Source organism: Pseudomonas sp. NPDC090201, from assembly GCF_044746825.1.
Classification (GTDB): domain Bacteria; phylum Pseudomonadota; class Gammaproteobacteria; order Pseudomonadales; family Pseudomonadaceae; genus Aquipseudomonas; species Aquipseudomonas putida_AD.
Genome location: NZ_JBIVCX010000003.1, coordinates 810493 through 852941, shown reverse-complemented (window position 1 = coordinate 852941; position 42449 = coordinate 810493). Strand labels below are relative to the sequence as shown.

The window sequence follows — 42449 nt, the reverse complement described above, 5'->3', positions numbered from 1 at the left end:
CTCCCACGGTCTGTACTGCGGCTAACAGTCAGAAGCTGGCTTTTGGTCCCACCCACCCCTTCGAGTCCTACCATACAAGCTGGCTTGCCAGCGAAGGCGTAGGGCCAGTCGCCACAGGGTTGGATGACACACCGCTTTCGCGGGCAAGCCCGCTCCCACAGATTGCGCATTGCGCTGATCCCGAGATCGCCCCCGCCGGCAAGCCGTGCTGCTACAAATACGCATGTCAGGCCGATCCGATGGACGCCGCTTTAGATATCCAGCTGATCGGGGCGAATGCCGAAAGCTCTGGAAATCCTTTCACGGGTCAATTTGCGAGGGCGAGAAACCGACTCCTGCTGAGCATAAGCGGGCTGTGAGATTCCCAGTCGCCTGGCGACCTCATCCTGGGTCAGATCCAGGTACTCCCGCCAGGCGCGAATCGGCGTTGCACCTTCGACCATCAGGCTGACAACTTCATGGGGGATCAGATCGGCCCCACCGTGTTGACCGATATAGTCGTCGTAGGGGATGACCACAAACGCAGGCTTGCCGTCAGGGCCGTTGATGATTTGTACGTTGTTAGTAGGTGCGCTCATCGCGTTTCTTGACCTCTTGGACACTGACGATTCTGATACTGCCTTCCCAGTCGAACAAAACCCTATAGTCACCCACCCGCAGTCGGTAGCCGTATTGATGGTTGACCAGGGACTTGACGTTGGTCACATCTGGCATGGTCGCGAGCCCGCCCACGGCATCCCGGATCTGGAGCTGATGTTGTGAGTGCAATTTCAGGAGCTGCTTAACGGCTTTCCTTGTCCACCCGATCCTGTTCATATTTTCCTATAAGACTTTAATAAGTCTAGTCTTGATATTACTTATAATGGATGGGCCATGCTAGCGGTCAATCGCACTCGTACCAAGATTCAGGCAGACTCCACCCACCTCTAAAAACAATTCGTGATGTGTATGAACCCTCAAACCCCTCGCTGCGCGGACGTCTGCCATGTTTGCCCTTGACCACGCCCTGGCCCAGGACATCGTTGACCGGGCGATGGCGATTCTGCCGTGCAACGTCAATGTGATGGATTACCTGGGGATCATCATCGGCAGCGGCGAGGCTGAGCGGTTGTATACGCGGCATGAGGGCGCGCAGTTGGTGCTGGCCAACAGTCGGGTGGTGGAGATCGATTCCCATACCGCCAAGCGCCTCAATGGCGTGCGGCCGGGGGTGAATCTGCCGTTGATGCTGGATGACAAGCTGGTCGGCGTGCTGGGCATCACCGGCGAGCCGGACGAGGTGCGGGTCTACGGGGCGCTGGTGAAGATGACCGCCGAGATGCTGCTGGAGCATCGCAGGCAGCAGGCGGACCAGCAGTGGCGGCATCAGCGCAGTGAAGACCTGCTGTCCCGGCTGTTGCTGGGCGACAACCCCACGCACCTGATCGACGAAGCCGAGCAACTGGGCCTGCAACCGCAATTGCCGCGTCAGGCGGTGCTGATCGAGTTGCCCGAGGGCGCAGCTTATGCCGGGCAGGTGGCCGCCTGGCTCAATGGTCGTTATGCCAATAGCTGGTGTGTGTCCTGCGAGCCGGGCCTGGTGTACTGGTGCCGGGCGGCGGGCAAAGATCGCGAAGATGCGCTGCTGCTCGAGCAGTTCGACGAGCAGGGCTGGCCGGTACGGCGCATGGCCACGGCGGAGCCTTCCAGTGATCTGGCTTCGCTGCGCAACGCCTGTGCCGCCGCCCGGGACCTGCTCGATTATGCCCGCCACGTTCAGCCCGAGCGCAAGCTGCTGCGCCTGGCGGTGCATCGGCTGGCGGTGCTGTTCTGGCGCAACCGTGATGACTGGCTGGCCGAAGGCGTCGCCGAGCCGGTGTTGCGTCTGCAAGGCAACGGGCAATTGCTCGACACGTTGCGCGCCTGGTTCGATTACAGCGGGGAAAACCAGGCCTGCGCCGATGCCCTGGGCATCCATCGCAACAGCTTGCGTTACCGGCTGGAAAAGATCGCCGAGGTCAGCGGCTGCGATCCCTACCGCACCGACGATCTGTTGCGGCTGTACCTGGGGATGCAGATGCTGCCGCGCTGACATCGGTCGCACCGCAAACCCTGTAGGAGTGAGCTTGCTCGCGATTGGCGTTCGTCCAGTCACTGTGCGTCGCCTGATCGACCGGATCGCGAGCAAGCTCACTCCTACAGGGTCGAGGCGTTCTTAGAGATCTACGGCTTCAACGACTTCAACCCGCCCGCGCACCCGCTTGGCGCGGTACAGGGCCTTGTCCACCGCGCGCAGCAGGGTTTCGAAATCGGCGCGGCTGTCCATCGCCCCGGTCTGGGCAAGGCCTGCGCTGAAGCCGATCGGCAAGGGCAGCGATGGCGTGCGCGCTTCCTCGCTCAGCGCCTCGCGCAGCCTCCCCATGAAATGCTGGGCCTGGGCGATGTCGGTGCCGGGGAACACCAGCAGGAACTCCTCGCCACCCCAGCGCACGAACACGTCGTCCGCCCGCTTGAGCCGGTTGACCGTGCGGGCGAACAATTGCAGCGCCGCATCCCCGGTGGCGTGGCCGAACTGGTCGTTGATGCGCTTGAAGTTGTCCAGGTCGATCATCGCCACCGAGAGTGGATAGCGTTGCGTCGCGTTCTGCCGTCGTTCCTGTTGCAGGATGCTCGACACCGCCCCCCGGCGGTTGAGCGCGCCGGTCAGGGTGTCGGTGACGCTCAATTGCACCACTTGCTGGCGCAACTGCTCTTGCAGCATCAGGGCGAAGCTCAGGGTGAACAGGAACGAGACCATGAAATCCATCCCCAGAGCGGGCAGGGAAAACATGTCCGGCTCGCTGAAATCCAGGGCAGGCGGCGGATCCAGTGCCAGGGTGACGGTGGAGTGGGCATGAAACATCAATAATGCCACGTGCCCGGCCAGCAGCGCCCAGGCCCCGCGAAACTGCCTTCTCAAAGTCCAGGTCACCGCGAACTGAATGCCAATGGTGACGACGCACAACAGGAAAAACCACGGCAACATGAAGCCGTTGTGCAGCAGCACACTGGCCCCTGCGCCATACATCGCAAGTGGCGCCAGCAGGATGCGCCCATGCCAGCGCCAGTCGCGGCGGCGTTCGGCCAGTTGATGCAGGGCCAGGGTATGGCAGCCGATGGCTAGCAACAGTCCGGCGGTGTTGGCGATGAATGCCGTTTGCGGGGCAAGCAGGCCCAGCCACGCAGGACCCTGTGCAATGACGCCGGGCTGGAGCAGATCCACCGCGCGGTAGGCGGCCAGCACCAGGTCTCCGGCAATCCACCAATGCAGCGGCGCACGGTGGCTGCTGGTGCCGACATACGACAGGCACAGCATCAGCGTGGTCATGAGTCCGAAGGGAATGATGATGAACAGCAGGGTGACCGGATCGTTCAGCAGCATAAATCGACGGCTTTCATCGGCGAGGGACGGTCTGCGGGATGGCCAGAGACCTTAAATAAATAGTGGCTATATAGTGTCATAGTTGTCAGAAAAAGTGGCATTAAGACCTGCGACTCTTTTTCTATAGGTAAGAACCAGCACAGCGTCGATTGCCGGTCGTCGCGCCGGAGATTTTTGTTCATATGAACAACGCGGTTCATTGGGCGTTGTGCGACGGGCTGGCGGAAAATCTCGCCGCTAATGAGAAGATCGCGACTATCGGATAAGGAGAACAACATGAAAATCGTCATCGCCCCGGATTCCTTCAAGGACAGCCTCAGTGCCCAAGGCGTGGCCCAGGCAATCGCCAGCGGTTTGCGGGAAGTGTGGCCCGACGCGCAGCTTGTCGAGTGCCCCATGGCCGATGGCGGCGAGGGCACCATCGAAGCGGTGCTGGCCGCCTGCGACGGGCGGTGGATGCAGAACCAGGTGACAGGTCCTCTGGGCCACAGCGTTCAGGCGCAGTGGGGGTGGCTGGCCGAGACGCGCACCGCGATCATCGAGATGGCCATGGCCAGCGGTCTGCAATTGCTGACCCTGGAGCAGCGCGATGCCACCGTGACCACCACCTACGGCACGGGCGAACTGATCGCCGCCGCGCTGGATGCCGGTGCGCAGCGGATCATTCTGGCCATCGGCGGCAGCGCCACCAACGACGCAGGCACCGGCATGCTCGCAGCGCTCGGCGCACGCTTTCTCGACAGCCAGGATGAACCCTTGCCGCCGGGCGGCCTGGCGTTGGCGAAGGTTGCACGCATCGACGTCGATCATCTGGATGCGCGCCTGAAGGATGTGCAGTTCGAGGTGGCCGCCGACGTCAACAACCCACTGTGCGGCCCCCACGGCGCTTCGCACATCTTCGGCCCGCAGAAAGGCGCTTCGCCTGAGCAGGTGCTGGCGCTGGATGCCGCCCTGAAACACTTTGCCGAACACTCGGCGCAGGTGCTGGGCCGCGATGAGAGCGAACACCCCGGCAGCGGCGCCGCGGGCGGCATGGGCTTTGCGGCCAAGGCGTACCTGAGTGCGTCGTTCCGCCCGGGCGTCGAGGTGGTGGCGGACCTGACCGGCCTTGCCGACGCGCTTGAGGGCGCTGATCTTGTCATCACCGGCGAAGGCCGGTTCGATGCCCAGACCCTGCGCGGCAAGACGCCGTTTGGCGTCGCCAGAATCGCCCAGCGCAAGCAAGTCCCGGTGATTGTGCTGGCCGGCACCCTGGGCGACGGCTATGCCGACCTGTACGAGCACGGCATCAGCGCTGCCTTTGCCTTGACCAGCGGGCCGATGACCCTGGAGCAGGCCTGCCGCAACGCCGAAACCCTGCTGCATGACCGTGCCCGGGACCTGGCGCGGGTCTGGCGCCTGGCCGCACGCTGAGGCCCGCAACTTCCGTATTGCAGCCGGGCGGCTATGCTCTAACCCGAGCTCGCCCGCGTGAGGTTCTTGCCAGGGGCGCAAGAGACGCGGGATGCAGGGCAGGGAGGTGCAGGTGCAAGGTGCGGAACTGGAAGTTCTGGTGGTCGATGACCAGGAAGAAAACCTGGAGCAAATGCAGGAGTTGCTCGAAGACCTCGGCAGAACGGTTCGCTGTGCCGACTCTGGAGCCAAGGCGCTGACGTGTCTGGCCACGGGCAGGATCGGCCTGGTGCTGATGGACGTGCAGATGCCGGGCATGGACGGCTTCGAAGTCGCACGGCGGATGCGTGCCGACCCCGACACCCGTTTCACGCCGATCATTTTCATCTCGGGCATGCGCCAGACCGAGGAGGTGCTCGACCAGGGCTACTCCGCCGGCGCGGTCGATTTCATGACCAAACCTGTGCACCCCACGTTGCTGCTGCACAAGGCTCGCGTGCTGCTGGCCCATGATGGCTACCGGCGCGGGCTGATCCAGACCACGGCGCAACTGGAGCAGGCCCGGGCATTCAATGCCTCGATCCTGGACAACACCGCCGAAGGCATTCTGGTGGTCGACAGCACCGGCACCATCCGCTTTGCCAACCCGGCCATCACCCGCATGCTCGGCTGTTCCGGCGATGAGCTGCGGGGCACCCACCTGCTGGCCTGGGTGCAAACGCCACAGGAGCAGAGCTGGGCGGAGTCGATCTGGCGCGATCACTGGCAACGGGGTGAAAGCCTTCGCCTCCACGATGCCAACCTGCGTACCCGCCAGGGCCAGAGCGTGCCGGTGGCGTTGTCCTGCTCGCCATTACCGCAGGATCAGGACGCGATGACCATTCTGGCGCTGGACATGTCAGCGGTGCGCGAGCTGCACCTCAAGCTTGAAGCCCTGACCATCACCGATGCCCTGACCGGGCTGCTCAACCGCCGTGGGTTCGAGCAGGCATTGCAGGGGGCCATCGCCCGCAACCAGCGTTCAGGGCAGATGAGCGTGATGTTGTATCTGGATCTGGACGGCTTCAAACAGATCAACGATCAGTCCGGCCACGAGCGCGGCGACGAGGCGCTGCGCTGGGTCGCCAGCCAGTTGCAGGCGTGTCTGCGGCCCTATGACCGGCTGGCGAGGGTGGGCGGTGACGAGTTCACGGTCATCATCGAAGGCATCAACACCTCAGACGATGCCGCCGCTGTCGCCCAGAAACTGATCAGGCAGGTGTCGGCCGATCAGGAACGGTTTCGCCTGGGCGCCAGCATCGGCATCGCGTGCCTGCCGGACTGCGGCGGCACCGTGGAAGACTTGATGCGAGCCGCCGACTCGGCGATGTACGAGGCCAAGCAACGGGGCAAGGGGCAATACCGCTTCGCCTCCGGACAGTAACTGCAAAGCGGCGGCGCGTCAGGCGCTCGCCAGTTGCAGGGCTGGAATGGGTTTGCGCATCAGCGTGCCCACCAGCGCTGCGGCCAGCAGCCCGACGCAGCCTGCGACCCACAACACCGAACCGAAGCCTTGAACGAACGCCTGCTGCGCCAGCGGCTGCACCACCTCGCGGGCACCGGCATCGATCGCCTGCAATGCGGCACTCATGTCACCGGCCACCACCCGGGACGCAATGAACTGCGCCTGATCGAGCCAGTCCGGCGCGCCGTTGCGCAGGTTCAGGTTCAGAGCGCTCAGGGTGTGGCTGGCGAGCAATGCGCCGTACACGCCGACCGCCAGCATGATCGCGCTGAAGCGCATGGTGGTGCTCATCCCCGAGGCCATGCCGGTGCGTTCGCGGGGCACGCAGGCCATGATGTTTTTCTGCGTGTCGCCGTTGAGCAACCCCGCGCCTGCGCCGGTGACTGCCATGGCGATGGCGAAGGCGGGATAGCCGCCCATGGACGTGGCCACGGCGCACAGCAGGTTGCCGACGCTCACCAGCGTCAGCCCCAGGGCCATGATCGCCGCCGGTGACAGGTGCCGCGCAAGCCGGGGGCCCAGACGCGGGCACAGCAGCATGGTGATGGCGAACGGCAGCATTCCGAGCCCCGAACTGATGGCGCTGAAACCCAGCCCGTTCTGCAGGTAGAACGGCAGCAGCGTCATCATCACCTGGGCGCAACCGGCGTAGGCGAACATTCCCAGCAGGGCGCCGATGAAGCGCGGATGTTTGAACAGTTGCAGATCGACCATCGGCCGCTGCTGCAAGCGCTCGGCCACCACGAACAGCCCCAGCAGGGCGATGCCGCCCACCAGACGGGCGAAGGTCAGCGGGTTGTCCCAGCCGATGCGGTTGGCTTCGATCAGACCCCAGATCAGGCTCAGCAGGCTGGCGCTGAAAAACAGGCTGCCTACCGGGTCCAGCCGCGCCGATTGCTCGTTGCGCGACTCGCCGATGTTGCGCAGCACCATGCTCAGCAGCACCAGGCCCACCGGCAGGTTGAGGTAGAAAATCCAGCGCCAGCCGACCAGTTCGGCAATCAGCCCGCCGACCGTGGGCGCCGCCGTCATCGCCACCCCCATGCACGCGCCCCAGAACGCCCAGGCCTTGGCCCGTTCGGCTTCGTCGTGGAAGACGTGGCCGATGGTTGCCAGCGCCGAGGTCAACAGCAGGGCCGCGCCAACGCCCTTGATTGCGCGGGCGATGTCGAGAAACAGGATATCCGGCGCCGCGCCGCAGCCCACCGAGGCGAGAATGAACAGCACCAGGCCCGTGAGCAGCATCTTCTTGCGGCCGAAACGGTCCGCCAGGCTCCCTGCCGGCAGCAGGAGTGCGGCGAACGCCAGCATGTAGGCGCTGACCACCCATTCGATGTCGGCAAACCCGGCACCCAGGTCCCGCGCAATGCTGGGTAGCGTCACGGCGACGATGTTGGTATCGAGCACGATCAGCGAGCACACGCCGGAGGCGGTGAGCAGGGTCATGCGGGGGCTGGGTTGCGGCATGGCGGTGACTCCGGAGCGTGTTAGGTTTTGGCTAACGTATTTTCTACAGGTATTTTCAACGGTAGGAGCGCGCTTGCCCGCGACGGCGGTGTGTCAGACATCACAACGTTCAATGACGCACCGCTGTCGCGGGCAAGCGCGCTCCTACGGGGCTGATTTGATACGTACAGAATATCGCTGGATGGCTTATGCTTCGTTACCTGCCCTCGGCAATTTCATTACCTGCAAGGTAACGTCAATGGAAATCCGTCACTTTCGCTATTTCCTCGCGGTCGCCCGCCATCGGCACTTCACCCGCGCGGCCGAGCAACTGGGCATTGCGCCACCGACCCTGACCCGGCAGATCCAGGACCTGGAAAGCGCACTGGGCACCCGCCTGTTCGTACGCGAGCAGCGCGAAGTGCGCCTGACCGATGCCGGCCGTGCCTTGCAGATCGAAGCGGAGTTGGCGGTGCGCCAGTTCGAGACTGCCCAATACAACGTGCAGCGGGCCGGACGTGGGGAGGCGGGCCGGATCGAACTGGGCTACGTGGCCTCGGCGGTATTCTCCGGCGTGCTCCAGCAACAGGTCGGTCGCTTCCGGGAGCAGTACGCGGACATCGACTTCACCATCACCGAATACCTGATGCCGGTTCTGCCGAGAATGGTCGAGGAAGGGCGGCTTGACGTGGGCTTCATTCGCTCGCCCATGAGCCTGCCCGATTCATTGAGTGCGGTGAAGCTGCTGACCGAAGGCTTCGCCCTGGCGCTGCCGCACAGCTCCTGGCTGTGCAAGCTCAAGACCATCAACGCGCTCAATCTGCAGAACGAGACGTTCATTCTGCCCGAACAGATTTCAGGCACGCTCGAAGTTGCAGCCCAGGGCGGGTTTGCCCCGACCCTGGGGCCGCAACCGGGCACGCTGGTGTCGGTCATCGCGCTGGTGAGCATGGGGCAGGGCGTGGCGGTGGTGCCGGAGTCAGTGGTCGATCACATCCAGTTGCCCAATGTGCTGTATCGGCGCATCGAAGACTGCCACCCCACCTCGTACCTGTCCCTGATTCACCGCCGCTACGAGAAAGCCCCGGCCGTCACGCGCTTCATCGAGCACGTGAAAGCCGCTCGCCAGGCCTGATCAACGCGGCCGGTCCAGCAGTTGTTGCAGCGCGGTCCTGAGGCTGACCTGGCCCTTGCGCGGCAGCCCCTCGAAGCGAATCCAGCCTTCGTTGAAACCGTCGAGCATCTGCATGCGTGGCAGCGGGTTGCTCATGCCCTGAGCGGTGAACAGCGCATGCCAGGTGTCTCTGGGCACCGTCTGCATCGTTACCGGCTTGCCCAGCAACTCGCTGAAGGTGGCTGCAATCAGCGCGGGCGTGACCGGTTCCTCACCTTCGAGCTCCACGATGCGTTTGCCAAACCACTGCTCTTGCAGCAAGTCCGCGGCCACGCGGCCGACATCGGCGGTGGCAATCATGGGCACCGGCTTGTCCAGGGGTTGCAGGAAACTTGGGATGGTGCCGTTTTCGACCGCTGGGTCTATATCCCACTGGCAGTTCTCCATGAACCAGCCGGGCCGCAGGAACGTCACGGGCAACTCCAGCGTCGACAGGCTCTGTTCCAGCAATTGCAGCTGGTTGAGCAAGTTGGGCTGGGTGGCCTGGGCGCCAATGGTCGAGATGCACACCACCTTGCCGGGACGGGCGGTGGCCAGGGCTTCGTGGAGGTTGGCGATGACCTGGCGGGTCTCCGGGAAGCCGGGCTGAGGTGAGAAGTTGGGCGGCAGCAGGATGAACACCGCCGTGCTGTTCTGGAAGGCCTGGGTCAGGGCGCAGACATCGTCGACGTCAGCCACTGCGACCTCACAGCCTTTTTGTGCCCAGGCGCTGCCTTTTTCCGCGCTGCGCACCACGGCGCGCACCGGCTTGCCTGCCGCCAGAAGGTTACGCGCCACTTCACCGCCCACTTGCCCGGTCACGCCCATGATCGTGTACATGCATTCATTCCTCAAAAGGGACGACCCGATGTCGCCATTGCCGCAAATAGTGCGCGGTGGCGATGGATTCTCCGATAGCATGGGTGTCATTGAATTCATGCCGAGAAATCATCAATGAGCTTCGATGCACGTTTGGCCAGCGGTATGGGGGTGTTGTCGGCGGTGGTGGACACCGGCAGCTTCGTCAAGGCTGCCGAGGTGCTGGACATGACCCAGTCCGGGGTCAGCCGCGCCGTCGCCCGGCTCGAATCGCGACTGGGCATCCGCCTGTTCGACCGCACCACGCGCTCGGTCAAGCTGACCGATGAAGGGCGCCGCCTGTACGAGGAAGTGGCGCCACTGCTGGCCGGGCTGGAGGAGGCCGCGACCCAGGCGTCGGGCAGTGCCACGGCGGTGCGCGGGCGGTTGCGGGTCAATGTCGATCCTTATTTCTCGCGGCTGATCCTGGCGCCTGCGCTGGGGGATTTCATGGCGACTTACCCTGAGCTGGAACTGGATCTTGTTACCCGCGATGAACTGGGTGACCTGGTGGCCGATGGGGTGGATCTGGCGGTGCGCTTCGGCGAACAGCCGTCTTCGTCGCTGATCGGCCGTCAATTGCTCAAGACTCGCGTGCTGACCGTGGCGTCACCGGCCTATCTGGAAAAACATGGCCGGCCACAGCATCCGAGCGATCTGCAAGATCCCCGGCACGTCTGCATAGACTTCCGCGATCCTCAGACCGGGCGGCCATTTGCGTGGGAATTTCAGCGTGAGGGCGAGCGATTGGTCCTCAACACCCGCAGGCGGTTGATGGTCAATGACGTAGGCACCATGCACCGCATCTGCGAGCAGGGGCAGGCGGTGGCACAGGTGCTGGCGCTGGGTGTGGAACCGGCGATTCGGGAGGGGCGGCTGGTGGAGCTGTTTCCCGACTGGCCGGACGAGTACTTCCCGCTTTACGCGCTGTACCCGTCGCGGCACTTGCCGCCCGCGAAGGTGCGGGCTTTCCTGGAGTTTGTGGTGTCTCTAAGCCGCTAACTGGCGGTCAGTGGCGGGCCGCCTGTTCGGCTTCCTCGTCGATCCGGTCGGATTCGAACAGTTCGGCCAGCTCCTTGCGGGCCTCCAGCGCGCTTTGCATGACCTTGGTCGCATCGTCGTAGATCAGGTGCTGGCGGTTGAGCACCTGTTCGTCGTGACGCTTGAAGCGGCTGATCCGCGCCGCTGCCTGTGCTTCCGTCAGGCCCAGGCCGATCAGCGTGCGGCGGGTCATTTCCAGGCTTGAGTAGAAGGTTTCCCGCACCGCCTCGGCGTCCAGATCCAGCAGGCGATGAACGTGCTGACGGTTACGGGCGCGAGCGATGATCTTCAGGTGCGGGTAGAGCTTGCGCACCAGCTCCGCGGTCTTGATATTGGTGTCCGGATCGTCGGTGGCGATGACGAAGTATTCTGCCTGGTCGACCTTGGCCGCGCGCAGGATTTCCGGACGCAGCGGGTCGCCGTAGAACACCGGCACATTACCGAAACTGCGGGTGAACTCGATCATCTCCACCGAGGTGTCCAGGGCAATGAACGGGATGTTCTGTGCACGCAGGATACGCGCCACGATCTGCCCCATGCGGCCCATCCCGGCGATCACCACCCGTGGATCGTCCGAGTCGATTTCCTTGTATTCCTCCGGCACTTCCTTGACCACGGGCTTGGGTTTGAGCCAGCGAGCCATGACCAGCAACAGCAGTGGCGTCAGCGCCATCGACAGGGTGATGGTCAGCACCAGCGTGTCGTAGAGCGCTGCGTCGAACAGGCCCTGGTCACGGCCGATCTTGAACACCACGAAGGCGAATTCACCGCCGGCAGCCAGCACCAGGCCCAGACGCAGCGCGCTCTGCTTGCCCAGGCCACCGGCCAGGCGGCCGACGACGAACAGCAGCGGCAGTTTCAGGCCGATGAGCAGCAGGGTCAGGCCCAGTACGGTGAGGGGGGGGTCGATCAGCAGGCCAAGATTCGCACCCATGCCGACGCTGATGAAAAACAAGCCCAGCAGGAGGCCCTTGAAGGGTTCAATCTGCGATTCCAGCTCATGACGGTATTCCGAGTCGGCCAGCAGCAGGCCGGCAAGGAAAGCGCCCAGGGCCATGGAGACGCCGACCAGGTCCATCAGGTACGCGGTGCCGATGACCACCAGCAGTGCGGTGGCGGTGGACACCTCCTGCAGCTTGGTCTTGGCGACGATGCGAAACACCGGGCGCAGCAGGTAACGACCGCCGATCACCACCACCGCGATACCGCCGAGCACTTGCAGGCCGTGACGCAGCGAATCGCTGCTGGAGGTGGCATGGTCGCCGCCGGCAAGCATTGGCACCAGCGCGATCAGCGGGATTGCGGCAATATCCTGAAACAATAAGATCGCAAAGGCCAGGCGACCATGGGGCGCGTTCAGTTCCTTGCGCTCGGCCAGGCTTTGCAAGCCAAAGGCGGTGGACGACAGCGCCAGGCCCAGGCCCAGCACCACGGCGCTGTTGAGCGGCTGGCCGAAGACGAGCAGGGCGACCGTGCCGATCACCACCCCTGTCAGCAGCACCTGCGCCAGGCCCACGCCGAACACCGACTTGCGCATGACCCACAAGCGTTTGGGCGACAGTTCAAGACCGATGATGAACAGCAGCAACACCACGCCAAGTTCGGAAATATGGGCGACGCTCTGGGGGTTGCCGATCAGGCCAAGCCCCGAAGGGCCGATGATGACGCCTGCGATCAGGTAACCGATCACGGCGCCCAGTTGCAGACGTTTGGCCAGGGGGACGGTCACGACTGCGGCGAGCAGAAACACGACTGCGGCCTGTAGCAGGCTGCCTTCATGGGGCATTGGGAACTCCTAGGTCCGACAGAAAGAAGATGGAACAGAATTAAACGTTCACGAACGTAAAGTGCGCGTATTAAACCACGCAAAAGTGACAGCGAGCTTCGCCCGAGACGCTTCGCCGCAGTGCCGCGCGGCGCTTCGGGATGCGGGCGCCCCCGCGACGGCGTAAGATGTCAGGCGATTTTTGCATTGCGCAAACGATTCGATCCGCCTTCAGGAAACCTGCAATGACCATCAAACAGCGTCTTATCTACTCGATCATCATCGCCCTGGCCGTGCTCGGGATCATGCTCGGCCTCTCGCACCTGCAGCAGATCGGCGTGCTCGACCAGAAGACCTTCCAGTACATCGCCATGGCCATCGCCGTGGTCGTCGTGGTCATCAATGGCATCATGCGCCGCAAGGTCAAACGCTGAGGCGGATCGCAGTTCAACCCACCCGTAGCAGCACGGCTTGCCGGCGGGAGCGATCTGGAGGACGTCGACGCCGGCAAGCCGGACTGCTACGGGTCTCGTGACCCCAACCCTGTAGGAGTGAGCTTGCTCGCGATGGCGTCCTTGAGATCGCCCCCGCCGGCAAGCCGTGCTGCTACGGTCGGTGGTCACCCAACGCCTTTGATCTCGATGCGCGACGTCAATGCGCGAGCCCCACCCGTCAAACACCGCCACTCGTATTGCAAGGTTACAGAACCGTCTTTGAACTCTCCTGCATTGCCCTCCAGAATTGCCCACGGCGTCAGCCCGCACCTGCAATTGGAGTTCACATGTTCAAGACAATCACTGCGGCCATCCTCGCCACCTCCGGCCAGCCTGCCACCCCGGTCGCGCCCGCTGGCAAACCGTGCTCCAGTTGGGTCACCATCGGAACCGCGACCGAGAAGGCCGAGCCCATCGGCTACACCGAGATCTACCGGATCGAGCCCGACGACGCCGATCCACTCACCTGTGACCTGCCCATGTGCCTGCAAGTGGTGCCTGGCCGCGAAAACGAGCCGGACTGTAGGGCGCAGGATCAGTAAAGGTCGGCGCGCCCGCCATCATCTGCGCCAGTAATCGACCCGTCACCGGCCCCAGGGTCAGCCCATGGTGAGCATGGCCAAAGTTGAACCACAGCCCCTTGTGCCCAGGCGCCGGTCCGATCACAGGGCGCATGTCCGGCAGGCAAGGCCTGCGTCCCAGCCAGGGTTCGGCATCCAGGCGTTCCCCCAGCGGATACAGCGTGCGAGCGAGCGCCTCGCAGCGGCGCAACTGGATCTCGTTGGGCGCTGCGTCACTGGGTGCGAACTCGACGCCTGTGGTCAGGCGGATCCCGCGCGCCATGGGCGCCAGCACGTAACCTGCCTGGGCATCGATCACCGAGTGCTGCAACTGGGCCCCCGGTTGCGTGGCGTAGTGCATGTGGTAGCCGCGCTTGATCGCCAGCGGAATGTGATAGCCCAGGGCTGAAAATACGTCCGCCGATTGCGGCCCCAGCGCGACGACCACGTCAGTCGCATTGACCGCTCCTTCCTCGCTCTGCACCTGCCAGCCATCACCCTGCTGACGCAAGCTGCGCGCATCACCCTTGAGCAATACGCCACCGCGCTGCACGAACAGGGCTGCATAACCGCGCACCAGCGCACCAAGGTCGGTCACGCTTTTCGGGTCCAGCCAGTGGATGCCCCCGACCACCCCGTGCAGATCAGGTTCGCGCTCGCGCAGTTGCTCGGCATCAAGGATGTCGAAGCGCAGCCCGTACTGGTCATAGGTTCTGGCATCCGCTGCGGCCAGGTCGAATTCCTTTTGATCGCGATAGAACTCTATCCAGCCCCTGGCGCGAAACAGCCCGGTCATCCCAGACGCCTCGGCCAGCAGGTCATGCTCATCGACGCAGCGCTGAATCAGCGGCTGCATGGCCAGGCTTGCCTTGGCCAGATTGGCCGGCGAGGACTGGCGCCAGTACTCGAGCAGCCAGGGCGCGAGCCTTGGCAGGAACGCCGGGCTGAAACGCATCGAGGATTGCCGGTTGAGGCCGTAGCGCAGCAACCGCGACCATTCTCGGGGGAAGGCATAAGGAATGATGCTGGAACGCTCGATCAGCCCCGCATTGCCATGGCTGGTGCCGCGGCCCGGTTCATCGCGGTCGAGCAGCACGATGCGCTGGCCTGGAGCTTGCATTTGCAGATGAAGCGCGGAACAGACGCCAACGATTCCGGCGCCCAAAACGAGGGTCTGACAATCCATGGAACGATCCTTGATCGGCAATGAGCAAAGGTTGGGCAACGAGCAGGTCGGCAGTTTACCCGGTTGTCGCGGCGCAGTACTCTCCATGCGCGCACCTTCTGTTCGACCTCCACTTCCAATAATCACACCGGAGCTTCAGATGTCTTCACCCCGCGATTCCGCTCACACCCAGACGATTTCCTTCAGCGAACTGACGCAATTGCTCACCCAGGTATTCGTGCGCAACGGCACATCCCCGGAGGTCGCCGCTGTGTTGGCGGAAAACTGCGCCAGCGCTGAGCGCGACGGCTCCCACAGCCACGGTATTTTTCGGATCAAGGGCTATCTGTCTTCACTGGCGGCGGGCTGGGTGAACGGGCACGCGGTGCCGAAGGTGGAAGATGTGGGCGCAGCGTTCGTGCGCGTCGATGCAGGCGGCGGTTTTGCCCAGCCCGCGATGCAGGCGGCCAAATCGCTGTTGATCGAGAAGGCCCGGACGGCTGGCATCGCAATTCTGGCCATCCGCAACTCTCACCATTTCGCCGCACTCTGGCCGGACGTCGAGCCCTTCGCCCAAGAGGGGTTGGTGGCGTTGAGCGTGGTCAACAGCATGACCTGCGTGGTGCCGCACGACGCGCAAAAACCACTGTTCGGCACCAACCCTATTGCCTTCGCAGCCCCCAGGGCCGGCGGGCAACCCGTTGTCTTCGACATGGCCACCAGCGCCATCGCCCATGGCGACGTACAGATTGCCGCGCGCGAAGGTCACATGCTGCCGCCGGGCATGGGCGTGGACCGTGCAGGGCAGGCGACCGAGGACCCCAAGGCCATTCTCGATGGCGGGGCGCTGCTGCCGTTCGGTGGCTACAAGGGTTCGGCGCTGTCGATGATGGTCGAGCTGCTCTCGGCGGCCCTGACCGGCGGCAACTTCTCGTTCGAATTCGACATGTCCAGCACCCCCGGTGCCCAGACGCCCTGGACAGGACAGACGATTATCGTCATCGACCCGGACAAGGGCAGCGGCCAGAGCTTTGCCCAGCGCAGCGAGGAACTGGTCAGGCAGATGCACGGTGTTGGCCAGCGACGCATGCCGGGGGATCGCCGTTATCGTCAGCGTGAGCGCTCGCTGGCAGAGGGGATCGTACTGTCGGTCGCCGACCTTGAACGTTTGAAGGCACTGGCCACCGCCTGATGCCCGGCGGTGTGTCCTGTCTGGCGGTTTCACGCGCCGGGCAGGGCATGACCGCTCGTCGAATCGGCACTTGCGTTTGCAGGTCGATAAAAATACTGTATGTTTAAACAGTATTCGAGAAAGAGGCATCGACCATGCAATCGACCATCCAAATGAATCAAGTCATCGCCCACACTTCATTCTCCGCGCAGGCATCGGAAGCCACGTTCAGCAGCGTCTGGGGCAATGAGATGCAGCGCGAGGATTTTCTGGCTTTGGCGGCGGGCGTTCGCCAGTTCAGCGCTGACATGGCCCTGGTGGCCGGCAACGCTGATTATCCATCGGAAAGCGTGCAGCGCGCGGCAGAGTGATTCTGCCCGCGCAGGCGGATGTCGAGCCTTGCAGGGCTCAGTTTTGCTGGGGCAGCGGTACTGCGACCGGGGCTTCCTGAGTGGCCAGGCTGTCGGCGTCAGGCTGGCGCCGTTTGCCGGTTCTGATCAGGCTCAGTGCGATCAGCGTACCAATGACCGACAACACGCACCAACCTAGCAAAAATGTGATCACGTCTGGTTCTCCGAACTGCAGAAATCGGGTTGCCATTGCAAATGGCAAACTGTCCATCCGAATCTATCGGCCTGCTCCGGGATTCCATGAGGCCCAAAAGCGCGCAGCTTGAACAATTGTCGGGTAGATGGCAACTCCCTCGGACCAATGGGGTCTTGGTTTAGACACAACCCGTTTCGAGGCCCGTCTGATGAAAGATCTTGGTACCCGCTTGAAAGAAGAGCGCAAACGCCTGGGGCTCTCGCAACAGGAGTTCGGGGCCATTGGCGGTGTTGAAGCCAATGCCCAGGGCAAATACGAGAATGGCGAGCGCATTCCGCGTGCCGACTACCTCGTCGCGTTGGGCAAGAAAGGGATGGACGTGCTGTACGTGGTGTCGGGCGAACGCACACCCCTGACCATGGACACGCTGAACGACGCGGAAAGGGCAATCATCACCCACTACCGGGCGCTCAACGAAGACGATCAGGAGGCCATCTCGCAGTTGGCCACGTCGTTGTCCGAGTGTGCCCCCGAGCCTGCGAGCTAGCCTGCGCATGTGTTACCCATACTGACAGCGAGCTTGTGAAGCAGTATACGAAACGTATATGCTTCGTATATTCATCGCGAGGTCATTTATGGGACTGGTCAAGATTTCCGAACACATGCACGCTAACATCCGCTCGGCCAGCGCTGCGCTGAGCCGCTCCATCAATGCCCAGGCCGAGCACTGGATGCGCGTCGGCATGCTGGCAGAGCTCAACCCGGGTCTGAACTACAGTGACATCTGTCAATTGCTGATTCGCGCCGAAACCTCGGGCCACGCGCTGCATGGGCTACAGCCCGACGAGACGGTCAGCGAACCTCAGGTCAAGGCGGTGCTGCAATGAGCGTCAGCATCAAGAGCGAAGCCGATCTGGTCGGTCTGAGGGTAGCGGGGCGCCTGGCTGCCGATGTGCTGGCCATGATTGGCCCTTATGTAAAGCCGGGTGTCAGCACCGAAGCCCTCGATGACATCTGCAATGCCTACATCGTCAACGAGTTGAAGGTTACGCCAGCCAACGTCGGCTACCACGGCTTCACCAAGACCACCTGCATTTCGCCCAACACCGTGGTGTGCCATGGTATTCCGAGTGCGGACGATATTCTCAAGGAAGGTGATATCGTCAACATCGACGTGGCGGTCATCAAGGATGGCTGGTACGGCGACACCAGCCGCATGTACTACGTCGGCGAAGTCAGTCCGCTGGCCCGGCGTCTGGTGGAAACCACCTACGAAGCCACGCTGGCAGGTATTCACGCGGTGCGCCCTGGCGCGACCCTGGGAGATATCGGCCACGCGATCCAGACCGTGGCCTATCGCGAGGGCTTCAGCGTGGTGCGCGAGTATTGCGGGCACGGCATTGGCCGCAAATACCACGAAGAGCCTCAGGTGCTGCATTACGGTGCTGCAGGCAAGGGCCTGAAACTCAAGCCCGGCATGGTGTTCACCATCGAGCCGATGATCAACGCCGGCAAGCCTGGCACCCATGTGCTCGATGACGGCTGGACCGTGCTCACCCGCGACCAGTCCCTGTCGGCGCAGTGGGAGCATATGGTGGCGGTGACCCAGACCGGCTTTGAACTGCTGACCCCGTGGCCGGATGGCACTGGCAGCTACCCGCCGGTGTGAGGCAGAACGCCTCCAGACGAATTAAGACACAATTGATTCAGTGACGAAAAAGCGACCCAGCTTGTAGTCTTATTCTCGTTCCCCTGGAGTGCTGCCCCTGACCGGCTCATGGATGATCAGGCGTGCAGCACTTGGGGAGAACACCAGACCGTTACCCAGTAAAAAACCGGCCTTAGCCGGTTTTTTACGTTCAGGGCAGGTCAGCCCTGGAGCTGTTTGGCCGCATCGACGCCCGCAGAGCTGAGCTTGACCGGGTATTTCAGCGTGCGTTCGCCTTTGGCGGGGCTGTCAACGCAACCGTCATGAATCAGGCCTGCCTGCTGCAGGTGTTCCAGGGTGTCGGCAACGGCGTGCTCTCCTCGGTAATTGTCCAGCACCTCCTTGCCAAGGCCGCCTGGGTGGGCGTGCAACAGTCGGGTAAGAACCTCTTTCTTCAGCGTGTTGTCGATGGTCATATCTTCCTCGCTTTGCTGGTGTAATGAGCGCTGCTTGTAGATACCGACCACCGCATCGGGCGTTGGTTTGGACTTTTATCGTTTCAGGCGCGTTTCCATTGAACCTGAGTCACGCCAAGCCCTTCGGCATGGCGCATGGCGAGCCGCAAGGGGCCTGCGGTGAAGGTGCCGTCCAGATCGCCCACACCTGCGTGCAGGGTGGCGAAGTGCAAGGCTTCGCTTTCGCACAGGTGCCGTGCGTGGTGGGAAAATTGTCTGGATTCGCCGCGAAACTGGTAATGAATTTCAAAATCCCTAGAGTCATTCATCGTCATCTGGCCTGTGGGGCGTCGTGCACGCCGCTCTGAAATTGAGTACTTCCTGATGTACCTGACAGAATGCCTACCCCATGCATCAGGGGTGCTGTCACTTCATTTCGAGATCGATACAGGCTGTATCAATACATTGCCCGGGATCGTGCCGCGTTTTCTCTGCCTGAGACGAGTAGCTGCACATGCTGTGCATTGGCTACCGACCGCGAGAGAATTGCATTGTTTGGCGGGCTTTTGAACCGGTGGCCGATGAGCGGCCTTGTGCCATATCTGTTTGGATGGACAGTTCTATCCGAAGCGTCGAAGCAATGTGTAACTGCACGTGTTTGGATAGACATTGCCCGGCGTCGCAGGTGCGTGACGTCGCTGAAGCAGGCTAATCGAAATGTTTTGTGAAAAAAGGCAATCTGATGGCCCGCATGGGTCCTGTTTTCTGAAAAAATCCTTTCTTTTCAGGCAATTCCGGGACGAGGGCGTATGCGTAGAATGGGTTTGGGCGTGGTGGCGTTTATCTTGATGGCGGCAGCGTTGCCGGCCGAGGCCCGGAGCATCAGCAAGAACGACCAGCAAGTCTGCAAATGGGGCGCTGGCGTGGCGCAGACTGCCCAGCAATCCAAGCTCTCAGGCACCACGCTGTACAGCGCACGCAAGAAGTTGCAGGGCAAGCAATATCCCAAGCCGTGGATGCGCAAGATGGCGGTGGGCATCACCGAGCAGACCTACAAGAGCCGTTCACGCCTCAAGCCTTCGGCAGTACGCCAGACCTACTACGAGGGCTGCATCCAGCACGATCTGGCGCGCAAATAACACCCGCCATGCCGTATGACCGGAAGGTGGCTTGCGCCCCTCCCGGTCGTCCCCTCGATCAGTGGCAGTTCCCGGCCAGGCGATAGTGCTGCGCTTCGGCGGCTGCCGCGTTGGCGAACTCGACGCGGTTCTGCTCGGCAATGGCGTCATAGGACGGGCAACCCGGGCGGTGATAAACCATGGTCTTCCTGTTGCCGCGAATGGCCACGGTGAGGTTTTTCCCGCTGTCGTTGGCGGCTGTCGAAGGCTTCATCGGGTTGGGCAGCGGTGCCTTGGCCTGAGTTGGCGCGGTGGCCTGGCTGCCACCACTGAAGTTCGCGCTGATGAACACCGGTGCATGGTCCGACACACTGTCGCGCCCTTGCGCATGGGTCATGCCCAGAAATTTCGGGTAGTTGAAAATCTGCACGTTGTTGACCCGTATCGCCGAATTCTTGCTGACGAAAATGTTGTCGTACAGGTTCGAAAACTTGCCGTCGGTGGTCGACAGCGTGCTCGCCCCGGTCAGCACCAGCGGCTTGGCGCTGGCATCCAGATTGCCCCAGGCAGGGGAGGTCGGTGGCGTGTTGAAGTCACCCATCAGCATGATCTGGTTGTTGCCAGGGTAGGTGTCTTTCAGCCAGGTCCAGTAATCGGACAGCGCGGTGATCTCCGAGGCGCGGTCGGCCTGGCTCTTGCCATACAGGATATGGACCGTCGCCACCACGAACGTGGTGCCGTCCTTGAGTGACTTGAAACGGGCGGAGTAAGGCTCTCGCTCGAAGGTGTCGTTGCGGTCCAGGTAAGTCACCGCGCCGTCTTCATAGGCCACCACGTCGTCACGCCAGACGAAACCGTACATTTCCTTGTAGGACTTACGCCCCACGGCGTGAGAGGCCATGGCGCTCCAGTGCTTGCCGGTCTGCTTGCTCAACTCCTTGGCCAGCGCATCCAGCGCCTCTTCGTTCATCAATTCCTGCACGGCCAGAAAGTCGACCTTCTGCGCGACCTTGGCGATGCCTTGAAAGTCCTTGTTGGGGCGCACGCTCAGGTGCTCCAGGTTCCAGGTGCCGATATTGACGTCGGCGCTCGCGTTTTGCAGAAAAGAAAGGGCCAGCAACAGCGAAACAAAAAATCTGAACATCATTTACCAACTAGAGGCTTGATCAAACGAAAGCCGAACGAGCGCGGGTCTCGTCGGCGGGTGGATTTACAGGGGGATGCGGGCGAAGGAAACGCAGGTCAGGCCTGCACGAATCAGTCTTCCCTGGGCACGGTCCAGAAGATCTGCACGCCGCCATCATCGCGCCAGGCGAGGGTGACGTTGTCGTTCTCGGCGATCTCCTCCAGCAACTGGTTCCAGTCATCTTCCTGCTCGTCCGCCAGGCGGAAGATCAGGGCAGAGCGGGAGCGCTGTGCCGTGGGGGCGTTGATGATTTTCTGGATGCGTACGCCCAGGCGTTCGTAGGAACCGGACAGGGCGGCCGCTGAAGAGGTGGTGTCAGACACGAAGAAATCCCTTGTTATTGCTGTACGTGCATACAGTATTTCAGAGTGGGACGTTTCGCAACATCGACGTAAGACAAAGTCTCACGAGGCTGTGGTCCGTTGATTTCATCATTCATTTCCCGCCAGCGAACCAAAGTCGATCAAACCGATCAGATTCTCTGTTGGCGATTCGGTTCGCGATGATCGGAAATAAAGGAGTTGTCATGAATATCAAAGGGTTGGGGCTGTGCGCGGCACTGATCGGTTGCACCCTGCTGGCCGGATGCTCGACTGCCACGGTGGTGACCTTGCAGAACGGCACGCAATACGTGACCAAGGACTTGCCCAAGACCAAGAGCGACGATGGTTTCTACGAGTTCAAGGACATTTCCGGGAAGACCGTGAAGGTCCGGGCAGACGAAGTTGCCACGGTGAAGGAAGAGGACTAAGCCAAAGGGTGCCGTGATATTCTGGCACCCAGGCTTTTATTCTTGGAAACATCCCGTGAAATTCATCCACCAGCGCGAACACCTCAACGAAGACGACATTGTTGTCATCGAGTGTTCCAACACCTGCAACATCCGCCTCATGAGCGACGCCAATTTCCGCAGTTTCAAGAATGGCGGGCGCCACACCTATCACGGCGGCGCGTTCGACCGGTTTCCGGCGAAGATCGTGGTGCCCAGCACCGGTTTCTGGAACATCACGATCGACACCGTGACCCAGAGGGCGATCAGCGTGACCCGCAAGCCGAACGTCAAACACTCGATCAAGATCGTTCGACGTTCAGGCTCAAGGCTGGGCTGAAGCGCGGCTCAACCGTAATCGCGGAACCTGACCGCAGGCGCGGCAATCGAGTCGGTTCGCTTGCCGAACTGGGACCGGATGCGTGAAATCTCGGCGCGGATCCTGTCGCGGACCTGCATCTGCTGCTCCTGCGACAGGGATTCATACCACTGCCGTTGAGCCTCCCGACTCTTGCCAATCGCACCTGAACCGGGAAGGGAAGAAATCATCGACGCAATGAAGTCCGAGGCCGGATCTGATCCTTCCTCGGCGCGTGTGTCCGTTACGGCCGGGTCCATCGTTGTTGTTCCCCACATCCATCGAAATAGTGCGACACCGCTGCCAGCGTGGCGCTGCCTGACGGCGGGCATATTAGCGCAGCCGCACTGATTACAGTCCCTGGGTGCGAATAATATTTCTATTTGAGTCTAAGCTCACAAAGGCTTGCAAAGGTCAGGCATTTCAGCGGTTGCGGTGCCTGCGCAGTTGACAAAGCATTGAGCGATTGCCCATAGTTTCGACCACGCAAACGTTTGCTTCTGGTCAGCGTTGCCAAAAATGACCCGCATTCGTTGCCGATACAATAATCATAAATATCGGAGTGACTCCATGAAGCTGCCATTCGCTGCACGTCTTCTTGCTGTAGCCATGCTCACCGCTGGCGCTGTATCCCTGCCTGTTACCTCTGCCTTCGCCGATGACGCAAAGAAACCGACCGTCGCACTGGTGATGAAATCCCTGGCCAACGAGTTCTTCCTGACCATGGAAGATGGCGCCAAGGAATACCAGAAACAACATTCCGCCGATTTCGACCTGATCTCCAACGGCATCAAGAACGAGTCCGACACTGCCGCGCAGATCGACATCGTCAACCAGATGATCGTCAAGAAAGTCGACGCGCTGGTCATCGCGCCCGCTGACTCCAAAGCCCTGGCTTCGGTCATCAAGAAGGCCATGGATGCCGGTATCAAGGTCGTCAACATCGACAACCAGCTCGATGCCGACGTGCTGAAGAGCAAGAATATCGAAGTGCCGTTCGTAGGCCCGAACAACCGCAAGGGCGCCAAGCTGGTGGGTGACTACCTGGCCAAGCAACTGGCGGCAGGCGACGAAGTCGGCATCATCGAAGGCGTGCCGACCACCACCAACGCCCAGCAGCGCACCGCAGGCTTCAAGGATGCGATGGATGGTGCGCAGATGAAGATCGTCTCCACCCAGTCGGGTAACTGGGAAATCGACAAGGGCAACGCCGTTGCCGCCGCCATGCTCACCGCCCACCCGAACCTCAAGGCACTGCTGGCCGGCAACGACAGCATGGCGCTGGGCGCGGTGTCCGCAGTGAAGACCGCAGGCAAGACTGGCAAGGTGCAAGTCGTAGGCTACGACAACATCAACGCCATCAAACCCATGCTCAAGGATGGTCGCGTGCTGGCGACAGCTGACCAGTTTGCCGCCCGGCAGGCTGTGTTCGGCATCGATACCGCACTGAAAATGGTCAAGGGCGAGAAGCTCGACATCAAGGACGGCGTCATCGAGACCCCGGTCGAGCTGGTCACCAAGGCGCAGTAAGCGCGGGATCTGTCGCAATCATCTGTAAGCAGCGTCTGCCCGCGAGGGCAGGCGCGTGGAGAGCGTTATGTCAGCGTCTGCTCAGGCCGCTGTTCTATCTGTCAGTGGCATTGGCAAAACCTACGCCCAACCTGTTCTCGGTGACATCGACCTGACGCTCATGCGCGGGGAAGTGTTGGCGCTGACCGGGGAAAATGGCGCAGGCAAAAGCACCCTGTCGAAAATCATCGGTGGCCTGGTCACGCCCACCACCGGCCAGATGCAATTCCAGGGGCAACCCTACCAGCCAGCCAGTCGTACCCAGGCGGAGAAGCTCGGCGTGCGCATGGTCATGCAGGAACTGAACCTGCTGCCGACGCTGTCGGTGGCCGAAAACCTGTTTCTCGACAACCTGCCCAGCCGGGCCGGTTTCATCAATCGCAAGAAGCTGCGCGAAGACGCGACCCGGGCCATGGCCCAGGTGGGTCTGGATGCCATCGACCCCGACACCCTGGTCAGCGAGCTGGGCATTGGCCATCAGCAGATGGTCGAGATCGCCCGTAACCTGATCGGCGACTGCCATGTGCTGATTCTCGACGAGCCAACCGCCATGCTGACGGCCCGCGAAGTCGAAATGCTCTTCGAGCAGATCACGCGCCTGCAGGATCGCGGTGTTTCGATCATCTATATCTCCCATCGCCTGGAAGAGCTGGCCCGAGTCGCCCAGCGCATTGCCGTGCTGCGCGACGGCAAGCTGGTGTGCGTCGATGCCATGGCCAACTACAACAGCGAGCAGTTGGTGACGCTGATGGTCGGCCGCGAGCTGGGCGAGCACATCGATCTGGGCAAACGGCAGATCGGTGAAGTGGCGCTGTCGGTCAAGGGGCTGAGCCGCTCGGACAAGGTTCGCGATGTGTCCTTTGATGTGCGCGTCGGCGAAATCTTCGGCATCTCCGGGCTGATCGGCGCGGGGCGTACCGAGTTGCTGCGCCTGATCTACGGCGCCGACATCGCCGACAGCGGGACCGTGGAGGTGGGGCGACCGCTTCGGCAGGTGCGGGTGAATTCGCCGGTGGACGCTGTCAGCCATGGCATCGCCCTGATTACCGAAGACCGCAAGGGCGAAGGCCTGCTGCTGTCGCAGTCGATCAGCGCCAACATCGCCCTGGGCAACATGGAAGCGATTTCCAGTGCCGGCGTGGTCAACGGCGCGGCAGAAATGGCGCTGGCCCGGCGTCAGGTGGAAGCCATGCGCATCCGCAGTTCCAGTCCGACGCAACTGGTGTCGGAGTTGTCCGGCGGCAACCAGCAGAAAGTGGTGATCGGCCGCTGGCTGGAGCGCGACTGCCAGGTGATGCTGTTCGACGAACCCACCCGTGGCATCGACGTGGGCGCCAAATTCGACATCTATGCGCTGCTTGGCGAGCTGACCCGCCAGGGCCGGGCGCTGGTGGTGGTGTCCAGCGACCTGCGCGAGCTGATGCTGATCTGCGATCGCATCGGTGTGCTGTCCGCCGGCCGCCTGATCGACACCTTCGAGCGCGACCACTGGACCCAGGACGAACTTCTTGCCGCTGCCTTTGCCGGCTATCAAAAACGTGATGCGCTGCTGTCTGAAGCCGCGCCCAGGACTGCCTGATGAAAACTTCTACCACACAAGCCGCGCTGCCATCGCCAGGCAAGCGCAGCGGCAACTATTTCGGCCTTGGCACCTACCTGGGGCTGGCCGGCGCCCTGCTGGCGATGATCGTGCTGTTCTCGTTGCTCAGCGATCACTTCCTGTCCTATGAGACGTTCAGCACCCTGGCCAACCAGATCCCTGACCTGATGGTGCTGGCGGTGGGCATGACGTTCATCCTGATCATCGGCGGCATCGACCTGTCGGTCGGTTCGGTGCTGGCGCTGGCGGCGTCGGCGGTAAGTGTCGCGATGCTCGGCTGGGGTTGGGGCGTGCTGCCATCGGCGTTGCTGGGCATCGCCTGCGCGACCGCCGCAGGCACGCTGACCGGCTCGATCACCGTGGCCTGGCGCATTCCATCGTTCATCGTCTCCCTGGGCGTGCTGGAAATGGCCCGGGGCGTGGCGTATCAACTGACCGATTCGCGCACCGCGTACATCGGCGACTCCTTCGCCTGGCTGTCCAACCCGTTCGCCTTTGGCATCTCGCCGTCGTTCGTGATTGCGCTGCTGGTGATCTTCGCGGCGCAAGCGGTGCTCACCCGCACAGTGTTCGGACGCTACCTGATCGGCATCGGCACCAACGAGGAAGCCGTGCGTCTGGCGGGGATCAATCCCAAGCCCTACAAGACCCTGGTGTTTTCCCTGATGGGATTGTTGGCGGGCATTGCCGCACTGTTCCAGATTTCCCGTCTGGAAGCTGCCGACCCAAACGCCGGTTCCGGTCTGGAACTGCAGGTCATCGCTGCCGTGGTGATCGGCGGTACCAGCCTGATGGGCGGCCGCGGTTCGGTCATCAGTACCTTCTTCGGGGTCCTGATCATCTCGGTGCTGGCGGCGGGGCTTGCGCAGATCGGCGCGACCGAACCCACCAAGCGCATCATCACAGGTGCCGTGATCGTCGTGGCCGTGATCCTCGACACCTACCGCAGCCACCGCGCGAAACGGCGGGGCTGATATGGCCACTATCAAAGACGTTGCGGCACTTGCAGGCATTTCCTACACCACGGTTTCCCATGTGCTGAACCGCACACGGCCAGTGAGTGACGCCGTGCGCAAGAAAGTGGAGGAGGCCATCACCCAACTGGACTACGTGCCCAGTGCCGTGGCGCGCTCGCTGAAGGCCAAGTCCACGGCCACCATCGGCTTGTTGATCCCCAATGGCATCAACCCGTACTTCGCCGAACTTGCCCGCGGCATCGAGGACTACTGCGAACGCAACGGCTTTTGCGTGATCCTCTGCAATTCCGACGATAACCTGCAAAAACAGCGCAATTACCTGCGCGTGTTGCTGGAAAAACGCGTGGATGGCCTGATCGTATCCTCGGTGGGCGGCGACGACAGCCTGGTCGAAAGCCTGGCCGCTGTTCGCACCCCGTTGGTGATCGTCGACCGGGACCTGGAAAACATTACTGCGGACCTGGTGCGGATCGACCATGAACTGGGTGCCTGGCTTGCGACCTCGCACCTGCTGGAACTGGGCCACCGGCATATCGCCTGCATCTGCGGTCCGGCGCAGACCAGCGTGGCGCGCATGCGTCTGGCCGGGTATCAGCGGGCGATGCGCGAAGCAGGCGTCGAGGTACAGGACAGCTGGGTGGTGGAGAGCGACTTCACCGGCCCCAGTGGCTATCAGGCCGCCTGTACATTGCTGGAAACAGATCGCCCCACGGCAATCTTCGCTGCCAACGATATGGTAGGCATCGGTGTGCTACGTGCGGCGGCCGAGCGCAATGTAAAAGTGCCGGCCGATCTGTCGGTGGTCGGTTTCGACGACATCCAGATGAGCCAGTTCGTCTACCCCGCGCTCACCACCGTGGGGCAGTCGATCCTGCAACTGGGTGAGCGCGCCGCCGAGGTGTTGCTGCGCAGGATCACCACGCGCGGTGAGGCGCCTGATGTGCAACAGTCGATCGTCGCACCGAGCATGGTGCTGCGTGAATCCACGGCGCCACCGCCCAACGCATTCAACGAGTTTCGCTGAGCCGGCTGAGGCCGGATTGAAGAGTATTGACGTCATGCAAGCAAAAGTAGTGATAGTGGGCAGTCTGAACATGGACTTGGTGACCCGGGCGCCGCGCCTGCCGCGCGCCGGAGAAACCCTGGCCGGGCAATCCTTCGTGACCGTCCCGGGCGGCAAGGGCGCGAACCAGGCGGTGGCAGCCGCGCGGCTGGGGGCCAGCGTCGCGATGATCGGCTGTGTCGGCGACGATGCCTACGGCGAGCAATTGCGCAGCGCGTTGCTGACCGAAGGCATCGATTGCCAGGCGGTGACGACCATTGCCGGTGAGTCCACCGGTGTGGCCTTGATCGTGGTCGACGATAACAGCCAGAACGCCATCGTCATCGTTGCCGGCGGCAACGGGCATGTAAGCGCCAGCGTGGTGGACGGTTTCGACGTTCTGTTGCAGCAGGCCGAAGTCATCATCTGCCAGTTGGAAGTGCCCGAGAGCACGGTGGGCCACGTGCTCAAGCGCGGTCATGAACTGGGCAAGACCGTCATTCTCAACCCGGCACCCGCCACCGGCCCGCTACCAGAGCAATGGTACGGCTGGGTCGATTACCTGATCCCCAACGAAAGCGAAGCCACGGCGCTCACCGGGTTGCCGGTCGATAGCCCGGCCAGTGCCGAAGCCGCCGCGAAAACCCTGCTCGCCTCAGGCGTCGGCAAGGTGGTGGTGACCCTGGGCGAGCAGGGCGCGTTGTTCGCAAGCCAGGAACGTGTCGAGCATTTCCCTGCGCCCAGGGTCAAGCCGGTGGACACCACTGCAGCGGGCGACACCTTCGTCGGCGGATTTGCGGCGGCACTGGCTGACGGAAAATCCGAAGCCGAGGCGATCCGTTTCGGACAGATCGCGGCGGCGTTGTCTGTCACCCGTTCGGGCGCCCAGCCGTCCATTCCAACCTTCGCTGAAGTCCAGGGGTATCAACCATGAAAAAGACGCCGCTGTTGAATATTGCACTGTCGCGGGTCATCGCCTCCCTGGGGCACGGCGATGTGCTGATGATTGTCGACGCCGGCATGCCGGTGCCACCTGGGGTGGAGCTCATCGACCTGGCCCTGACCCGGGGCGTTCCGGATTTCGTCAGCGTGCTGGATACGGTGCTGGCAGAAATGCAGGTGGAAAGCCATGTGCTGGCAGAAGAGATTCGTCTCAAGCAGCCTCCGGCGCTGAGCGTTCTGGACAGGCTCAACGCCGAAGGCGGCCTGGGCGAGCAGCGGGTGGTCAGCCATGATGCGCTCAAGCAGTTGAGCCGCAGCGCCCGCGCCATCGTGCGCACAGGGGAATGCCAGCCCTACACCAACATTGCGCTGGTCGCAGGTGTGGTCTTCTGATTTCGCACTATGTTCCATACCCCATGAAACAGGGAGTTTCACATGCACAAGAATCGTCTTTCATTCCTCGACCTGATCTGGAGCATCGCACTGTTGGCCATCTTCTCCGCCACTGCGGCCCAGGCCGCCGAACGCCGTGACCTGATCATCGACACCGACCCGGGCGCCGATGATGTCGTGGCCCTGCTTCTGGCACTGGCGTCGAAGGATGAGCTCAATGTCCTGGCGATCACCACGGTTGCCGGCAATGTGCGCATCGACAAGACGTCGCGCAATGCCCGTCTTGCCCGTGAGTGGGCAGGGCGCGAAGAGGTGCCGGTGTACGCCGGAGCAGGGCGGCCACTGGTGCGCCCGCCGATCTACGCCGAGAACATCCACGGCAAGGAAGGCTTGCCCGGCGTCGAGGTGCACGAACCCGCCAAGGGCCTGGCCAAGGGTAACGCCGTGCAGTACCTGGTGGAGACCTTGAGCAAGGCTGCGCCCCACAGCATCACCGTCGCGATGCTCGGGCCGCAGACCAACCTCGCGCTGGCGCTGATCCAGGCGCCGGAAATCACCCAGGGGATCAAGGAAGTGGTGGTCATGGGTGGTGCGCATTTCAATGGCGGCAACATCACCCCGGTGGCCGAATTCAACCTGTTCGCCGACCCGGATGCGGCCAAGGTGGTGCTCGCCAGCGGCGTCAAGCTGACCTATGTGCCGCTGGATGTGACCCACAAGATCCTGACCAGCGAGCAGCGCCTCAAACAGATCGAGGCGCTGAACAACAACGCCGGCAAGCTGGTGGGCAATATTCTCAATGAGTACGTCAAGGCGGACATGGTGCATTACGGGTTGCCTGGCGGCCCGGTACACGATGCCAGCGTGATTGCCTGGCTGCTCAAACCCGAACTGTTCACCGGCAGGCAGATCAACGTGGTGGTCGACAGCCGCGAAGGGCCGGGCTTTGGCCAGACCGTCGCCGACTGGTATGACACCCTGGGCCAGCCCAAGAATGTGTTCTGGATCGAGAATGGCGACGCTCAGGGCTTCTTCGATCTGCTGACCGAGCGCCTGGCGCGGCTCAAGTGACCCATGCTCACGCGTCGCTCAAGGCCTCGCTGGCGTAGCGCAGAAACACCTGGTCCATGAACACCTGGGCGCCGTCGGTGCCCAGTTCCCTGACCAGAAGGTCAACTGCGATGATCGCCAACTCCTCGGCGCTGCCGGGGCTGTGGGCGCATTGGCCCTGGGACCATCTGGCCCTGATGTCAGCAACGATGCTTACGCTTGCCATGTCTTGACGTCCTTAAAAAACCGATCACGATCCTGGTGTCCGTGCCAGCGCGTCTGGCTGGCAGCGCAGTAAAGCATTTTGCTCAGGACTGCACACTGCTACTTAGGCATGAAACGCCGCTCGCGTCAGGCATCGAGCGTGCTTTTGGCGTGGCGGCAGAGGAAGTTACCAAACGTTTTGTGACGATTTGCATGCTTGCGTCAAACCCGGGCTCGGGCAGACTCCATATCCAGCCAGATCTCCCGATCTGCACGGCTTCGCCGCCTCCCGGGGAAACCAAGCGGGCCGGGTGCTGTCGCAGAGGTTCTGGTTCACGTAAACACAAGGAGGCTGTATGCCCTGGAAATACGCATCATCGGGTCTGGTTCTGGTAGCGGCACTGCTGGCAGGTTGTAGCACGACGTCCGAATCGTCCAAGCCCGCCGAAAGTAGCGCCGCGACCGAATCGGGTCATTCCCGCTGTGATGCCGCCGCTGCACAGTTCGCAGTCGGCAAACCGGCAACGCCGGCCTTGCTCGAGCAGGCGCGGGTCAAGGCCGGTGCGCAGACCGCACGCGTGCTGGGCCCCAACGACATGATTACCATGGAGTACCGCTCCGACCGCCTGAATCTGAACACTGACCAGGCGGCCACGGTCAACCGCGTCAACTGCGGCTGAAGCTTTCACGCAGGCATAAAAAAACCCCGTCAGTGACGGGGTTTTTTCAGCGCGCTCGGATTACTCCGGGCGAACCTGAGCGGCTTGCATGCCCTTTTGGCCTTTCTCAGCCACGAAGGAGACAGTCTGGCCTTCTTTCAGGCTTTTGAAACCGTCGGATTCGATAGCCTTGAAGTGTACGAACAGGTCGTCGCCGCCACCCTGTGGAGTGATAAAGCCGAAGCCTTTTTCATCGTTGAACCATTTTACGGTGCCGGTTTGGCGATTAGACATGGTGTATCTCCAAAAACATAATATTCAGTAGTGCTGTGCTGCTCAGGCCAACTGGGCACACGCGAGGTATCATAGTCGAATTGTGTGAAAGCTGGACTTTTTCAGTAAGAACTTTGCGCCAATGACGCAAATAGATACGTCCAAATCATTTGCCAGTGGCCCGATTCAGGCCTCTTCGACACCCATCAAACTGTCTCGTCAAATGACTGAAGCCCGCGAGTTTGGCGGGCTTCAGCGATTGCGTCGAAAATCTTCCGCAGGCTGCAGGCGACGCTTTTGTAGAGAAGTGTAAATTTTTTATTTTTTGCCCTTCAGGCAGTTTTCGCCCACCGCTTTTTGCAGGCGAGAGGTCATTTCGGTACTCGGAGGCGTCGTTTTGTCATTCAGCGAAGCAATTTCCTTGTCCGAAAAGTTCTTGTTGATCTGCTGGGCTCCGCACTCGCAATGAGCCTTGACGGCATTGGCGTCCATCCCCGGGTTGTTCTGGGTGGCGGCGGCGGTGCACTCGCTCATGTAGCTGGTTTTGGTCTTCGCGTCCATGGCGGCATGAGCGCTGAGCGGAAGAGTCAACGCCAATGGTGCGAGGAGGGCGGCAACACGTAGAAGCTTCATGGTTGATTCCTTTTATCGGTGGGACCTGCGTTGGCGCAAGTCTTTAACGGGCCTCGGTTTATCTGACGGCAGGGATCGGCTCCAGTTCAGTGCAGGGTGTTTTCCTACGGTATTTACCGAAAAGTTTATTGGTTCATGGCGCTCGCATACCCACCGCAGAGCCGCTGCGCTGTGCTAGGATGCGCGTCCTGCAGCGCTTTTGCGCCTCGCGGGTCAGGGGTTGCCCGTTGCAATGCCTGCCGATTTCGTACATCCAGTCACTCTGGTTCGGTCAAACGGTTGGCCTTTGGGCTCCTGCCACTGTGAGGCAGGTACACCACCGAATCGCGTACTGGCTCTATCCCAACCCACGTGACCTTTGGTAGGGGTCACCACTAGGAGAGGAGGCGCCATGCCAACTATTACTCTTCCCGACGGCAGTCAACGTTCTTTCGATCACCCGGTTTCCGTAGCCGAGGTCGCCGCATCCATTGGTGCAGGCCTGGCCAAGGCCACCGTTGCCGGCAAGGTCAACGGCCAACTGGTTGACGCCAGCGACATCATTGACGCCGACGCGAGTCTGCAAATCATCACCCCGAAGGACCAGGAAGGCGTCGAGATCATTCGTCACTCCTGCGCGCACCTTGTGGGTCACGCGGTCAAGCAGCTGTACCCGACGGCGAAAATGGTCATCGGCCCGGTGATCGATGACGGCTTCTATTACGATATCGCCTACGAGCGCCCGTTCACCCCGGATGACCTGGCAGCGATCGAGCAGCGCATGCAGCAGCTGATCGAAAAGGATTACGACGTCATCAAGAAGGTCACTCCGCGCGCCGAAGTGATCGAAGTGTTCAAGGCCCGTGGCGAAGACTACAAGCTGCGCCTGGTCGAGGACATGCCGAACGAAAAGGCCATGGGCCTCTACTACCACGAAGAATACGTCGACATGTGCCGCGGTCCGCACGTGCCGAACACCCGTTTCCTCAAGTCGTTCAAGCTGACCAAGCTGTCCGGCGCCTACTGGCGCGGCGATGCGAAGAACGAACAGCTGCAGCGTGTCTACGGCACTGCCTGGGCTGACAAGAAGCAACTGGCGGCCTACATCCAGCGTATCGAAGAAGCCGAAAAGCGCGATCACCGCAAGATCGGCAAGCGCCTGGGCCTGTTCCACACCCAGGAAGAAGCGCCGGGCATGGTGTTCTGGCATCCGAACGGCTGGACCCTGTACCAGGTACTCGAACAGTACATGCGCAAGACCCAGCGCGAGAACGGCTACCTGGAGATCAAGACTCCGCAGGTGGTCGATCGCTCCCTGTGGGAGAAATCCGGGCACTGGGCCAACTACGCCGAAAACATGTTCACCACCGAGTCGGAAAGCCGCGACTACGCCATCAAGCCGATGAACTGCCCTTGCCACGTGCAGGTGTTCAACCAGGGCCTGAAGAGCTACCGCGAGCTGCCGATGCGTCTGGCCGAGTTCGGTGCCTGCCACCGCAACGAGCCATCGGGTGCACTGCACGGCATCATGCGTGTGCGTGCCTTCACCCAGGACGACGCGCACATCTTCTGCACCGAAGAGCAGATGCAGGCCGAGTCCGCCGCGTTCATCAAGCTGACCATGGACGTCTACGCCGATTTCGGCTTCAAGGACATCGAGATGAAGCTCTCGACCCGTCCCGAGAAGCGCGTCGGCTCCGATGACCTGTGGGATCGCGCCGAGTCCGCTCTGGCGGCCGCACTGGACAGCGCAGGCCTGCCTTACGACCTGCAACCGGGCGAAGGTGCGTTCTACGGTCCGAAAATCGAATTTTCCCTCAAGGATTGCTTGGGTCGCGTGTGGCAATGCGGTACATTGCAGCTCGATTTCAACCTGCCTATCCGTTTGGGCGCCGAATTCGTTTCGGAAGACAACGGGCGCAAGCATCCGGTCATGTTGCACCGTGCGATTCTCGGTTCCTTCGAGCGTTTCATCGGAATTCTGATCGAGCACTACGAAGGTGCATTCCCTGCGTGGCTGGCTCCAACTCAGGCAGTGATCATGAATATCACTGATAAACAGGCAGATTTTGCCCTTGAGGTGGAAAAAACACTGGCTCAAAGCGGGTTTCGTGCCAAGTCCGACTTGAGAAATGAAAAGATCGGCTTTAAAATCCGCGAGCATACGTTGCTCAAGGTTCCCTATCTCCTCGTCATCGGAGACCGGGAAGTCGAAACGCAAACTGTCGCTGTGCGTACCCGTGAAGGCGCAGACCTCGGCTCGATGCCGGTCGCCCAGTTCTCGGAGTTCCTTGCACAAGCGGTTTCCCGGCGTGGTCGCCAAGATTCGGAGTAATTATTATTAAGCGTGAAATGAGACAAGATAAACGAGCTGCACCGAAAGCCCCGATCAACGAGAATATCTCGGCACGCGAGGTTCGGTTAATTGGCGCAGACGGCGAGCAGATTGGCATCGTCTCGATTGATGAAGCGCTTCGTATAGCTGAAGAAGCGAAGTTGGATCTGGTGGAAATCTCCGCAGACGCCCAGCCACCTGTGTGTAAGGTGATGGACTACGGCAAGCACCTCTTCGAGAAGAAGAAGCAGGCCAACGAAGCGAAGAAGAACCAGAAGCAGATTCAGATTAAAGAAATCAAGTTTCGTCCAGGGACGGAGGAAGGGGATTACCAGGTAAAACTACGCAACCTGGTACGTTTCCTGAGTGACGGGGACAGGGCCAAGATTTCCTTGAGATTTCGCGGTCGTGAGATGGCCCACCAGGAGCTGGGGATGGAACTGTTGAAGCGGGTTGAAGGTGACCTGCTCGAATACGGTTCGGTCGAACAGCATCCTAAGATGGAAGGACGCCAGCTGATCATGGTCATCGCCCCGAAAAGAAAGAAATAACCCCCAGGGCACGGCAGGCCTTGCGGTTATGTTTATCAACTGAATGCGGAGTATCCGAACATGCCAAAGATGAAGACCAAAAGTGGTGCAGCTAAGCGGTTTCTGAAAACCGCGAATGGCATCAAGCACAAGCACGCTTTCAAGAGCCACATCCTGACCAAAATGTCGACCAAGCGTAAGCGTCATCTGCGCGGAAGCAGCCTGCTGCATCCGTCCGACGTGGCAAAAGTCGAGCGCATGCTGCGCCTTCGTTAATTTTGATCAAAGATAGAGGAAGTTACTCATGGCTCGTGTAAAGCGTGGCGTCATTGCCCGTAAGCGTCACAAAAAAATTCTGAAACTTGCTAAAGGCTACTACGGCGCGCGTTCACGCGTATTCCGTGTTGCCAAGCAAGCGGTAATCAAGGCAGGCCAATACGCCTACCGCGACCGTCGTCAGAAAAAACGTCAGTTCCGCGCTCTGTGGATCGCTCGTATCAACGCTGGTGCTCGCATCAATGGCCTGTCTTACAGCCGTCTGATCGCTGGCCTGAAAAAAGCGTCGATCGAAATCGACCGTAAGGTTCTGGCTGATCTGGCAGTGAACGAAAAAGCGGCGTTTGCTGCGATTGTCGAGAAAGCTAAAGCCACTCTGGCCTAAGTCCCCGGCAATCACCGAGCCCTTCGGGGCCCGGTGTTAAACGTCATAGATAGGGGAAGAGCCTTGTAAGCTCTTCCCCTATTTCGTATCTGGAGTCTGTACATGGAAAACCTGGACGCGCTGGTCTCTCAAGCACTTGAGGCTGTGCAAAGCGCCGAAGATATCAATGCCCTGGAGCAAATCCGGGTCCACTACCTCGGCAAGAAAGGCGAACTGACTCAGGTGATGAAGACCCTGGGCAATCTGCCGGCTGAAGAGCGTCCGCAGGTCGGCGCCCTGATCAACGTTGCCAAGGAGCGTGTCACAGAGGTTCTCAATGCGCGCAAGGCGTCGTTCGAGGAAGCGGATCTTGCCGCCAAACTCGCCGCCGAGTCGATTGACGTGACCCTGCCTGGCCGCGGACAGACCACTGGCGGTCTGCACCCTGTAACCCGGACTCTGGAACGTATCGAACAGTTCTTCACCCACATCGGCTACGGCATCGCCGAAGGCCCGGAGGTCGAAGACGACTATCACAACTTCGAGGCGCTCAACATCCCAGGCCATCACCCGGCCCGGTCGATGCACGACACCTTCTATTTCAACGCCAACATGTTGCTGCGCACCCATACCTCGCCGGTACAGGTCCGCACCATGGAAGCGAACAAGCCGCCGATCCGCATCGTCTGCCCAGGCCGTGTGTATCGCAGCGACTCCGATATCACTCACTCCCCGATGTTCCACCAGGTCGAAGGCCTGCTGGTCGACCGCGATATCAATTTCGCCGACCTGAAAGGCACCATCGAGGAGTTCCTGCGCGTGTTCTTCGAGAAAGAACTGGCAGTGCGTTTCCGTCCTTCGTATTTCCCGTTCACCGAGCCATCGGCTGAAGTCGACATGGAATGCGTGATGTGCAGTGGCAAGGGCTGCCGCGTCTGCAAGCAGACCGGCTGGCTGGAAGTCATGGGCTGCGGCATGGTGCACCCGAACGTGCTGCGCATGTCGGGGATCGACCCCGAAGAGTTCCAGGGCTTTGCTTTCGGCATGGGGGCAGAACGCCTGGCCATGCTGCGCTACGGCGTCAATGACTTGCGCCTGTTCTTCGACAACGACCTGAGGTTCCTGGCGCAATTCCGCTAGGCCTCACGCACGTCACGAATAATCAGGAGAACAGAATGAAATTCAGCGAACAATGGTTGCGCGGCTGGGTCAGCCCGCAAGTTTCCCGCGACGAGCTGGTTGCTCGTCTGTCGATGGCCGGCCTCGAGGTCGATAGCGTGACCCCGGCAGCCGGTGCATTCACCGGCGTCGTGGTCGGCGAAGTGTTGAGCACCGAGCAGCACCCGGACGCCGACAAGCTGCGCGTGTGCCAGGTCAGCAATGGTTCGGAAACCTTCCAGGTGGTGTGTGGCGCGCCAAACGTGCGCCCTGGCCTGAAGATTCCGTTCGCCATGATCGGTGCCGAACTGCCCGGCGACTTCAAGATCAAGAAAGCCAAGCTGCGTGGTGTCGAGTCCAACGGCATGCTCTGCTCCCAGGCCGAGCTGCAGGTGGGCGAGGGCAATGACGGCCTGATGGAACTGCCTGCCGATGCGCCAGTCGGTCAGGATTTCCGTGCCTGGCTGGAACTGGACGACGTCAGCATCGAGGTCGACCTGACCCCGAACCGTGGCGACTGCCTGTCCGTGGCGGGCCTGGCCCGCGAAGTCGGCGCCCTGTACGACGCTGCGGTCACCCGCCCGCAGGTGGCTGCAGTGCCAGCCGTCCACGACGAAGTGCGTTCGGTGGAAGTGCTAGCGCCGGCTGCCTGCCCGCGTTATCTGGGCCGCGTCATCCGTAACGTCGACCTGTCGCGTCCGACCCCGCTGTGGATGGTCGAGCGCCTGCGCCGTTCCGAAGTACGCAGCATCGATGCCGCTGTCGACATCACCAACTACGTGATGCTTGAACTGGGTCAGCCTCTGCACGCCTTCGATCTCGCCGAAATCAACGGCGGCATTCGCGTGCGCATGGCCGAAGAGGGCGAGAAGCTGGTGTTGCTGGACGGTCAGGAAGTCAGCCTGCGTGCCGACACCCTGGTCATTGCCGACCATCTGCGTGCACTGGCCATCGCCGGCGTCATGGGCGGCGAGCACAGCGGCGTGAACACCGCGACCACTCGCGACATTTTCCTGGAAAGCGCTTTCTTCGACCAGATCGCGGTTGCTGGCAAGGCACGTTCCTACGGCCTGCACACCGATGCCTCGCACCGCTACGAGCGTGGCGTGGACTGGCAACTGGCCCGTGAAGCCATGGAGCGCGCCACTGGCCTGCTGCTGGAAATCACTGGCGGCGAAGCCGGTCCGGTCATTGAAACCGTCAGCGAGCAGCACCTGCCGTCGATTGCTCCGGTCACCCTGCGTGCCGAGCGGATCGAGCAAATGCTGGGCATGAAGATGGAAGCTGCCGAAGTCGAGCGCCTGCTCACCGGTCTTGGCCTGACGGTGTCTTCGCAGGCGGCGGGCGAGTGGCGCGTAGAAGTGCCAAGCCACCGCTTCGACATTTCCCTGGAAGTGGACCTGATCGAAGAGCTGGCCCGCCTGTACGGCTACAACCGTCTGCCGGTTCGTTACCCTCAGGCCCGCCTGGCTCCGCAAGCACGCTCCGAATCCAGGGGCGACCTGCCTGCACTGCGCCGCCTGCTGGTTGCGCGCGGCTACCAGGAAGCGATTACCTACAGCTTCATCGATCAGAAATGGTTCGAGCTGTTCAGCCCGGGCGTCGAGCCGCTGCTGCTGGCCAACCCGATCTCCGCTGACATGGCCGCCATGCGCTCGTCGCTGTGGCCGGGCCTGGTCAAGGCGTTGCAACACAACCTCAATCGCCAGCAGGACCGCGTGCGCCTGTTCGAAAGTGGCCTGCGTTTCGTCGGCCAACTGGAAGGTTTGAAACAAGAGCCTATGCTGGCAGGTGTGATCTGCGGCAGTCGCCTGCCGGAAGGCTGGGCGCAGGGTCGTGATGGCGTGGACTTCTTCGACGTCAAGGCTGACGTGGAAGCCGTGCTGGGCTTCAGTGGTGCACTGGATGATTTCCGTTTCGTACCGGGCAAACATCCAGCCTTGCACCCAGGCCAGACCGCCCGTATCGAGCGCGATGGCCGTGAAGTCGGCTACCTCGGCGCGATCCACCCGGAACTGGCCAAGACCCTGGGTCTGGATCGTCCGGTGTTCGTGTTCGAGCTGGTTCTGGCCGATGTGGTCGAGGGCCGTCTGCCGAAATTCCACGAACTGTCGCGCTTCCCGGAAGTGCGTCGGGACCTGGCGTTGCTGGCTGATCGCGAGGTTGCGGCCACTGCGGTAATGGACGTAATTCGTGAAAATGCAGGGCAATGGCTGACAGACCTCAGGCTATTTGATGTTTATCAGGGTAAAGGCATTGATCCGCATAGAAAAAGCCTTGCAGTTGGCTTGACCTGGCAACATCCATCGCGCACTCTTACTGACGATGAGGTAAACGCTTCGACGCAGCAAATTCTCACCTCGCTTGAGGAAAGGTTAAACGCCACGTTAAGGAAGTAGCGTATGGGGGCTCTGACGAAAGCTGAGATGGCCGAACGTCTGTACGAAGAGCTAGGCCTGAATAAACGAGAAGCCAAGGAACTGGTTGAGCTGTTCTTTGAGGAAATCAGGCACGCTCTGGAAGATAACGAGCAGGTCAAATTGTCCGGATTCGGTAATTTTGACCTGCGAGATAAACGCCAGCGACCGGGTCGAAATCCCAAGACAGGGGAAGAAATTCCGATTACAGCTCGCCGTGTGGTCACCTTTCGCCCAGGGCAGAAATTGAAGGCCCGAGTTGAGGCTTATGCTGGAACCAAGTCATAACGACGAGCTACCGCCTATTCCCGGCAAACGCTACTTCACCATCGGTGAAGTCAGCGAGCTCTGCGCGGTCAAACCGCACGTTCTGCGTTATTGGGAACAGGAATTTCCTCAGCTCAACCCGGTCAAGCGCCGCGGGAATCGCCGGTATTATCAGCGCCAGGACGTGCTGATGATCCGGCAGATCCGCGCGCTGCTTTACGATCAGGGCTTCACCATCGGCGGGGCGCGCCTGCGCCTCTCCAGCGATGAGGTCAAGGACGATTCCCTGCAATACAAGCAGCTGATCCGACAGATGATTGTCGAGCTGGAAGATGTTCTGGTGGTCCTGCGCAAATAGCGCCGCGTCATCAAATACTTCCATCTTTCAAAAGCTTAGGGTATATTCCTCGACGCTTTCACAAGAAGCGAAATCAGATACACGCCTAGTCGGGGCGTAGCGCAGTCCGGTAGCGCACTAGCATGGGGTGCTAGGGGTCGAGTGTTCGAATCACTCCGTCCCGACCATATTATTCAATGACTTAGCCCAATCTTTTCAGGTTGGGCTTTTTCATGGGCGCGATAAAATTTTCCCACCGCCAGGCTTCCGGGCCGTATGTAGCCTACGCTTATCGCGTCTCCCATGAATGAGGGCGCTTTATGCCGTGCACCCGCCATCCAACACCCTTGGAAAACCGGACAAGACCATGAGCGAAAACAAAGAAAAACCCCTACGCATGGCACTCAAGGCAGTCCTGGTGGCGGCTCAGGAGCAGGGCATGGATCTGGACGCTCTTCGTGAAACCGCCATCGAGTCGATGCTCAATGACATCCTTTATGACTCCGACGACGTGGCACATGCGGTCATCGCCATCGAGGTGGCGGCCGATGCGGTGGCGTCTCCCTCGTCCATGGTCTGATCTGTAAGCTTCTCGCTTGCCTTGATTGGGGCTAAACATCGGCGCTGTGTGGCCGATAAAGTGTTTCCAATATTTACAGCGAGCAGTACTCATGGAAGACCAGAACACCACTCCTTACCAGAAACCCAACAATCTGGCAGGCGTAGGGCGCCGGTGGGGAGGGCAGATGATCGACACCCTGGTGACGTATCTGCTGTTTATCGTAGTGGCGAAAGTCGCGGAGTTCATTCACTTGCCGCCGACAGTGGTTGCGGTACTGGCACTGGGGTCTGCAGCGGGCTACTACCTGCTTTCCGACGCCTTGCCCAACGGGCAGAGCGTGGGCAAGAAGCTGCTGGGCATGTCGGTCATCGATGAGCGCAGCTATCTGAACTGCAATATCTACCAGTCGTTCGTGCGCAATATCACCACGCCCTTTCTGAGCATCCTGGACTGGATCTTCATCTTCTTCGGCTCGCGCAAGCGCCTCGGCGACATGCTGGCATCGACGATCGTGATTCGTTCGCGCTAACGCCAGGCCGGGGGGAAGCAGTGTCATATCAGTTTGCTGCATCCTGTGATCCAGCTCATGGAACAAATCCGGTGAAGCTTTGGTCAACCAGTTTCCACAGCCTTAACCTGGTGTGATGCCATGACTCAGATGCTCAATGACGTTGCCCAAACGCTGAACGACGATCTTTATCAGAAGACCCGGTCGCAGCTGAATACTTTTCTGAATGAAACCAACGCATTGCTGGCCGCAGGCGATGCGTTGCATGAAGACAGGACGGCCCAGGCGCGTGCCCGGCTGGTTGAGTTCCTGGAGAGCCGCAGGGGGTACGGGGAATCACCTGAGCCGCCGCTTGTGCACCAGCCTCCAATCACCAGGGTATTGAATGACGCGCAACGGTTCGTCAGGGCAAATCCCTGGGCTGCGGTGGGAGCGGCGGCGGGCGTGGGCATGGTTGTCAGTCTGTTGCTCGCTCGCCGCTCACGCTGAAGGGGATTCAACGTGAGCCGCAGGGGTATTGTCACGATGCGCAGGCTTGCGGGTGGATTGTTCGTGCCCGCCCGGTCGTGGCTGCCGATTGTGCATCGCCATCGTCGGTGGCCCTACGCGGAACCTGCAGTCGTGACCAATAACGGGGGCGGTGCCGAACGGGTGCCGGGGATGCGTTTGCCGAGATTTGAAAGGGGGGGCGGGATGAATGTCGACGAAGACGCGGTCCGTCAACTCGCGCAATTGATCTGGGAAACCGAGGGCCAGCCTCAGGGGCAGGAAGCCCGGCATTGGGAGATGGCGACAAAGCTGGCCGAGTCCGCCGCGATGGCGCCGGTGCGCGCAGGCAAGGGGCAGAGGGTCGATACGCTGTTTCCCTCGCCCAAGGACAAGCCGGGCCCGCACTAAGGGGTGGGTACTGGGGCCTCGATGGTCTGCAATTGTTCGAGCAGCGTGCGGGCAAAGCCTTCCGAGGCGATGAAGTCCATCGCCTCGCGCAGCTTGATGGTTTTCTCGACGCCGAAGGTCTGATCGAAGATGTGCGAGACGCGCTCGGAGACTTTGCGCGCCTGTTCATATTTCTGTTGGCCGGCAGGGGTGAGCATCACCCGCCGACAGCGCCGGTCATTGCCGTCTACCTGCAAGTCCACCAGTCCGTCGCGCACCAGCGGCTTGAGCGTGTGGCCCAGGGCCGAGAGGTCCATGACCAGAGCCTGTGCCAGCTCGCGCATCTTGGGCTGGCCGTAGCGGGCGATCTGCGACAGCAGCGAGTATTGCGTGGCCTTGAGGCCGCACTCCACGAAGGCTTCGTCATAGATCTGTCCAAGGCGGCGCGACGCGCGACGTACCGAACCGTTGGCGCAGCTGCTGGGCAGCGGGGCGAAATCTGAACAGGGTGTCGCGCTTTTCAAAGCTGGTTACTCGCAAAGGCCTGGATAGGCGCGATTATGCCTGCACGTGGGGTGTCGACAAGGTTTTTTGGTCAGGTATGGGCCTTTGCCGTCTTGGACAAGGGCGCTCCTGCAAAAACTTGCGAACGCCGACAAACCGTAGCAGCCGGGCTTGCCCGCGGGTGATCTTGAGGACGCCCCCGCCGGCAAGCCGTGCTGCTACGGGATGGGCGTGAGGCGGGACGCCATCTTCGCGGCCAGCATGGTTTTCACTTCCGGCCATTCGTCATCAATGATGCTGAAACGCACCGAGTTGCGCTTGCGGCCGTCGGGCATGATGCGTTCGTGGCGCACGATGCCTTCCTGCCTGGCGCCGATGCGCAGGATGGCGGCACGGGATTTTTCGTTGAGTTCGTCGGTGGTGAACTGCACGCGCACGCATTGCATCACTTCAATTGCATATTCGAGCAGCAGGGCCTTCATTTCGGTGTTCAAGCCTGAGCGCTGCACCGATTGGCCAAGCCAGGTGTGGCCGATTTCCAGCTTGCGATTCTTGCGGTCGATCTTCCAGAAGCGGGTGCTGCCCACGACCTGGCCGGTGTCCTTGCGCACGATGACGAACGGCATGACCGTGCCCGCCTCGCGTCCGGCCAGTGCCGTGGCGATGTAGCCATCCACCGTCTCGGGGCCTGGAATGACCGTGACCTTCATGTTCCACAGCTCTCCGTCGCTTGCCGCCTGTACCAGCTCAGCGGCGTGTGAAGCCTGCAACGGGCGCAACTCGACCGCCTGACCGCTCAAAATGACCTGTTCGCTTTCCATCACCTGACTACTCACGCGTGATTATCCCTTGGGTTTGGCGTCTGGCAGCGCGGCGCCCTTGGGCCACAGCATCCAGATCTGGCCTTGTTGCTTCATGTTCCCAGCCAGTTCGCCGGCCGCATCGCCCGTGCCCCAGAACATGTC

Annotated in this window: 55 protein-coding genes and 1 tRNA gene (1 of these 56 running past the window's edge); 36 read left to right on the top strand and 20 right to left on the bottom strand. The window is 61.3% G+C overall.

What is annotated here, in order from left to right; all coding sequences use genetic code 11:
- Positions 1 to 251: 251 nt before the first annotated feature.
- Positions 252 to 578, bottom strand: a complete 327-nt coding sequence (locus ACIPOO_RS14040; protein ID WP_274132837.1) for a helix-turn-helix domain-containing protein — start codon at positions 576 to 578, stop codon at positions 252 to 254.
- A complete protein-coding gene (locus ACIPOO_RS14035; protein WP_400607683.1) occupies positions 562 to 816 on the bottom strand; it encodes a type II toxin-antitoxin system RelE/ParE family toxin in 255 nt (84 codons plus the stop codon). Before ACIPOO_RS14035 ends, ACIPOO_RS14040 begins: the two co-directional genes overlap by 17 nt.
- Before the next feature lie 169 nt (positions 817 to 985).
- Here ACIPOO_RS14035 and ACIPOO_RS14030 point away from each other — a divergent pair, with 169 nt between their 5' ends.
- Positions 986 to 2071, top strand: a complete 1086-nt coding sequence (locus ACIPOO_RS14030) for a CdaR family transcriptional regulator (RefSeq protein WP_400607680.1) — start codon at positions 986 to 988, stop codon at positions 2069 to 2071.
- A gap of 123 nt (positions 2072 to 2194) precedes the next feature.
- On the opposite strand, the gene ACIPOO_RS14025 is transcribed toward ACIPOO_RS14030, so the two are convergent.
- Together ACIPOO_RS14025 and ACIPOO_RS14020 are read right to left on the bottom strand one after the other, a co-directional pair.
- Entirely contained in the window at positions 2195 to 3400 is a 1206-nt protein-coding gene (locus tag ACIPOO_RS14025; RefSeq protein WP_400607677.1) for a diguanylate cyclase, read from the bottom strand.
- Positions 3391 to 3690, bottom strand: a complete 300-nt coding sequence (locus ACIPOO_RS14020; protein WP_400607675.1) for a hypothetical protein — start codon at positions 3688 to 3690, stop codon at positions 3391 to 3393. The genes ACIPOO_RS14025 and ACIPOO_RS14020 overlap by 10 nt, the downstream gene beginning before the upstream one ends.
- Here ACIPOO_RS14020 and ACIPOO_RS14015 point away from each other — a divergent pair.
- Together ACIPOO_RS14015 and ACIPOO_RS14010 are read left to right on the top strand one after the other, a co-directional pair.
- Positions 3677 to 4813 carry a glycerate kinase gene (locus ACIPOO_RS14015; RefSeq protein WP_400607672.1) on the top strand — a complete coding sequence of 379 codons (1137 nt, stop codon included), beginning with the start codon at positions 3677 to 3679 and terminating at the stop codon, positions 4811 to 4813. The genes ACIPOO_RS14020 and ACIPOO_RS14015 overlap by 14 nt on opposite strands.
- A gap of 91 nt (positions 4814 to 4904) precedes the next feature.
- Complete coding sequence (locus ACIPOO_RS14010; protein ID WP_400607670.1) at positions 4905 to 6215, top strand: diguanylate cyclase domain-containing protein; 1311 nt, start codon at positions 4905 to 4907, stop codon at positions 6213 to 6215.
- Between the two features lie 18 nt (positions 6216 to 6233).
- Here ACIPOO_RS14010 and ACIPOO_RS14005 read toward each other — a convergent pair whose 3' ends face one another.
- Entirely contained in the window at positions 6234 to 7763 is a 1530-nt protein-coding gene (locus ACIPOO_RS14005) for an MFS transporter (RefSeq protein ID WP_400607668.1), read from the bottom strand.
- Positions 7764 to 8001: 238 nt separating this feature from the next.
- On the opposite strand from ACIPOO_RS14005, the gene ACIPOO_RS14000 reads away from it, so the two are divergent.
- A complete protein-coding gene (locus ACIPOO_RS14000) occupies positions 8002 to 8877 on the top strand; it encodes a LysR family transcriptional regulator (protein WP_400607666.1) in 876 nt (291 codons plus the stop codon).
- On the opposite strand, the gene ACIPOO_RS13995 is transcribed toward ACIPOO_RS14000, so the two are convergent.
- The gene (locus ACIPOO_RS13995) at positions 8878 to 9735 is read right to left on the bottom strand and encodes an NAD(P)H-binding protein (RefSeq protein WP_400607663.1); all 858 of its coding nucleotides are present in this window, start codon (positions 9733 to 9735) and stop codon (positions 8878 to 8880) included. It lies immediately after the preceding gene.
- Positions 9736 to 9849: 114 nt separating this feature from the next.
- Here ACIPOO_RS13995 and ACIPOO_RS13990 point away from each other — a divergent pair, with 114 nt between their 5' ends.
- Entirely contained in the window at positions 9850 to 10755 is a 906-nt protein-coding gene (locus ACIPOO_RS13990; protein ID WP_400607661.1) for a LysR family transcriptional regulator, read from the top strand.
- A gap of 7 nt (positions 10756 to 10762) precedes the next feature.
- Here ACIPOO_RS13990 and ACIPOO_RS13985 read toward each other — a convergent pair whose 3' ends face one another.
- On the bottom strand, positions 10763 to 12580 hold the full coding sequence (locus tag ACIPOO_RS13985) for a monovalent cation:proton antiporter-2 (CPA2) family protein (RefSeq protein WP_400607659.1): 1818 nt from the start codon (positions 12578 to 12580) through the stop codon (positions 10763 to 10765).
- 224 nt (positions 12581 to 12804) lie between these two features.
- Here ACIPOO_RS13985 and ACIPOO_RS13980 point away from each other — a divergent pair, with 224 nt between their 5' ends.
- Both ACIPOO_RS13980 and ACIPOO_RS13975 read left to right on the top strand, forming a co-directional pair.
- Entirely contained in the window at positions 12805 to 12993 is a 189-nt protein-coding gene (locus ACIPOO_RS13980; RefSeq protein ID WP_274132848.1) for a hypothetical protein, read from the top strand.
- Between the two features lie 347 nt (positions 12994 to 13340).
- Positions 13341 to 13595, top strand: coding sequence for a hypothetical protein (locus ACIPOO_RS13975; protein WP_400607657.1), 255 nt, complete (start codon positions 13341 to 13343; stop codon positions 13593 to 13595).
- Here the strand turns inward: ACIPOO_RS13975 and ACIPOO_RS13970 are convergent.
- Positions 13516 to 14799 (bottom strand): NAD(P)/FAD-dependent oxidoreductase, encoded by a 1284-nt coding sequence (locus ACIPOO_RS13970; RefSeq protein ID WP_400607654.1) that lies wholly within the window; start codon positions 14797 to 14799, stop codon positions 13516 to 13518. The genes ACIPOO_RS13975 and ACIPOO_RS13970 overlap by 80 nt on opposite strands.
- A 139-nt stretch (positions 14800 to 14938) precedes the next feature.
- Between ACIPOO_RS13970 and ACIPOO_RS13965 the strand changes: the two genes are divergently transcribed.
- Both ACIPOO_RS13965 and ACIPOO_RS13960 read left to right on the top strand, forming a co-directional pair.
- Positions 14939 to 15970: an Ldh family oxidoreductase gene (locus ACIPOO_RS13965; protein WP_400607652.1), complete on the top strand. Its 1032-nt coding sequence runs from the start codon at positions 14939 to 14941 to the stop codon at positions 15968 to 15970.
- A 134-nt stretch (positions 15971 to 16104) separates the two neighbouring features.
- Positions 16105 to 16320, top strand: a complete 216-nt coding sequence (locus ACIPOO_RS13960; protein ID WP_400607650.1) for a hypothetical protein — start codon at positions 16105 to 16107, stop codon at positions 16318 to 16320.
- 37 nt (positions 16321 to 16357) lie between these two features.
- On the opposite strand, the gene ACIPOO_RS13955 is transcribed toward ACIPOO_RS13960, so the two are convergent.
- A complete protein-coding gene (locus ACIPOO_RS13955) occupies positions 16358 to 16513 on the bottom strand; it encodes a hypothetical protein (RefSeq protein ID WP_274132852.1) in 156 nt (51 codons plus the stop codon).
- A 190-nt stretch (positions 16514 to 16703) separates the two neighbouring features.
- Between ACIPOO_RS13955 and ACIPOO_RS13950 the strand changes: the two genes are divergently transcribed.
- From ACIPOO_RS13950 to map, 3 genes are all read left to right on the top strand, one after another.
- On the top strand, positions 16704 to 17042 hold the full coding sequence (locus ACIPOO_RS13950; protein ID WP_400607648.1) for a helix-turn-helix domain-containing protein: 339 nt from the start codon (positions 16704 to 16706) through the stop codon (positions 17040 to 17042).
- 88 nt (positions 17043 to 17130) lie between these two features.
- Positions 17131 to 17382: a ParD-like family protein gene (locus ACIPOO_RS13945; protein ID WP_274132855.1), complete on the top strand. Its 252-nt coding sequence runs from the start codon at positions 17131 to 17133 to the stop codon at positions 17380 to 17382.
- A complete protein-coding gene (gene map / locus ACIPOO_RS13940) occupies positions 17379 to 18164 on the top strand; it encodes a type I methionyl aminopeptidase (protein WP_274132856.1) in 786 nt (261 codons plus the stop codon). Before ACIPOO_RS13945 ends, map begins: the two co-directional genes overlap by 4 nt.
- 200 nt (positions 18165 to 18364) lie before the next feature.
- Here the strand turns inward: map and ACIPOO_RS13935 are convergent, their stop codons facing one another.
- Positions 18365 to 18619, bottom strand: coding sequence for a hypothetical protein (locus ACIPOO_RS13935; RefSeq protein WP_274132857.1), 255 nt, complete (start codon positions 18617 to 18619; stop codon positions 18365 to 18367).
- Between the two features lie 83 nt (positions 18620 to 18702).
- On the bottom strand, positions 18703 to 18927 hold the full coding sequence (locus tag ACIPOO_RS13930) for a DUF6555 family protein (RefSeq protein ID WP_274132858.1): 225 nt from the start codon (positions 18925 to 18927) through the stop codon (positions 18703 to 18705).
- Positions 18928 to 19407: 480 nt separating this feature from the next.
- Here ACIPOO_RS13930 and ACIPOO_RS13925 point away from each other — a divergent pair, with 480 nt between their 5' ends.
- Positions 19408 to 19737 (top strand): hypothetical protein, encoded by a 330-nt coding sequence (locus ACIPOO_RS13925; protein ID WP_274132859.1) that lies wholly within the window; start codon positions 19408 to 19410, stop codon positions 19735 to 19737.
- 58 nt (positions 19738 to 19795) lie between these two features.
- On the opposite strand, the gene ACIPOO_RS13920 is transcribed toward ACIPOO_RS13925, so the two are convergent.
- Together ACIPOO_RS13920 and ACIPOO_RS13915 are read right to left on the bottom strand one after the other, a co-directional pair.
- Positions 19796 to 20860 (bottom strand): endonuclease/exonuclease/phosphatase family protein, encoded by a 1065-nt coding sequence (locus ACIPOO_RS13920; RefSeq protein WP_400607643.1) that lies wholly within the window; start codon positions 20858 to 20860, stop codon positions 19796 to 19798.
- 113 nt (positions 20861 to 20973) lie between these two features.
- Complete coding sequence (locus ACIPOO_RS13915; RefSeq protein WP_274132861.1) at positions 20974 to 21225, bottom strand: DUF1654 domain-containing protein; 252 nt, start codon at positions 21223 to 21225, stop codon at positions 20974 to 20976.
- A 203-nt stretch (positions 21226 to 21428) separates the two neighbouring features.
- Here ACIPOO_RS13915 and ACIPOO_RS13910 point away from each other — a divergent pair, with 203 nt between their 5' ends.
- Both ACIPOO_RS13910 and ACIPOO_RS13905 read left to right on the top strand, forming a co-directional pair.
- Positions 21429 to 21653, top strand: coding sequence for a YgdI/YgdR family lipoprotein (locus tag ACIPOO_RS13910; RefSeq protein ID WP_274132862.1), 225 nt, complete (start codon positions 21429 to 21431; stop codon positions 21651 to 21653).
- Positions 21654 to 21708: 55 nt separating this feature from the next.
- Positions 21709 to 22011, top strand: coding sequence for a DUF1883 domain-containing protein (locus ACIPOO_RS13905; protein ID WP_400607641.1), 303 nt, complete (start codon positions 21709 to 21711; stop codon positions 22009 to 22011).
- Between the two features lie 8 nt (positions 22012 to 22019).
- Here the strand turns inward: ACIPOO_RS13905 and ACIPOO_RS13900 are convergent, their stop codons facing one another.
- Positions 22020 to 22289, bottom strand: a complete 270-nt coding sequence (locus ACIPOO_RS13900; protein WP_274132863.1) for a hypothetical protein — start codon at positions 22287 to 22289, stop codon at positions 22020 to 22022.
- A 310-nt stretch (positions 22290 to 22599) separates the two neighbouring features.
- Here ACIPOO_RS13900 and ACIPOO_RS13895 point away from each other — a divergent pair, with 310 nt between their 5' ends.
- The 7 genes from ACIPOO_RS13895 (at position 22600) to ACIPOO_RS13865 (ending at position 29623) form a co-directional block, all read left to right on the top strand.
- Positions 22600 to 23559, top strand: a complete 960-nt coding sequence (locus ACIPOO_RS13895; protein WP_400607638.1) for a sugar ABC transporter substrate-binding protein — start codon at positions 22600 to 22602, stop codon at positions 23557 to 23559.
- 67 nt (positions 23560 to 23626) lie between these two features.
- Positions 23627 to 25177, top strand: coding sequence for a sugar ABC transporter ATP-binding protein (locus ACIPOO_RS13890; protein ID WP_400607635.1), 1551 nt, complete (start codon positions 23627 to 23629; stop codon positions 25175 to 25177).
- Complete coding sequence (locus ACIPOO_RS13885) at positions 25177 to 26172, top strand: ABC transporter permease (RefSeq protein ID WP_400607632.1); 996 nt, start codon at positions 25177 to 25179, stop codon at positions 26170 to 26172. The genes ACIPOO_RS13890 and ACIPOO_RS13885 overlap by 1 nt, the downstream gene beginning before the upstream one ends.
- A gap of 1 nt (position 26173) precedes the next feature.
- Positions 26174 to 27199: a LacI family DNA-binding transcriptional regulator gene (locus tag ACIPOO_RS13880; RefSeq protein ID WP_400607630.1), complete on the top strand. Its 1026-nt coding sequence runs from the start codon at positions 26174 to 26176 to the stop codon at positions 27197 to 27199.
- A gap of 34 nt (positions 27200 to 27233) precedes the next feature.
- Entirely contained in the window at positions 27234 to 28151 is a 918-nt protein-coding gene (gene rbsK / locus ACIPOO_RS13875; protein ID WP_400607628.1) for a ribokinase, read from the top strand.
- Positions 28148 to 28552, top strand: coding sequence for a D-ribose pyranase (gene rbsD, locus ACIPOO_RS13870; protein WP_274132871.1), 405 nt, complete (start codon positions 28148 to 28150; stop codon positions 28550 to 28552). The genes rbsK and rbsD overlap by 4 nt, the downstream gene beginning before the upstream one ends.
- A gap of 42 nt (positions 28553 to 28594) precedes the next feature.
- Entirely contained in the window at positions 28595 to 29623 is a 1029-nt protein-coding gene (locus tag ACIPOO_RS13865; protein WP_400607625.1) for a nucleoside hydrolase, read from the top strand.
- A gap of 7 nt (positions 29624 to 29630) precedes the next feature.
- Here ACIPOO_RS13865 and ACIPOO_RS13860 read toward each other — a convergent pair whose 3' ends face one another.
- Positions 29631 to 29828 carry a hypothetical protein gene (locus tag ACIPOO_RS13860; RefSeq protein WP_274132873.1) on the bottom strand — a complete coding sequence of 66 codons (198 nt, stop codon included), beginning with the start codon at positions 29826 to 29828 and terminating at the stop codon, positions 29631 to 29633.
- Positions 29829 to 30162: 334 nt separating this feature from the next.
- Here ACIPOO_RS13860 and ACIPOO_RS13855 point away from each other — a divergent pair, with 334 nt between their 5' ends.
- Complete coding sequence (locus ACIPOO_RS13855) at positions 30163 to 30486, top strand: I78 family peptidase inhibitor (RefSeq protein WP_274132874.1); 324 nt, start codon at positions 30163 to 30165, stop codon at positions 30484 to 30486.
- A 60-nt stretch (positions 30487 to 30546) separates the two neighbouring features.
- Here the strand turns inward: ACIPOO_RS13855 and ACIPOO_RS13850 are convergent, their stop codons facing one another.
- Together ACIPOO_RS13850 and ACIPOO_RS13845 are read right to left on the bottom strand one after the other, a co-directional pair.
- Positions 30547 to 30759 carry a cold-shock protein gene (locus ACIPOO_RS13850; protein ID WP_003179963.1) on the bottom strand — a complete coding sequence of 71 codons (213 nt, stop codon included), beginning with the start codon at positions 30757 to 30759 and terminating at the stop codon, positions 30547 to 30549.
- Between the two features lie 297 nt (positions 30760 to 31056).
- Positions 31057 to 31371 (bottom strand): hypothetical protein, encoded by a 315-nt coding sequence (locus tag ACIPOO_RS13845; RefSeq protein WP_274132875.1) that lies wholly within the window; start codon positions 31369 to 31371, stop codon positions 31057 to 31059.
- Positions 31372 to 31762: 391 nt separating this feature from the next.
- Here ACIPOO_RS13845 and thrS point away from each other — a divergent pair, with 391 nt between their 5' ends.
- From thrS to ACIPOO_RS13780, 13 genes are all read left to right on the top strand, one after another.
- Entirely contained in the window at positions 31763 to 33685 is a 1923-nt protein-coding gene (gene thrS / locus ACIPOO_RS13840) for a threonine--tRNA ligase (RefSeq protein ID WP_400607622.1), read from the top strand.
- A complete protein-coding gene (gene infC / locus ACIPOO_RS13835) occupies positions 33685 to 34236 on the top strand; it encodes a translation initiation factor IF-3 (protein WP_274132985.1) in 552 nt (183 codons plus the stop codon). Before thrS ends, infC begins: the two co-directional genes overlap by 1 nt.
- A 60-nt stretch (positions 34237 to 34296) precedes the next feature.
- Positions 34297 to 34491 (top strand): 50S ribosomal protein L35, encoded by a 195-nt coding sequence (rpmI, locus tag ACIPOO_RS13830; RefSeq protein ID WP_274132877.1) that lies wholly within the window; start codon positions 34297 to 34299, stop codon positions 34489 to 34491.
- Between the two features lie 28 nt (positions 34492 to 34519).
- A complete protein-coding gene (rplT, locus tag ACIPOO_RS13825; protein ID WP_081818697.1) occupies positions 34520 to 34876 on the top strand; it encodes a 50S ribosomal protein L20 in 357 nt (118 codons plus the stop codon).
- Positions 34877 to 34978: 102 nt separating this feature from the next.
- Positions 34979 to 35995 carry a phenylalanine--tRNA ligase subunit alpha gene (gene pheS / locus ACIPOO_RS13820; RefSeq protein WP_400607618.1) on the top strand — a complete coding sequence of 339 codons (1017 nt, stop codon included), beginning with the start codon at positions 34979 to 34981 and terminating at the stop codon, positions 35993 to 35995.
- Between the two features lie 35 nt (positions 35996 to 36030).
- Complete coding sequence (pheT, locus tag ACIPOO_RS13815) at positions 36031 to 38412, top strand: phenylalanine--tRNA ligase subunit beta (protein WP_400607615.1); 2382 nt, start codon at positions 36031 to 36033, stop codon at positions 38410 to 38412.
- Between the two features lie 3 nt (positions 38413 to 38415).
- Complete coding sequence (gene ihfA, locus ACIPOO_RS13810; protein WP_002553164.1) at positions 38416 to 38718, top strand: integration host factor subunit alpha; 303 nt, start codon at positions 38416 to 38418, stop codon at positions 38716 to 38718.
- Positions 38699 to 39055, top strand: a complete 357-nt coding sequence (locus ACIPOO_RS13805; protein ID WP_274132880.1) for a MerR family transcriptional regulator — start codon at positions 38699 to 38701, stop codon at positions 39053 to 39055. Before ihfA ends, ACIPOO_RS13805 begins: the two co-directional genes overlap by 20 nt.
- Before the next feature lie 90 nt (positions 39056 to 39145).
- Positions 39146 to 39222: transfer RNA gene (locus ACIPOO_RS13800), tRNA-Pro, on the top strand.
- 179 nt (positions 39223 to 39401) lie between these two features.
- On the top strand, positions 39402 to 39614 hold the full coding sequence (locus ACIPOO_RS13795; protein ID WP_400607612.1) for a hypothetical protein: 213 nt from the start codon (positions 39402 to 39404) through the stop codon (positions 39612 to 39614).
- A gap of 91 nt (positions 39615 to 39705) precedes the next feature.
- Positions 39706 to 40125, top strand: coding sequence for an RDD family protein (locus tag ACIPOO_RS13790; protein ID WP_274133975.1), 420 nt, complete (start codon positions 39706 to 39708; stop codon positions 40123 to 40125).
- Positions 40126 to 40245: 120 nt separating this feature from the next.
- Positions 40246 to 40593, top strand: coding sequence for a hypothetical protein (locus ACIPOO_RS13785; protein WP_400607610.1), 348 nt, complete (start codon positions 40246 to 40248; stop codon positions 40591 to 40593).
- A 204-nt stretch (positions 40594 to 40797) separates the two neighbouring features.
- Positions 40798 to 41001 carry a DUF2934 domain-containing protein gene (locus ACIPOO_RS13780; protein WP_274133973.1) on the top strand — a complete coding sequence of 68 codons (204 nt, stop codon included), beginning with the start codon at positions 40798 to 40800 and terminating at the stop codon, positions 40999 to 41001.
- Here the strand turns inward: ACIPOO_RS13780 and ACIPOO_RS13775 are convergent.
- The 3 genes from ACIPOO_RS13775 to ACIPOO_RS13765 all read right to left on the bottom strand — a co-directional run.
- Positions 40998 to 41504, bottom strand: a complete 507-nt coding sequence (locus ACIPOO_RS13775; protein WP_400607607.1) for a MarR family winged helix-turn-helix transcriptional regulator — start codon at positions 41502 to 41504, stop codon at positions 40998 to 41000. The two genes, ACIPOO_RS13780 and ACIPOO_RS13775, sit on opposite strands and share 4 nt — an antisense overlap.
- A gap of 198 nt (positions 41505 to 41702) precedes the next feature.
- Entirely contained in the window at positions 41703 to 42305 is a 603-nt protein-coding gene (locus ACIPOO_RS13770) for a GNAT family N-acetyltransferase (protein WP_400607792.1), read from the bottom strand.
- 21 nt (positions 42306 to 42326) lie between these two features.
- A protein-coding gene (locus ACIPOO_RS13765; RefSeq protein WP_400607789.1) for a murein transglycosylase A crosses the window boundary here: on the bottom strand, positions 42327 to 42449 show its 3' portion. The gene runs 1035 nt beyond the window's last position; only the last 123 of its 1158 coding nucleotides appear in the window; its start codon lies beyond the right edge, outside the window — the gene reads right to left on this strand; its stop codon occupies positions 42327 to 42329.

Bases quoted from the DNA above. Each gene is read 5' to 3' on its own strand.
- ACIPOO_RS13925 (WP_274132859.1), top strand. From the start codon at position 19,408: ATGCGTAGAATGGGTTTGGGCGTGGTGGCGTTTATCTTGATGGCGGCA.
- ACIPOO_RS13980 (WP_274132848.1), top strand. From the start codon at position 12,805: ATGACCATCAAACAGCGTCTTATCTACTCGATCATCATCGCCCTGGCC.
- ACIPOO_RS13900 (WP_274132863.1), bottom strand. From the start codon at position 22,289: ATGGACCCGGCCGTAACGGACACACGCGCCGAGGAAGGATCAGATCCG.
- ACIPOO_RS13935 (WP_274132857.1), bottom strand. From the start codon at position 18,619: ATGACCATCGACAACACGCTGAAGAAAGAGGTTCTTACCCGACTGTTG.
- ACIPOO_RS13805 (WP_274132880.1), top strand. From the start codon at position 38,699: ATGCTGGAACCAAGTCATAACGACGAGCTACCGCCTATTCCCGGCAAA.
- rbsD (WP_274132871.1), top strand. From the start codon at position 28,148: ATGAAAAAGACGCCGCTGTTGAATATTGCACTGTCGCGGGTCATCGCC.
- ACIPOO_RS13985 (WP_400607659.1), bottom strand. From the start codon at position 12,580: ATGCCCCATGAAGGCAGCCTGCTACAGGCCGCAGTCGTGTTTCTGCTC.
- ACIPOO_RS13910 (WP_274132862.1), top strand. From the start codon at position 21,429: ATGAATATCAAAGGGTTGGGGCTGTGCGCGGCACTGATCGGTTGCACC.
- ACIPOO_RS13865 (WP_400607625.1), top strand. From the start codon at position 28,595: ATGCACAAGAATCGTCTTTCATTCCTCGACCTGATCTGGAGCATCGCA.
- ACIPOO_RS13790 (WP_274133975.1), top strand. From the start codon at position 39,706: ATGGAAGACCAGAACACCACTCCTTACCAGAAACCCAACAATCTGGCA.
- ACIPOO_RS13860 (WP_274132873.1), bottom strand. From the start codon at position 29,828: ATGGCAAGCGTAAGCATCGTTGCTGACATCAGGGCCAGATGGTCCCAG.
- ACIPOO_RS13795 (WP_400607612.1), top strand. From the start codon at position 39,402: ATGAGCGAAAACAAAGAAAAACCCCTACGCATGGCACTCAAGGCAGTC.
- ACIPOO_RS14035 (WP_400607683.1), bottom strand. From the start codon at position 816: ATGAACAGGATCGGGTGGACAAGGAAAGCCGTTAAGCAGCTCCTGAAA.
- ACIPOO_RS13780 (WP_274133973.1), top strand. From the start codon at position 40,798: ATGAATGTCGACGAAGACGCGGTCCGTCAACTCGCGCAATTGATCTGG.
- ACIPOO_RS13995 (WP_400607663.1), bottom strand. From the start codon at position 9,735: ATGTACACGATCATGGGCGTGACCGGGCAAGTGGGCGGTGAAGTGGCG.
- ACIPOO_RS14040 (WP_274132837.1), bottom strand. From the start codon at position 578: ATGAGCGCACCTACTAACAACGTACAAATCATCAACGGCCCTGACGGC.
- ACIPOO_RS13880 (WP_400607630.1), top strand. From the start codon at position 26,174: ATGGCCACTATCAAAGACGTTGCGGCACTTGCAGGCATTTCCTACACC.
- ACIPOO_RS13970 (WP_400607654.1), bottom strand. From the start codon at position 14,799: ATGGATTGTCAGACCCTCGTTTTGGGCGCCGGAATCGTTGGCGTCTGT.
- ACIPOO_RS13990 (WP_400607661.1), top strand. From the start codon at position 9,850: ATGAGCTTCGATGCACGTTTGGCCAGCGGTATGGGGGTGTTGTCGGCG.
- rpmI (WP_274132877.1), top strand. From the start codon at position 34,297: ATGCCAAAGATGAAGACCAAAAGTGGTGCAGCTAAGCGGTTTCTGAAA.
- rplT (WP_081818697.1), top strand. From the start codon at position 34,520: ATGGCTCGTGTAAAGCGTGGCGTCATTGCCCGTAAGCGTCACAAAAAA.
- ACIPOO_RS13950 (WP_400607648.1), top strand. From the start codon at position 16,704: ATGAAAGATCTTGGTACCCGCTTGAAAGAAGAGCGCAAACGCCTGGGG.
- ACIPOO_RS13770 (WP_400607792.1), bottom strand. From the start codon at position 42,305: ATGGAAAGCGAACAGGTCATTTTGAGCGGTCAGGCGGTCGAGTTGCGC.
- pheS (WP_400607618.1), top strand. From the start codon at position 34,979: ATGGAAAACCTGGACGCGCTGGTCTCTCAAGCACTTGAGGCTGTGCAA.
- ACIPOO_RS14005 (WP_400607668.1), bottom strand. From the start codon at position 7,763: ATGCCGCAACCCAGCCCCCGCATGACCCTGCTCACCGCCTCCGGCGTG.
- ACIPOO_RS13855 (WP_274132874.1), top strand. From the start codon at position 30,163: ATGCCCTGGAAATACGCATCATCGGGTCTGGTTCTGGTAGCGGCACTG.
- ACIPOO_RS13945 (WP_274132855.1), top strand. From the start codon at position 17,131: ATGGGACTGGTCAAGATTTCCGAACACATGCACGCTAACATCCGCTCG.
- ACIPOO_RS14015 (WP_400607672.1), top strand. From the start codon at position 3,677: ATGAAAATCGTCATCGCCCCGGATTCCTTCAAGGACAGCCTCAGTGCC.
- ACIPOO_RS14020 (WP_400607675.1), bottom strand. From the start codon at position 3,690: ATGACGATTTTCATGTTGTTCTCCTTATCCGATAGTCGCGATCTTCTC.
- rbsK (WP_400607628.1), top strand. From the start codon at position 27,234: ATGCAAGCAAAAGTAGTGATAGTGGGCAGTCTGAACATGGACTTGGTG.
- ACIPOO_RS13920 (WP_400607643.1), bottom strand. From the start codon at position 20,860: ATGTTCAGATTTTTTGTTTCGCTGTTGCTGGCCCTTTCTTTTCTGCAA.
- ACIPOO_RS14010 (WP_400607670.1), top strand. From the start codon at position 4,905: ATGCAGGGCAGGGAGGTGCAGGTGCAAGGTGCGGAACTGGAAGTTCTG.
- map (WP_274132856.1), top strand. From the start codon at position 17,379: ATGAGCGTCAGCATCAAGAGCGAAGCCGATCTGGTCGGTCTGAGGGTA.
- ACIPOO_RS14000 (WP_400607666.1), top strand. From the start codon at position 8,002: ATGGAAATCCGTCACTTTCGCTATTTCCTCGCGGTCGCCCGCCATCGG.
- ACIPOO_RS13885 (WP_400607632.1), top strand. From the start codon at position 25,177: ATGAAAACTTCTACCACACAAGCCGCGCTGCCATCGCCAGGCAAGCGC.
- ACIPOO_RS13785 (WP_400607610.1), top strand. From the start codon at position 40,246: ATGACTCAGATGCTCAATGACGTTGCCCAAACGCTGAACGACGATCTT.
- ACIPOO_RS13975 (WP_400607657.1), top strand. From the start codon at position 13,341: ATGTTCAAGACAATCACTGCGGCCATCCTCGCCACCTCCGGCCAGCCT.
- ACIPOO_RS14025 (WP_400607677.1), bottom strand. From the start codon at position 3,400: ATGCTGCTGAACGATCCGGTCACCCTGCTGTTCATCATCATTCCCTTC.
- ACIPOO_RS13930 (WP_274132858.1), bottom strand. From the start codon at position 18,927: ATGAATGACTCTAGGGATTTTGAAATTCATTACCAGTTTCGCGGCGAA.
- ACIPOO_RS13890 (WP_400607635.1), top strand. From the start codon at position 23,627: ATGTCAGCGTCTGCTCAGGCCGCTGTTCTATCTGTCAGTGGCATTGGC.
- ACIPOO_RS13845 (WP_274132875.1), bottom strand. From the start codon at position 31,371: ATGAAGCTTCTACGTGTTGCCGCCCTCCTCGCACCATTGGCGTTGACT.
- ACIPOO_RS13850 (WP_003179963.1), bottom strand. From the start codon at position 30,759: ATGTCTAATCGCCAAACCGGCACCGTAAAATGGTTCAACGATGAAAAA.
- ACIPOO_RS13960 (WP_400607650.1), top strand. From the start codon at position 16,105: ATGCAATCGACCATCCAAATGAATCAAGTCATCGCCCACACTTCATTC.
- thrS (WP_400607622.1), top strand. From the start codon at position 31,763: ATGCCAACTATTACTCTTCCCGACGGCAGTCAACGTTCTTTCGATCAC.
- pheT (WP_400607615.1), top strand. From the start codon at position 36,031: ATGAAATTCAGCGAACAATGGTTGCGCGGCTGGGTCAGCCCGCAAGTT.
- ACIPOO_RS13895 (WP_400607638.1), top strand. From the start codon at position 22,600: ATGAAGCTGCCATTCGCTGCACGTCTTCTTGCTGTAGCCATGCTCACC.
- ihfA (WP_002553164.1), top strand. From the start codon at position 38,416: ATGGGGGCTCTGACGAAAGCTGAGATGGCCGAACGTCTGTACGAAGAG.
- ACIPOO_RS14030 (WP_400607680.1), top strand. From the start codon at position 986: ATGTTTGCCCTTGACCACGCCCTGGCCCAGGACATCGTTGACCGGGCG.
- ACIPOO_RS13965 (WP_400607652.1), top strand. From the start codon at position 14,939: ATGTCTTCACCCCGCGATTCCGCTCACACCCAGACGATTTCCTTCAGC.